Below are 55,475 nucleotides of genomic sequence, written 5' to 3'. Positions count from 1 at the left end.
GCCAAGCCGGCGGGCGCGTCCCACAACTGAGTCTTCTCGCGGGCGGCGGTGCGCCGTCCGCGTCCGGGGCTGTAGCTCAATTGGTAGAGCACCGCCTTTGCAAGGCGGGGGTCAGGGGTTCGATTCCCCTCAGCTCCACATCCCGACGAATCGGCCAGGTCTCCGGACCTGGCCTTCGTCGTCGTAAGACCCGGATGTCGAGAACCCGGAGCCGGCTCCGTCCCTGGGGTACGAGCGGCCGCCTGGGCCGCGGGAACACGGGAGGCAACCATGGCGATCCGGCGGATGGATCACACCGGCTTCGTGGTCGAGGATCTCGCGGCCGCTGTCGCGTTCTTCGTCGAACTCGGGATGGAGCTCGAAGGCGAGACGACCGTCGAGGGGGAGTGGGCCGATCAGCTGATCGGGCTCGACGGCGTCAAAGCGGACATCGCCTTCCTGCGGACGCCCGACGGCCACGGCCGGGTCGAGGTGTCGACCTTCCAGCATCCCGTCGCCACCGGTGCCGCGCCGTGGGCTCCCGTCAACACGCCGGGCATTCCGCGGCTCACCTTCGCCATCGATGACGTCGACGACGTCGTCGCGCGCCTGCGCGGGCACGGCGGTGAACTCGTCGGCGAAGTCGCGCGGTACCAGGACTATTGCCGCTACGCGTACGTCCGCGGTCCCGCGGGCGTCATCATCGGGCTCGTCGAAGAACTCAACTGAGGGGAACGCTGCCATGGCTGTCGCCGATGACCTCGACCGCGCCACCGACTCGGCGTGGGATTGGGTTGCCGAGCAAACCCGCACCTACCTCGCCTCCGGGGGAACCGAAGGGCACGAGTCGGACGGGGTCCGCACGCTGATCCTCGCCACCACCGGGCACCGGACCGGGGATCCGCGGCGCACCTGCCTGATCTACGGCACCTCCGGGAACGACTTCGTCGTCGTCGCCTCGAAGGGTGGAGCTGATGCGGATCCGGCGTGGTTCAAGAACCTCGAGGCGGACCCGAGCGTCGGGGTCCAGGCCGGCACCCGCCGGTTCACCGCCCGCGCGCGGGTCGCGTCCGCGGTCGAACGCGAGACGCTCTGGCCGATGATGGCCGAGATCTTCCCGCTGTACGACGAGTACGCGCAGAAGACCGAGCGGGTGATCCCGATCGTGCTGCTCACGCCGCAGGACTGACGTGACAGCGCCCGTGTCAGGGTGAGGTCAGGTCGGTGTCAGGCCGGCCGAACACAGTGCTCGCATGACAGAAATGGCGATCACGGCTTCCGGGCTTCGGAAGGCCTACCAGGACAAAGTCGTGCTCGACGGCATCGACTTGCAGGTCCCCGCGGGGACGATCTTCTCCCTCCTCGGCCCGAACGGCGCCGGGAAGACCACGATGGTCAACGTCCTGACCACGCTGCTCAAGGCCGACGGCGGCACGATCAGCGTCGCCGGCCACGACATCGCGGCCGAGACCAAGAAGGTCCGGTCCGCGATCGGGGTCACCGGTCAGTTCGCGGCCGTCGACGAGCTGCTCACCGGCGAAGAGAACCTCCAGCTGATGGTGGATCTGAGCGGGGTCAAGGACGGCAAGCGGGTGGTCGCCGGCCTGCTCGAACGCTTCGAACTCACGGAGTCGGCGCGCAAGCCGGCGTCGACCTACTCCGGGGGCATGCGCCGGAAGCTCGACCTGGCGATGACGCTCGTCGGCAACCCGCGGATCATCTTCCTCGACGAGCCGACGACGGGCCTGGACCCGCGCAGCCGCCGGACGATGTGGGCGATCATCCGGGACCTCGTCGCGGACGGCGTCACCATCTTCCTCACCACGCAGTACCTCGAGGAAGCCGACCAGCTCGCCGACCGGATCGCCGTGCTCGACCAGGGGCGGTTCGTCGCGGAGGGGACCGCCGACGAGCTCAAGCGCCGGCTGCCCGGCACCCACGTCCGGCTCCGCTTCGCCACCGTCGCCGAGCTGGACGCCGCCGCCCGTGTTCTCACCGACGCGACTCGCGACGACGAAGCGCTCGCGCTGCGCGTTCCCGGTGACGGCAGCTCGAAATCGCTGCGCACCCTGCTCGACCGGCTGGACGAATACGCGCTCACCGCCGAAGAGTTCTCCGTGCACACCCCCGATCTCGACGACGTCTTCCTCGCCCTCACCGGCCACGCCACGGAGGTTGTTTCCCGATGAGCACCCACGCCACGGTCATGCTTCGCCGCAATTTCAAGCACATCGCCCGGAATCCGACGTCGGTCTTCAACGCCGTCCTGATGCCGATCGTGATCATGCTGATGTTCGTCTACATGCTCGGGGACGCGTTCGACGTCGGCGTCGATTACGTCGACTACGCCACGCCGGGCCTGATGCTGCTGGCCATCTGCTACGGCCTCGGTGCCACGGCGACGTCGGTGAACTCCGACATGACGAAGGGAATCATCAACCGCTTCAAGGTCATGGACGTCTCGCGCGGCGCCGTGCTGACCGGGCACGTCGTCGCGAGCGTGCTCACCAACCTGATCGCCATCGCGGCCCTCGTCGGGGTGGCTTTCCTGCTCGGGTTCAGCCCTTCGGCGAGTTTCCTCGACTGGCTCGGCGTGGTCGGCATCATCGTACTGCTCGGATTCGCGGCGGGCTGGTTCACCGTCGCGCTGGGACTGGCCGCGAAAACGCCGGAAACGGCCGGGATGGCCGCCGTCCCGCTGGTGATGCTGCCGTTCTTCAGCAGCGCGATCGTGCCCGCCGACAAAATGGGGCCCGGCCTCCGGGAATTCGCCGAATACCAGCCGTTCACGCCGATCATCGAAACCGTGCGCGGACTGCTGACGGGGACCCCGTCCACCGGTTACGCCCTCGCCGCGATCGGCTGGTGCGTCGGGATCGCCGTGATCGGTTACGTCTGGGCGCGCGCGAAGTTCACGAAGCGAGCGTGACGCCGACCAGCTCGTCCCAGCTCGCCGCCTTCCCCTCCCGCGTCGCCTCGGTGAACCCCTCGTCACCGAGGCGACGCCGGGTTTCCGCTTCGATCCGGGCCACGTCCGGGTGGGACCGGTCCGGCAGCCCGCGCAGGGCCGCGCTCGCCGCGAGCAGGCGGGCGGCCTGCGCGGGCTCTTCGCTGCGCAGCGCGAGGTCCGCGACCCCGATGATGACCTGCGCGAGCGTGAGCGGGTGGCCTGTCTCGGACGCCGCTCGGAAGGCCGCGGTCCGGTGTTGGCGGGACTCGCCGACGTCCGAGGCCAGGTAACCGAGCAGGTCGCCGGTCACCGCGCGGACGTTCGGCAGCCCGGCGTGCTCGCCCAGCATCTTGGTCGCGACGTCGAGCTGGCGGCGGGCCTGCTCGACGTCACCGCGCCAGCGCGCGAGTTCCGCCTTCGACAGCGCCAGCTCGGCCAGCGCGTTCGGCCAGGCGACCCGTTCCGCGGCCCGCTGCGCTTCGGCCAGCGCGACCGCGCTCGCGTCTTCGTCACCGAGCAGCCAGTACAGCTGGGCCTGCCGCATCCGCATCCGCACGACGTCCTCGATGGCCCCGACCTCGGTGACCACCACGACCGCTTCTTCGTAGTACGCGCACGCGCCGGCGAATTCGCCGCGCACGGCGATGCGGTCGGCCAGCTCGGTCAGCGCGAACGACGTACCCCAGCGTTCCCCGATCGCGCGGAACTCGGCGAGCGCCGTCTCGAGGTCGGCGTCCGCTTCGCGATCGCCGTGGCCGAACTGGATCCGCATCTTGCCCAGTTGCAGCCGGGCCACCGCGCGGACCCACGGGTCCTCGTCGGCGAGCAGCGGTTCGAACGCGGTCAGCGCCGCGTCCGGCCCGTGCAGCAGGCGTTCCAGTGCGGGGGCGATCCGCAGCTCCACGTCGGCGTCCGGGGCCTGCAGGCTGATCTCGTAAGCCTTCCGGATCCAGTCCGCCGCCTGGGTTTCGTCGCTCTGCTGCCCGGACGTCACGAACTGGACGACGAACGAGTAGACGAGGCCGCGCAGGACGTCCGGCACTTCGCCGGGCACGGCCGTGGCCGCCAGGACCAGCTCGTTGCCCTCGGCCCGGTGCCCGCCGAGCCACCAGTACCAGGCGGCGCCGGCGGCCAGGCGCATCGCGGGTTCGGCTTCGGCCGCCGCGAGCGCGCCGCGCATCGCCGCCGAAATGTTCTCGTGCTCGGCTTCGAGCTTGGCCAGCCAGTCCAGCTGGTCGGCCTCGCGCAGGTGGGGTTTGGCGATTTCGGTGAGTTCGGTGAAGTACGCCAGGTGCGCGTGCCGCGCCGATTCCGTTTCGCCCGCCTCCGCGAGCCGCTGCTCGGCGTACTCCTTGATCGTGCCGAGCATCCGGTACCGCTGAGCACCGTCGCGTTCGCCGACCACCACCAGCGACTTCTCGGTCAGCGCGGTCAGCAGCTCGAGGACTTCCCACTCCTCGACGACGTCGCCGCCGCACACCCGCTCGGCCGCTTCCAGGCTCGCCCCGCCGGCGAACACCGACAGCCGGCGCAGCACGACGCGTTCGGCGTCGGACAGCAGTTCCCAGCTCCAGTCGATGACCGCGCGCAGCGTCCGGTGGCGGGGCAGCGCGGTGCGGCTGCCGCCGGTCAGCAGGCGGAAGCGGTCGTCGAGCCGGTGGGCGAGCTGGTCGAGCGACATCGTGCGCAGCCGCGCCGCCGCGAGTTCGATCGCCAGCGGCATCCCGTCCAACGCCCGGCACACGCGCGCCAACGTCGGCAGCGCGGTGTCGTCGGTCGCGAGCTCCTTGCGGACCGCGCCGGCCCGGTCCCGCAGCAGCCGGACGGCTGGGGCGGCCTCGATCTCGGCCGGGTCGGCGTCCGGCGAGGGCAGCGCCAGCGGCGCGAGCTGCCACAGCGCCTCGCCGGTGATGCCGAGCGGTTCGCGGCTCGTCGCGAGGATCCGCAGCCGGCGGCACTCCCCGAGGACCCGGTGGGCGAACGCCGCCGCAGATTCGATGACGTGCTCGCAGTTGTCCAGCACCAGCAGCATCGACCGCTCGCGGAGCGCGGCGATGACCCGGTCGGTCGGTTCCGCGTCCGGCGCCTCGCCGAGCAGTGCGTCCCGCAACTTCAGCGCGCCGAGCGTGGCCTGTGCGACGTCGCCGTCGGCGCCGATGGCCGCGAGCTCCACCACCCACGCGCCGTCGGGCAGGTCGCCGAGCAGCTGCCGCGCGGTTTCCGTGGCCAGCCGCGTCTTCCCCGAGCCGCCCGGCCCGATCACGGTGGTGAGCCGGTGCTCGGCGACGAGTTCGCTGACCGCGGTGACGTCGGCGTCCTTGCCGACGTAGCTGGTGAGCTCGGCTCGCAGGTTGGTCTTCCGGTCCGCCTCCGGCCGCGCCAGCTCGCCCCGCAGCAGCGCGACGTGCAGGGCCGAGAGTTCCGGCGAAGGGTCGACGCCCAGCGAGTCAGCGAGCGCGTCCTTCGTGCGCTGGTAAACGAGCAGCGCTTCGGTGTCGCGACCGCTCGCGACCAGAGCGCGCATCAACGCGGCCACGAGCCGTTCCCGCATCGGGTTCGCGGCGACCAGATCGGTCAGCTCGGCGACCACTTTGGTGCCGTTGCCGAGGTTGAGCTCCGCGTCGAAGTACTCCTCCATGGTGGTCAGCCGCAGGGCTTCGAGGCGCGTCACCGCCGCCTCGAGCGCCGCGCTTTCCGGCAGGTCGACGTCCTGCAGCGCCGGACCGCGCCACAGCTCCAGCGCTTCACGGAGCCGGCCCGGATCGCCGGTCAGGCGTTCGAACCGCACGGCGTCGACGTCGTCGGGCCCGAGCAGCAGCCGGTAGCCGGTCGGCTGCCCGTCGACGGACCCGTCCGGGAGCGCTTTCCGCAGCCGGGAAACCAGGCGTTGCAACGCGTTCGCGGCGTCGGCCGGCGGGTGCTCACCCCAGATCCAGTCGACCAGCGTCGCCTTCGGGACGACGTGTCCCGGGTCGAGCGCGAGGGCGGCCAGCAGGCCGCGCAACCGGGCGCCCGGCACGTCGGCCAGTGCGCCGTCGTCCGTCCGGACCTCGAATGGGCCCAGTATCCCGATCTGCACCAGGCCGATCTTGCCACGGGCGCCGGTGTCCGAGCGGTGTCAGGCCCGTGTCAGCCGGCCCGGCCATCGTGGCGGCAGCCACCACGAAAGGAAATCCGATGAGCGACGTCCTGCACGGTTTGCCCATGGCACGCGACGCCGGCCCGTTCGACCCGCCGAGCGAGATCAGCCGCCTGCGCGACACGCGCCCGGTCAGCCCGCTGATCGCCCCCGACGGGCACGAGTGCTGGCTCGTCACCGGCTACGAAGAAGCCCGGCAGATGATGGCCGACACCCGGTTCAGCTCCCGCCTCGACCTCGACGTCATCCACGTGCCGTACGAGACCGGCATGCCCGCCGCCACCGAGCCGTCGCCGCAGCTCCCCGGCATGTTCATCGCCATGGACCCGCCGGACCACGGCCGGCTGCGCCGCAAGCTCACCGGCGCCTTCACCGTCAAGCGGATGAAGACGCTGGAGGAGCACATCGTCGAGATCGTCGAGCGGCAGCTGGACCACCTGGCGGGGCTGACCCCGCCGATCGACCTGGTCAAGGAGTTCGCGCTCCCGGTGCCGTCGCTGGTGATCTGCGAACTGCTCGGCGTCCCCTACGCCGAGCGCGAGAGCTTCCAGGCGAACTCGGCGCAGTTCATGGTCCGCGACCAGCCGCTCGAGACGAAGATGGGCGCGTACGTCGCGCTGAACACGTACCTGACGGAACTCGTCACGAACAAGCGCGCCGAGCCCGGCGACGACATCCTGTCCGACCTGGCCCGCCACGAAGACCTGACGGTCGAGGAGCTCACCGGCGCCGCGTTCCTGCTGCTGCTCGCGGGGCACGAAACGACGGCGAACATGTTGTCGCTGGGCACTTTCGCGCTCCTGGAGCACCCGGAGCAGGCCGCCGAGCTGCGGGCGAACCCGGACCTGCTGCCGAGCGCCGTCGAGGAGCTCCTGCGCTACCTGTCCGTGGCCGACATCTTCTTCCGCTACGCCACCGAAGACCTGGAGCTGGGCGGCGAAACGATCCCCAAGGGCGCGACGGTCGTGGTCTCGCTGCTGGCCGCGAACCACGACCCCCGCCGCTTCGAAAACCCGGACACCCTCGACGTCCACCGCAACGCCCGCGGCCTCCTCTCCTTCGGCCACGGCGTCCACCAGTGCCTCGGACAGCAACTGGCCCGCATCGAGATGCGCGCCGGCTTCGAGGCCCTGCTGCGCCGATTTCCGACGCTGGAACTCGCCGTCCCCGCCGGGGAGGTGAAGCTGCGGACGGACATGAACATCTACGGCGTCCACGAACTTCCGGTGACCTGGTCGGCTACCGAAGGAAGCTGAGCACCGCGTCCCGGCCGGCGTGCCCGCGTTCGCGGTTCTGGATCGAGTGGGACTCGCCCGGCACGATCACCAGCTTGCCTTGCGGGGCCTGCGCCGCTTCCTCCTGCGCCCACTCCAACGGCGTCGACAGGTCGCGGTCGCCGTTGAGCAGCAGTACCGGGACGTTCGGCAGCCGGCCGGCCGGGTTCGAGGCGGGGCGCTCGGCCGGCCACGGGAGGCAGCTCTGGATGAAGCCCTGCTGCGTCGCGACTTCCGTGGTGTACGGCCAGGTCGCGCTCGGCGGCAGCGTCCGGGCGGCCAGTGACAGCAGCGGTTGGCGGAGCGCGACCGGCGTCGCCGCGGAGCCCCACGGGAAGCGTTGGTCCGCGCACAGCGTCGCCGCGTGCAGGCCGGAGCTGAACGCCGCCGGGTCGTCGCCGCCTGACTTGTAGGCCTCCAGCAAGGCGTCCAAGTGGGCCGGGTCGCCGGTGCGGGCCTCGTGGAGGGCGCCGATGAGGTCGCCCGCCTCCGCGTTGCGGTACGTCGGGTCGACGAACTCGTACGTGACGACCAGGTCGAAGATCCGCACCCCGTCGGCCGTGCCGCGGTGGCGGACCACCCACGCCAGGTCGTCGGCCGGGTCGTAGCCGCAGGCCGGGGCCACCGCGCACGCCGCGCGCAGCACGCGGGCCTCGGCCGTCAGCCCCGTCAGGTACAGCGACGCCGACGCCGTGGCGTGGTGCGGCAGCACCGAATCGAGGACGACCTTGCTGACGTTGCCCGGGTGCGCGAGCGCGTACCGCGCCGCCGTGAAGGAGCCGTACGAAACGCCGTCGACGACCATCTTCGGCACGTCCAGCGCGCGCCGCAGCTGGTCGAAGTCCGCCACGGTCTGGTCGGTCGAATACAGCGGTGCCGTGTCGCCGAGGATGCGCGCGCATTCGAGCACGGCTTCGCGCGACGGCGTCGCGATGTCCGAGCTGCCCATCTGCTCCTGCAGCCCGGGGCACTTCAGCGCACCCGACGGTCCGGTGCCGCGCTGGTCGAGCATGACGAACCGGTAGTCCTTCGCGACTTCCGGCAGGCGTTGCTCGGCGATCCGCGTGATCGTGCCGACGCCGCCCTGACCGGGGCCGCCGGTCAGGAACAGCAGCACGCCCTTGGGCGCGTCCACGTTGTCGGCGGTCGCCACGGCGAGGTCGAGCGTGCCGGGCTTGCGGCCGGTGTGGTCGAACGGCACGGTCAGCGTCGAGCAGGTGAAGCCCGGTTGGCCCGGGCACGGGTGCGGGTCCGTCAGCTTCGGTCGTCCCCCAGGACGCGCGTCGGCCGAGGCCACACCCCCGAGTGCGGCGGTCAGCGCCAGGACCAGCCCGGCGGTCAGGATCTTCGAGCGCATGGGTGCATCATGCGCACAGCCGCCCGCGTGCCGGATACCCCCGATCAGGGCTTGACGCAGGAAACCTTCGCCCGCACCGCACCCGACGGCGTGGCTTCGCCCGCGGTGTTCGGCGCGTTGTCGCGGCGGTTGACGTCGGAGTTCGTGACGCACAGGCGGCCGTCCGGCAGCAGCACCGGACTGGTCGGGAACTCCAGCGGCCCGCCATCGCGCAGCTTCGACGCCGGATCGGCGGGGTTGCGGAAGTACTCGCTCACGCGGCCGTCGCGCCGGGCCACGACGATCGCGTTGCGCTCGTTCACCGCCGTCCAGACGCCGCCGGCGCGGTCGAGGACGATCCCGTCGGCGCCTTCGAGGTACGGGTGCTGCACCTCGAGCTGGTCCAGGCACAGGGTGTTCGCGGGGAACGCGGCGTCGCACCCGGTGGCGGCGCGGGGATTGCCCGCGCGATCCATCGGCACCCGCCACAGCGCGCCCCGGGCGGTGTCGGCGATCAGCAGCGTGCCGTCCGCGGTGAACGCGAGGCCGTTCGCAACGATGTGCTGCGACCCCAACGTGTCCGCCGCCGTGCGGCCGTTCGGCTTGATGGTGACCGTGCCCGGCGGGAGGCCGCGCACGTCCCGGCCGACCCCGCCGGCGAGCACGTCGCTGACCATCGGCTGCACGCGGAACTGCTCGACCGCGACGCCGTTCGCACCGGCCCGCCAGACGCGCCCTTGCCCGGTGCCGCCGTCGGAGATCCACAGCGCGCCGTCGCGGTCGAACGCGAGGCCGTTCGCGCCCGGGACGCCGCTGGTGAACACCGTCGCGGCCGGCGGGTTCGCCGCGTCCGGCACGAACGAGACCACGGTGTCGGCGTTCGCCACGTACAGCCGGCCACGGCGGTCGAACGCCAGCCCGGCCGGGTTGCACGGCGCCGGGATCGTGCCGACGACCGCGGCCGGGCCGCCGGAAGCCGCGACGCGGTAGACGGGACAAGGATCCGCTCCGCGAGCCGGGGTGTAGAGGTTGCCGTGCCCGTCGGTGGTCAGGCCTTCGAGCCCGAGCGGGGACGCGAACACCGTCTCGAAGACGGCGGGGTGCCGCGGCGGGCCCGCTTCCCCGGCGGAAGCGCCGGACAGCAGGCCGGCGGACAACGCGGCGGTGGCGGCAAGGACGACGGTTCGGCGCATCTGGGCCTCCGTTTTGTCGGATTTCCTGCCTACGCCGCCGCGTCCGGCGCGTCAAGGCCAGAGGCGCTCGCGGACCCAGCCGCCGTCGGTCCTGCGGTAGCGCAGCCGGACGTGCCGTCGATCGTGGCTCGCCTGCCAGAACTCGACGACGTCCGGGTCCACGAAGTACCGCGTCCACGTTTCGGGTGCGGTGCCGGGGTTTTCCGCGACCCAGCGGTCCGCTTCCGCGGCCGCGTCGAGGAGGTCCGCCGGGTCGTGCAGCACCTGGGACTGGCGACCGATGAACGCTTCGACGCGGGAAGCGGGCGGCCGGGCGAGGAAGTCCTCGGCCGACACCTCGGGCGCGGCCGGGGAAACCGGTCCGCGCAGCCGGACCTGGCGGCCGCGGCCGGGCCAGAAGAACGTCAGCGCGGCCCGCGGGTCCTTGCTCAGTTGGCGGCCCTTCGGGCTTTCCGAGCTGGTCGCGACCGCCCAGCCGGCCGGCCCGACGTCCTTGAGGATCACGACGCGGGCGTCGGGCGCGCCATCGGCGTCCACTGTGGACAGCGTGACGGCGTGCGGCGCGAGCACGTGTTCACCGGCTTCGGTCAGCCACTCGAGGAACAGCGCCTGCGGGTCCGGCGGTGCCGTTTCCGGCGTGAACACGGGGAGTTCTTCTGGGAACGACGGCCAGCCGCGCACCTGCACCATGTCAGTAACCGTACGGCCCCTGCTGCGGGTGGTGCCCGGGCGGCGGGTAGGCGGGCGGCTGCGGACCGCCCGGGCCGACGACCGGCGGCGGCGGGACCTGCGGCATCGGCGGCTGCTGCTGCCAGCCCGGCGGCGGTTGCGGCGCGGGCGGCTGCTGTTGTTGTTGCTGCGCCTGCTGCCACTGCACCTGCTGGTAGACCTCGGCGGGCTGCGGGAAGCAGTACGTCAGCTTGGCGTTGACCGAGCCCTGCACCGCGGCGCCCCAGAGCTTCCCGCCGACGAACGCGAACATCTGCCCGGCCGAGAGGTCGACCGCGACCATCCGCGTCTCGCCGCCGAACTGGTTGCCCGACTTCGCCGACGCGGCCTGCGCGGCGTCCGGGTACACGCGCTGCCCGACGAGCCCGGCGATGACGACCGAACCGGCGGTCCAGCCCATCGTGCCGATCAGGTTCGCGCGGGCGTGCTGCGTGGCGCGGCCGGTGAAGTCGTACAGCGCGGCGGCGCTGACCTCGGGCACGGCGGCGGCGATGACGCAGTAGTTCATCGTCGAGAGCATCACCGACTCGGTGAACAGGCCGACGACGGCGGTCGCGGGCCCGATCGGCACGGAGTTCAGCCGGCCGCCCGAACGCTGGATGCGCTCGGCCACCGCGCCGAGGTACTGCTCGGGGGTGAGCACGCCGGGACCTCCCTGATCTGGACCGATCTCGCCGCCATCGTCTCACGGCGACTTCAGCCAGCGGTTTTCACACACGCCTCATGGTTGACTGTGCGCGCTATGCGACGACTCGTACTTCTCGCGCCCGCCGTGGTCCTGCTGGCCGGCTGCGGCCCCAGCATCGTGACCGGCACCGCGACCCCCAGTTCGCCGTCCGCGTCCACCGCCGCGGGGTCCGGCCTGCCGCCGGAGCCGCAGCCGGGCGCGACCGAGGACTGCCCGTACCTCGGCAGCGAATTCGTGGCCGACTCGAACGGCCAGCACGTCTCGAAGGTGCGCGTGTCCGCCGACCAGCCTCACCCGGCGTGCTTCTTCTATCGCCCGGACGGGAAGGTCCAGCTCACCGTCCGGGTGTACGTCGGGGACGCGAAGACGGCGACGGCGCTGGTCAACCAAGCGGCGCCGGTGGAATCGTCGAACCCGGCGAGCGACCCTTCCGGCTGGAAGGGCGGCTATTTGTCCACCGACGACGGCGCTGTCTACGCTGTCGCCAAGGGGTCGGCGGCGGTCATCGCGACCACGAACCAGAAGCAAAGCGTGAAGGCACGCACAGTGGTCAAGAAGGCTATCGCTGCCCTGAAGCTCTAGGTAGCGGGCTCCACACGGGTGAGTGATGTTGATCTTGTATTACCCTGTGCGTCACGCGCAGGCTTCGTGGACTCGCGCACCGCAGCCACCGGGGCATCCCCACCCCGGGGCGGGGCACCAACTCTGCAACGACAAAGGACAAGATTCGTGGCTGACACCCTCAAGGAAATCCTGCTCGACTCCAGCCGTCGCCCGGCGGTCGTGACCGACTTCGAGACCCTCGTCGACGCCGAGGTCTCGGACAAGGGCGGCGTTTCGGGTGCCGTTGTGAAGACCGGCTTCGCCGCGGTCAAGAAGATCAAGCCGGGCATCATCCCCTCGGCCGTCGACACCCTGCTGCCCGACTTCGTGGGCGCGCTCGAGCCGTTCTACGGCGACTACCGCGCCAAGGGCGGCAACGACTTCGGCGCCTACCTCGCCAGCCGCTCGGACGAGGCTTCCGACGCGCTGCTGAGCGTCACCGACTCGCGCGCGGAGAAGAGCAGCCGCGACAGCATCAAGAAGGTCTACGGCAAGCTGCGCCCGAACGGCAAGAAGAACGTCGAGGAGGCGCTGCCCCGCCTGGGCGCGCTGGTCGACAAGCACGCCGCCAACGCGTGAGCTAGCCCAGAGCACGACTGAAGAGGCCCCCGGTGCACCCCCGGGGGCCTCTTCGCGTCGTGTTCAGTTCTTCTTTTCGGCGGGCGCCGGTGAGGGCGCCTTGCCGTTCGCCTGCGGGGTCGGCTTCGCCGCTTCGGCGGGCTTCGGCGCGGGCGGGGTGGCCTTCGGCGGCGCGGGCGCGACCGGCGGCTCCTGCTTCGAACGGAGGGCGTAGGCGGCACCGGCGCCGACCACGACCAGGCCGAGCAGCCACGGCCACTTGCGACGGCTGCGGGTGCCCTTGGCGGCCGACTTGGCCTCCGTCAGTGCGGCGTAGAAGTCCTTCTTCGCTGCCTTGAAGTCCTTCTTGCCGCGGCGCTTCGAGTCGCCGGCCGCCTTCGCGGCCTTGATGGCGGCCTTCTTCGCCTTGCGACCCGGCTTGCGCAGCTCGGACAGGCGCGCGAGCGCCTCCTGGCGAGCGGCCTTCGAGCTCTTCTTGAGCTCCTTGCGGGTCAGTTCCGTCTTCTTCGCGAGCTTCTTCTGCGCGCGCCGCCCCTGCTTGACACCCTCGGTGACGAGTTTGTCGGCGGTCTCGACGGCCTGGGCTGTCGCCCGGGACATGGGCTTCACCTCATCATTCGTTTTGACACTGCTCTGTTACCCGTAACCTATCGTGCCCCTTTTCCGCGCCGCCCGCCGCAGATGGCACGATGAAGCTCGTGAAAGCTACGCTGCACACCAACCAGGGTGACATCCACCTGAACCTGCTCCCCGACCACGCGCCGAAGACGGTCGCGAACTTCGTCGGGCTCGCGGAAGGCACCAAGGAGTACACCCAGCCGAACGCGGCGGGCACGAACTCCGGGCCCTTCTACGACGGTTCGATCTTCCACCGGGTCATCGACGGCTTCATGCTGCAGGGCGGCGACCCGACCGGCACCGGCCGCGGCGGCCCCGGCTACAAGTTCGGCGACGAGTTCCACCCGGAGCTGCAGTTCAGCAAGCCGTACCTGCTGGCCATGGCGAACGCCGGGCCCGGCACCAACGGCTCGCAGTTCTTCATCACCGTGGCGCCGACCGCCCACCTGAACTTCCGCCACACGATCTTCGGCGAGGTGGCCGACCAGGAGTCGCGCAACGTCGTCGACGCGATCGCGCGCACCGCCACCGGTCCGGCGGACCGTCCGCTGACCGACGTCGTGATCGAAAAGGTCACCGTCGAGCACTGACGGCCCGTGCAGCGAGGTTTCGGTAGGTTGGTGCCATCGTGAACCAACCGCCGAACCCCGCCGCCGAACAAGCCGCGCTCCCCGGGTGCTGGTGGCACCCGAACCGCCCGACCGGACTGAGCTGTTCCCGGTGCGGGCGTCCGGCGTGCCCGGATTGCCTCCGCGAAGCCCCCGTCGGCTTCCAGTGCACCGACTGCGTGCACGCCGGGGGCCAGCAGCAGCGCCGCCAGCACCGCGACTACCAGGAAGCCGGCTTCGGCCAGCGGACGGTCTTCGGCGCGCGCCTCTCGCAGTCCGTGCTCGTCACCCAGGTCATCCTCGCGGTGAACGTCCTGGTCTTCCTCTTCACGGTCTTCCAGGCCCAGAGCCTCAACGACAACGACTTCTCGTCGCTGTTCCAGTACGGCAAGCTCTACGGTGACGCGACCCTCGGCCACGGCGAGTGGTGGCGGGTCTTCACCAGTGGTTTCCTCCACTACGGCCCGATCCACGTCGCGGTGAACATGTTCTCGCTGTGGATGATGGGCCGGTCGCTGGAGCAGGTCTGCGGCCGGGGCCGCTACCTGGCGCTCTACTTCATCGCCATGCTCGGCGCCTCCGCGGCCGTGCTGCTGTTCGACGACCCGCAGAAGTCGACCGCCGGCGCGTCCGGTGCGCTGTTCGGCCTGATGGGCGCCTACGCGGTGATCGTGCTCAAGCTCCGGCTGAACCCGACCGGGCTGATCATCACCCTCGCCCTGAACGCCTTCATCACCTTCGGCATCCCGGGCATCTCGATCTACGCGCACGTCGGCGGCCTGGTGACCGGGGCGCTGGTCACGGTCGCCCTGCTCTACGCGCCGGAGACGAACCAGGTGCGCTGGCAGGCGATCGGGCTGGGGATCATCGTGCTCGCCATCGTCGGGCTGCTGGCGTACCAGGGCAGCCAGTTCGGGCCCGAGACCTGCGGGTTCGTCCAGTACCGCGGGGTGCAGCTCTACAGCTGCGGTTAGCTGCGCGCGCGCAGCGTGCTGAGGACGTCCAGGACGTCCCGCGGGTCCTCGCCGAGGTCCAGCCACCCGAAGACGTACAACTGCTCGTCGTGCTCGACCTCGAGGGTGACGCCGTCGCGGCCCAGCCGGCGCGTGCTGCGCAGCCGGGTGCGGGTCTGCGCCCACGGCAGCCGGTGCGTGCCGTTCAGCGTGCGGGCCACCAGGCCTTCGGCGTCGGCGGCCAGCCGCGGCCGGACGAGCGTGGCGTGGGCGGCGAAGGCGCCGACGGCCGCCGCCGCCAGTGCGAACAGCACCAGCCCGCCGCGGTCGCCGACGAGAGCGTCGGTCACCACGCCGGCCAGCAGCAACGCCGTGACCGCCCAGGCCGATACCACAACGGCCTGGCGAGGCGCCCAAGAGGTGGGGTAGTTATCCACAGGGGTTATCCACACTGGGGATGAGTCACACCGGTGTAATTCGACGTCAAGCCGCCATTCGGCGTAATAATCAACGCCAGCGCATCGTCATCAGCAGACCCGCGATCATCAGCGCGAACCCGCCGGCGAAGTTCCAGTTGCCCAGATCGGCCATCCAGGAGATCTTGTCGCCGGCGATGTAGTTCACCAGCAGCCACACCAGGCCGACGAGCATCAGCCCGAACATGGGGATCTTCCAGGCCAGGCCGGTGGGGCCGGCCGCCCGCACCTTCACCGGCGTGCGCCGGTCGGCAGGCGGGGTGTAAGCGGTCTTCTTGCGGACCTTGGACTTGGGCATCGTGTGTTCCTCGCGGTGCTCTTCGGGCTCGTCTGGTGGCGATGTCCCGCTGAGGGTGCGCAACCAGCGCCACGTGCACACGTTAACGTAAACGACCGCAGGAAAGCAGCGGCCGGAGTGGTCGGATTTTCCCGCACCGTGACAAGGGCGTCACCCAGGGTTCGGCGCGGCTTGAGAGGAGCTTGCGTGGAGATGCGCGAAGGACCGGACGACGACCGGCGCAGACACCCCGGGCAGCGGCCGATGCCGCCGCGTCGCCCCGCCACACCCCCGCGCGGCCAAGTGCCGCCCCGGCCGCCGCAGCGCGGCCCCCAGGGCCAGCCGCCCCGGCGTTCGCCGGCCCCGGCGCCCCGCCGCTACGCGAGCCCGCCGCCGCCCGGCGCGAGCGAGGAGACCGTGGTGTTCGCCCCGGTCGGCAAGGGTGGCGCCGCGACCAAGGAGAAGCCCGCCCCGCCTCCGCTGGGCAAGGGCGGCGTCGCGATCCGGACCGCCGGCGAGGTCCTGATCACGCTGGGCCTGGTCGTGCTGCTGTTCATGGTCTACGAGCTCTACGTGACCGACCTGTTCTCGGCGGGCAAGCAGTCCGAGGCGAGCGACCAGCTCGACGGCGAGTGGGCGCACGACCGGACGCTGCACCCCGAGCTGATCGACGGCAAGGCGTTCGCCCGCATCCACATCCCGACGTTCGGCGTCGACTACAACTTCACCATCCAGGAAGGCACCGACGAGGCCGCGCTGGAAGTCGGCCCCGGCCACTACAAGGGCACGTCGCTGCCCGGCGAGCCCGGCAACTTCGCCGTGGCCGGCCACCGCGTCGGCAAGGGTGCCCCGTTCAACGACCTGGACAACCTCTCCTCTTGTGACCAGATCGTTATTGAGACCTCGACCGACTTCTACATCTACAAGGTGCTGCCCTACGACGACGAGGTCGAGAACTGGGCGGGCACGAAGGGCGCCGACCCGAAGTGCAAGGGCGTCTCGACGCTGCGCGACCCGAACGCCGAAGACGGCGGCGCGTACAGCGAGACGTTCGGCCGCAAGGTCGTCCTGCCCAGCCAGGGCACCGCGGTGAACCCGGTTCCGTACAAGGACGCGGAGACGCTCCCGAAGGCCCAGCAGGCGGCGCTGCTCACGCTCACGACCTGCCACCCGCAGTTCTCCGCCCGCGAGCGGCTCATCATCACCTCGGTGCTGACCCAGCAGGTGCCGAAGAACCAGGTCAAGGACTACGGCGACCTGCTTTCGAAGATCGGGGAGGCCTGATGTACGCCTGGCTCTGGGGAAAGTTCCCCGGTCCGTTCGCGGTGAAGCTGTCGATCGCCGTGGTCCTCGTGCTCGGCGTGGTCGCCCTGCTGATGTTCGTGGTGTTCCCGTGGCTGGAGCCGCGGCTGTGGTTCAACGAGGTCGCGGTCAACTGAAGACGCGGGGGAAGCACCGCCACGACCCGCCGCCGGAAGACCCGTGGAACGAGATCGGGCCCCGGCTGTGGCTGGGCGGACACGTCCGGACGGGCGCCGCGGGGGAGGAACCCGTCGTCGTCCGGCGGGAGTTCGAGCTCGTGCTGAGCCTGTACCAGCGGGAGGGCCACGGCCCGCCGCCCGACATCGAGCACCACGTCGCCGAGCTCCCGGACGGGCCGCTGACCGGGGCGCAGATCGCCGAGGTCGAGCGCTTCGCCGGGCTCGCGGCCGACGCGGTTCGCGCCGGCCGCCTGACGCTCGTGCGCTGCCACACCGGGCTCAACCGATCCGGCCTGGTCGGCGCGCAGGCGCTCGTCGAACTCGGGCTCGGCGTGCCGGCGGCCATCGAGCGGATCCGGCAGCGGCGCTCGCCGCGGGCGTTGCACAACCAGCTCTTCGTGCAGTACCTCGAGAGCGGGTTGCCGACCGCGCGGCTGCTCGCGGAGCTCGACTCTTGAGGTTCGGCGTCTTCCTGGTCAGCGGCCGCTTCCCCGGCCAGTCGGACGGCGACGTCCTGCGCCGGTCCGTCCGCGCGGCCGAGCTGGCCGAAGAGGCGGGCTTCGACGACGTCTGGTTCGCCGAGCACCACTTCCTGCCCTACGGCGTCTGCCCGTCGGCGATCACGCTGGCCGGCCACGTGCTCGGGCGGACGTCGCGGATCGGGGTCGGGACCGCGGTGAGCGTCCTGTCGACGACGCACCCGGTGGCGCTGGCCGAGCAGTGGGCGATGCTCGACGCCGTTTCCGGCGGACGGCTGCGGCTCGGCGTCGGGCGCGGTGGCCCCTGGCAGGACCTCGAGGTCTTCGGCACCGGGCTGGACCGCTACGAGACCGGCTTCGAGGAGACCCTCGACGTCTTCCTGCGGGCCACCACCGGCCGGGTGCACGCGGAAGGGCGGCACTTCGCCTTCCGGGAAGTGCCCGTCGTACCGAGCCCCGAACGGCGGGCGGACGTCGTCGTGGCCTGCGGCGGGCCGACGTCGGACGCCGTGCGCCAGGCGGCGGCCAGAAACCTGCCGCTGCTGCTCGGCCTGCACGCGGACGACGAGGAGAAAGCCAAAACCGTCGCGGCCTACGGGAAGCCCGCGGACCACGTCTCGACCGTGCTCTGCCAGGTGGGCGACGCCGACGTCGTCCGGGAGGCGCTGCCCGCGTGGCTGAAGGACGGGCTGGGTGCGCACGTCACGGTCGACGGGCGGCCGGGGCCGTCGCGGGATCCGGGGGAGTACACCGAACGGCTCTGCGCGATCCACCCCGTGGGGGACCCGGACCACTGCGTGCGGACCCTGGAAACGAGCCTCCGGCGCACCGGCGTCTCCCACGTGCTGATGCTCGTGGAAGCGTCGGGTACGCCGGAGGGCACGTACGCGAACATCGCGCGGATCGGCACCGAGGTGCTGCCCGCGCTGCGGGCTAGCAGTCCCGCAGTTCCGGGCTCTGGTTGAGCAGCTGGCCACGCGGCGAAACGAACGCGCGGTAGCGGTCGCCGTCCAGCTCGGAGTTCTTGAACACCGCGACGCGGTGGCAGTTCTGGAAGGCCAGCTTGACGCCGAAGTGGCGCTCGAGGCCGCCGCGGATCGCGTCCGAGGCCAGTGCCCGCAGCAGCTGACCGCGGGCGGCCTCGCTCGGTGGCGGCGTCTCGTTGTCGGCGAAACCGTCCGCCGCGCCCTCGGCGTCGGCGATGACGCCGGTGATGACCTCCCAGGCGTACGGCAGGGATTCCTTGACGCAGGTGACGAACTCGGCGTCGGTGACCTCCCCGCGCTCGGCCTTCTCCAGCAGCGCGGGTGACACGTCCAGGGACATCGAACCTCCAGTTTGAGCAGGGCCACCCTCTTGGCTACCGGCCGGGTGGCCCGGCCACAAGAGAAAACGATGATCATCACCAATATGGCGGAAGGTCCGGTCACTCCCAGCGAAAGAGCTTCGCCGCCAACGCCGTCCCGGCCACCGCGAAGGCGGCGAGCACGACCAGCTGCAGCGGCTGCACGCCGGTGCCGACCCAGGCGTCCTGCAGCGGCTGCGAACCCGGCGGCACGTAGTCGCCGATCCGGCGGACGACCTCCGGCAGCAGCGGCCGGGGCAGGTACACGCCGCCGAAGAACATGGTCGGCAGGAACGCGACCATCGCCACGCCGGTCGCGGCCTTCGACGTGCGGGCGACGGCGGCCGCGATCAGGCCCAGCGCGAACATCGAGACGACGCCGAGCAGCAGCGTCAGGACGAACGAGAGCGGGTGCTTCGGCAGCGGGACGTCGTAGACGGCGTTGCCCAGCCCCAGCACCAGCGCGATGCCCGCCAGCGCGACCACGACGTGGATGACCAGCTGCGCGCCCAGCAGGTTCGCCGGGTGCACCGGTGTCGTGGCCAGCCGGCGCAGCACGCCCTGCTCGCGGTAGGCGGCGACGGCGGCGGGGATCGACTGCAGCGCGAGCATCGCGAGGCTGACGACGATCAGCGACGGCACCCACGCGTCGATGAACCGGAACCCGCCGGTCTTGTCACTGGGCTCGGTCATACCGGGGATGGCGCCGATCGCGAGCAGCAGGACCGGCGGCAGCAGGACGCCGGCGACCGCCATGAAGGGCGCGCGGAGGAAGAGTTTCGTTTCGGTGGTGGTGATCTTGGCGAAGGTGTTCACTGTGCGCTCCCGGTCAGCGAGACGAACGCGTCGTCCAAAGTGGAGGCTCCGGCCGCGGCGCGGAGCTCGGTCGGGGTGCCGGTCGCGACCACGCGCCCGGCGTCGAAGATCGCGACGCGGTCGCAGAGCCGCTCGGCTTCGTCCATGAAGTGGGTGACGAGCAGGACCGTGACGCCGGTGGCGCGCACGCCTTCGACGAGCCGCCAGGTGTCGCGGCGGGCGTGCGGGTCGAGCCCGGTGGTCAGCTCGTCGAGGATCGCCAGCTCCGGCCGTCCGACGAGGGCCAGCGCGATGGACACGCGCTGCTTCTGGCCGCCGGAGAGCTTCCCGAACGCGCTGCGGGCGTGGTCGCGGAGGTCGAGCTGGTCGAGCAGGACGTCGATGTCCGCCGGGTCCGGGTAGAAGGAGGCGAACAATTCCAGCGCTTCGCGGACCCGCAGCTTCGCGGGCAGCTGGCTTTCCTGCAGCTGGACGCCGACGCGGCGGGTCAGCTCGGCCCGGTCGGCCGCCGGGTCGAGGCCGAGCACGGAGAGCGTGCCGCCGTCGGCCCGGCGCAGGCCCTGGAGGCATTCGACGGTGGTGGTCTTCCCGGCGCCGTTCGTGCCGAGGATGCCGAAGATTTCGCCGCGCTCGACGGTGAAGGAAACGCCGTCGACCGCGACCCGGGTGCCGTAGCGCTTGCGGAGATCGGTGACTTCGATGAGGGGCATGGCACAAAGCTACGAACCGGCCGACGCGTTCGGAATGACGCTGAATCCCCAGCTCAGGTAGCGTTTTGCTGAAGCGGGGGTGGGGCTGGGCCCACCCCTTCCGTGGGGCTTCGGGCAGTGCGCCCGCGCGGGTGGTTCGGCGAGGATCGCGGGGGAAGGAGGTGCCGGGATGACGTACTCGCGGGCTCTCGGCCGGGCGCTGGCCCTCGCCGCGCGGTCCCTGCTGAGCTGGTTCGACGTGCTGGTCGAGCTGATCACGTTCGCGCTGCTCTGCGCCGGGCTGGTGTTCTTCCTCGGTCCCGCGGTCGAATGGGCTCGCGGCCGCGCCACGACGGCCCGTGCGCTCGCCGGGCGCTGGTGCGGCGTCGAAGTCGAGGCGCCGTACCAGCCCGAGCCGCCGGAGCCGGTGCGCGAGCGCGACGGCTGGTACCGCGACGGCAACACGCTCTACAAGCGCGCGTTCTGGATCCGCTGGCAGCGGCGGCTCACCTGGGCGCTGGAGGACCCGGCGGCCGAGCGCGAGTTCGGGTGGCAGCTGGTGAACCCGCTCGTCACGCTGCTGCTGCCGGTCGCCGTGCTGGTCGGCGGGCCGTCGGTGCTGCGCGGCTACGGTCGCTGGACGCGCTGGTGGCTCGGGCCGCGGCCGGTGGTCGAACGCCGGGGGAACTGGCCGCAGCGGCACCTCGAGTCGCTGGGACACCAGATCGGCATCCTCGTGCTTTCCCTGGTGCAGTCCGCGTTCTCGGCGTGGCAGTTCGTCGTCATCGCCACCGCGCTGCCGGTGGCGGCCCCGGTCGTGGTGTGGAGCCGGGCCATCACCGACACGCTGCGCCGCGAAGCCGGGAACTGGACCGGCGTGCGGATCCCCCGCCCGTACCTGCCACCGCCCGGGCTGCCGGTGCCCCGTCCGGACGGGCTCTACCAGGTCGGCAAGCAGCTGTACGAGGAGCCGTACTGGCCGGTGCAGCACGCCCGCCGGCGATGGATCCTGCACGACCGGGCCACCTGGCGCGACCTCGCGGGCGGCAGTCTGATCCCGCTCGTTTCGCTGGCGCTGACCCTGCCGACGGTCGCGTTGCTCGGCTGGGGGCTGGTCGGCGTGGCGACGCTGTGGGGGTGGCGGCTGTTCACCGGCTCCCCGGTCCGCTGGCTCTTCCTGCCCGAGGTGTCGACGCACCTGGGCGCGCTCGCGCAGACCCCGCTGGCGCTGGCGATGATCGTCGCCGGCCTGGCCCCGACCACCTGGCTCGCCCGCCAGCAGGCCCGCTTCGTCAAGGTGTGGCTGGGGCCGACCGAGTCGTCCCGGCTCGCCCGGCGCATCGAACGGCTCAAGCAGACGCGCACCGACGTCACGGTCGCGCAGGCGGCGGAGCTGCGGCGCATCGAGCGCGACCTGCACGACGGCATCCAGTCCCGGCTGGTCGCGATGGGCATGAAGCTCGGCGCGGTCGAAGCGCTGGTGGACACCGACCCGGCCGCGGCGAAACGGCTCGCGGCCGAACTGCGCACGGCGTCGTCGGAGGCGCTCACCGAACTGCGGGTGCTGATCCGCGGCATCCACCCGCCGGTGCTGTCCGAGCGCGGGCTGCTCGACGCCGTGCGCGCGCTGGCGCTGGACAGCCCGCTCAAGGTGCAGGTCACCGGCTCGCTGCCGAGCCGGCTCGAGGAACCGGTGGAGGCCTGCGCGTACTTCACGGTGTCCGAGCTGCTCGGCAACGCGGCGAAGCACGGCGCGAAACGGGCGTCGATCGAGGTTTCCCACGACGAGGACCAGGTGACGCTGGTGGTCACGGACGAAGGCCCGGGCGGCGCGAACCCGGCGCTGGGTTCGGGACTCCGCGGAATCGAGCGCAGGCTCGGCGCCTTCGACGGTAGGTTGACGCTGACCAGCCCGATCGGCGGGCCGACCAGGGCGACCGTGGAGCTCCCGTGTCAGATCGACCCAGAACCGTCGTCGCCGAGGACCAGTACCTCCTCCGAGACGGTTTGACGCACCTGCTGGCGGCGCACGGTTTCGACGTCGTCGCAGCGGTGGGCAGCGGTCCCGAACTCGCCGACGCGTTGCGGGAACACCGGCCCGAGGTGTCCATTGTGGACGTCCGGATGCCGCCGACGAACACCGACGAGGGCCTGCAGGTCGCGCTGGCCGCCCGGCGCGAAGTTCCCGGGCTGCCGATCCTCGTGCTGTCCCAGCACGTCGAGCAGCTGTACGCGCGCGAGTTGCTCGCCGACGGCACGGGCGCGATCGGCTACCTGCTGAAGGACCGCGTGTTCAACGCCGACCAGTTCATCGACGCGGTCCGCCGGGTCGCCGCCGGCGGCACGGTGATGGACCCCGAGGTGATCGCGAAACTGGTGGCGGGCAACGCTTCCGACCCGCTGGCCGCGTTGACGGCCCGCGAGCGCGAGGTGCTCGGCCTGATGGCGGAAGGCTGTTCGAACGCCGCGATCGCGTCGAAGCTGCATTTCAGCGAAGGGGCGGTCGGCAAGCACACGGCGAACATCTTCGCGAAGCTCGGGATCTCGGCTTCGGACGACACGAACCGCCGCGTGCTGGCCGTTCTCGCTTACCTCGGCGCGGACGCCTAGCCGCGCGAAACCCGCGTCATCTCTTCGCGCTCGACCACCTTGATCCGCTCGCGGCCCGCCGCCGAACCGAGCGACTTCTCGTGCGCGTCCAGGCGGCCCCAGCCGTCCCACGTCGTGACGGGGATGCCGCGCGTGGTCAGGAAGTCCAGGATCGCGTCCGGCGACGAGTACTTCGGCTCGGTCAACGTGTCCGCGTCGGCCAGCAGGCTCGCGACGGTCTCCGCCGCGTCGCCCTTCGTGTGGCCGATCAGGCCGATCGGGCCGCGCTTGATCCAGCCCGTCACGTAGACGCCGGGGAGCTGGTTCTCGTCCAGGTCGAGCACCCGGCCCGCCTGGTTGGGGACGACGCCGGCCACGTGGTCGAACGGGACCTCCGGCAGGTGCGACGACAGGTAGCCGACCGCGCGGTAGACCGCCTGGACGTCCCAATCGTGGAACTCGCCCGTGCCGCGCACGTTCCCGTCGCCGGTCAGTTCGGTGCGTTCCGTGCGGAGCCCGGTGACGCGGCCGTCCGCGCCGGTGATCTCCGTCGGCGAGTGGAAGAAGTGCAGGTGAAGCCGCCGCGGCCGGGTGCCGGGCTCGCGGATCGCCCACTCCTGCAGCGTCTTCACGACCATGTCGATCTGCTTGGACGCCCGCAGCGCCGCGATGCTGCCTTCGTCGAACTCGATGTCCTCGGGGTAGACGATGACCTCGACGTTCGGCGAGTGGTCGAGCTCCCGCAGCTCCAGCGGCGTGAACTTCGCCTGCGCCGGCCCGCGGCGGCCGAAGACGTGCACGTCGGTCACCGGACTGGCCTTCAGGCCCTGGTAGACGTTCTCCGGGATGTCCGTGGTCAGCAGCTCGTCCGCCGTCTTCGCCAGGACGCGCGCGACGTCGAGAGCCACGTTGCCGACGCCGAGGACGGCGACCGAAGTGGCCTCGAGCGGCCAGGTCCGCGGCACGTCCGGGTGCCCGTCGTACCAGGAGACGAAGTCGGCGGCGCCGTAGCTGCCGTCGAGGTCGACGCCCGGGATGTCGAGCGCGCGGTCGGCGGCCGCGCCGGTGGAGAAGATCACCGCGTCGTAGAACTCGCGCAGCTCGTCGAGCTTGATGTCGGTGCCGTAGTCGACGTTGCCCAGCAGCCGGATGTTGGGCTTCGACAGCACCTTCTCCAGGGCCGTCACGATGCCCTTGATGCGCGGGTGGTCGGGCGCGACGCCGTAGCGGATCAACCCGAACGGCGCCGGCATGCGCTCGAACAGGTCGACCTGCACCTCGGCGTCAGACTTGTCGAGGATGTCGGCGGCGTAGATCCCGGCGGGACCGGCACCCACCACGGCTACGCGAAGAGATCGGCTCACACCCTCCACCGTAAGTTAGGGTCACCTAACTTAAAATGTGATTTGGCGTACGGTCCACCTGATGGGAGTGGCGGGCGAAGCTTGCCCGATCGGGTGTTGAGGTCATGATCGACTCTTGTTAGCTTCGAAACAGGGGAGGAGCGCCTCCTTTCGACGAGTCGAAAGTGGTGTGGTAATGCTTATTTTTCGACGTCTCATTCGTGTCTTCTTCGTTTTCGCCGTGGCCGCGGGAGTGGTGGGTCCTGGGGTCGCCGCCGCGGCCACGCAGACGACGCCGCACTGCGGGTCGAACATCGTTTGCTGGTACCGCGGCATCAACTTCACCCGCGGCGCCGACGCCTGGACGCCGATCGTGTCCGGCGATTGCCTCTCCTTCGCCGAGAAGGGCGCGGGAGTCGGCGAGTCCGCCGGGAATGGCAGCGATTACCCGGCCCGGTTCTGGTCGAACGGCAACTGCACCGGGATCAACAAGATCGTGAATCCGCAGACCGAAAACCCCAATCTCGGGTTTCAGGCGTTTTCGCTCGGCGGAATCTGACGCGTGGAGGGGTGTCCCGGGGAGCCGGTAAGCTCGGTGCCATGCGCGTCCTCGTCGTCGACAACTACGACAGCTTCGTCTACAACCTGGTCCAGTACCTGGCCCAGCTCGGTGCCGACTGCACGGTCTGGCGCAACGACGTCGTGGACCTCGACCGCGTGCCCGAATTCGACGCCGTGCTGGTCTCGCCCGGCCCCGGGACGCCCGAACGCGCTGGTCAGAGCATGGACGTCATCCGCAAGTGCGCTGAGACGAGTACGCCGATGCTCGGTGTCTGCCTCGGTCACCAGGCGCTCGGCGTCGTCTACGGCGCGACCGTCGACCGCGCGCCCGAGCTGCTGCACGGCAAGACGAGTCAGGTGCGTCACACCGGCGCCGGCATCCTCGAGGACCTGCCGGAGGAGTTCACGGCCACCCGGTACCACTCCTTGACCGTGCTGCCCGAGACCATCAACGAAGACGTCTTCGAGGTCACCGGGCGCACCGAGTCCGGCATCGTGATGGGCATGCGCCACCGCGAGCTGCCGCTGGAAGGCGTCCAGTTCCACCCGGAGTCCGTGCTCACCGAGGGTGGCCACCGGATGCTGGCGAACTGGCTGGCCGCCGCCGGTCACCCCGTCGACCCGGCCCGGGTGGACGAGCTCGAGCGCGCGACCAAGGCGCTCCAGAAGGCCGCCGTTGCGTGATCCGGCTCGCGGGGGTCGGCAAGCGGTACGGGCGTGGTGACTTCGTCCTCCGCGACGTCGAGCTGACCGTCCAGCCCGGGCACGTCCTCGGCGTCCTCGGCGGCAACGGCTCCGGCAAGTCGACGCTGCTGCGGATCATGGCCGGCGTCTCGCAGCCGACCACCGGCGTGGTGACCGGCACCCCGCGGATCGGCTACCTGCCGGACCGCTTCCCGGCCGGCCAGCGCATGGGCGCGCGGGCGTACCTGCGGCACATGGCGCGCATCCACGGGCTCACCGACCTCTCGATGATCGACCCGCTGCTGGACCGGCTGGCGCTCGTCGGCGGCCCGGCCGCGCCGCTGCGCACGCTGTCCAAGGGCAACGCGCAGAAGGTCGGGCTCGCCCAGGCCGTCATGGTGCGCCCCGACCTGCTGATCCTCGACGAGCCGTGGTCCGGGCTCGACGTCGGCACGCACGCGATCCTCGGCGAGCTCGTCGCCGAGACGCGGGCGCGCGGGGCGAGCGTCGTGTTCACCGACCACCGCCCGCAGGTCGTGCACGACCACGCCGACGTCGTGCACCTCATCGAAGACGGCAGGCTGACGGCGGAAAGCGCGGAGCCGACCACCCGGATCGTCCTGCGTGGCGGCGGCACCGGCTGGGACGGCGAGCCCGGCGTGCGGCACGCGGTCGTCGAAGGGGCCCAGGTGGTGCTCACGGTCGAGGTCGCCGCGGTGGACGCGGTGCTGCTGCGGGCGTTGAAGGACGGCTGGTCGGTGCGCGAGGTGGCGCCGTGCTCGCCGTGACCCGCTACTACTTCGTGCTGCTCGGCCATTCGCAGCGGTACCTGCCCGCGCTGCTGGCCTACCTCGCGCTGTGCGTGATCCTCTACTCCGACCCGAATTCGCCGCCGCTACCGCTGTTCGGCGTGAGCGCCGGCGGCCTGCTCGTCGTGTCGTGCTGGCTGACGATCGCCCTGCTCGACATCGAAGACCCGGTCCAGCGGCTGGTGACCCTCAGCCACGCGCGCCAGTGGCGGCGGCTGGTCACCGGCGCGATCCTCGCGGTGCTGGCCTGCTCGCTGGTCCTCACGGTGATCACCGAGGTGTGGTCGGCGCTCAAGTCGTCGAAGGTCCAGCCCTCGGCGCTGGGCATCGGGCTGCTGGCCCACTTCGCGTGCGCGCTGCTGGGCATCGCGATCGCCCTCCCGTGCTCGCGGCTGCTGGTGCACCGGATCGGCTGGACGGTGCTCGCCGCCGTCGTCACGCTCGTCGTCGTGCTGCTGGCGAAGATCCCGCTGGTCCACCCACTGCTGCACGCCCTGACCGACGAGGAACCGGTCGCCGGCCCGCTGGCGCTCGCGCTCGGGACGTCGGTGGTGCTGCTGGCGGTCAGCTACTTCGGTGTCTCGGCGCTGGTTCGCCGACGCTCTTGATTGCAACTTGCAGAATTCAATTTCCGAACCGGGCTTCCTGTCGGACCACGTCGCCGACTAAGGTTCGTGGCCTCTCCGATTCTGGGTGAAGGGAGAACGGGTGACGGCTGGGATCGTCGCGATCACCGTGCCAAACTCCGACGGCGAGCTTCCGGAGCTCGCCGCCTGGCTGCGCGGCGAAGACGAACTCCGCGGCCGCGTCCAGCTGTTCGACGCCGTCGTGGTCGGCGTGACGAGCAACTCCGCCGCCGTCTTCTGCAGCTCCCTCTTCGCGTGGCTGCGGCGCTGCCGCGAAGCCCGCGTCTCCCTGAAGGTCAAACGCTCGGGCGCGGCCGAGGAACTCGAACTCGACTGCGGCCCGGCGAGCGACGCCGAACAGGTGCTCGGCGCTGTCCGGGGATTCCTCGATAAAGGCTGAAGAACGAAAAAAGGCCCCGCACGGCGAACCGTGCGGGGCCTTTTTCGGCTTCGCTAACGAGTGCTCGTCGGCGGGGTGAACGTGAAGCTCGGAATCCCGTTGCCTTCCGACACGTTGACCGTGATGTTCGCGTCCTTGCTGATCTGCGTGCCCGGCTGCTGGCTCTGGCCGGTGATCGTGCCTTCCGGCGCGTTGCTGTTCCGGTCGGCCTTCTCGTTCAGCTTCCCGGTCCAGCCCATGCTCCGCAGCTTTTCCTCCGCCTGGTCGGTGGTCATCCCCACCAGCGTCGGCATCTGGATCTGGTCACTGTTCTCCGGACCGGTCGAGACGGTCAGCGTGATCGTCGAACCCACGGCCAGCGAACCGCCGTTCGGGTTCTGCGTGATGACGCTGTCCTTCGGCACCGAGTCCGAAGCCTGCTCGACCTTCTTGGTCTTGAAGCCCAGCGCGCGCAGCGAGGAGTCGGCCTGCGAGTACGGCTTGCCGGTGAAGTCCTGGACCGACTTGAGCTCCTTGGACTTCGCGACCGTGATCTGCACGCTGGTGCCCTCGTCGACCTCCGACGACGCCGGCGGCGTCTGGCTCTGCACCAGGCCGGCCTGGTTCGGGTCGTCGACCTCGACTTCCTGGACGTCCGTGTTCAGCGTCAGCTTCGCGTCGGTCAGCGCCTTCTCGGCCTGGTCGCGGGTCTTGCCCTTGAGCTCCGGCACGCTGGCCTTACCGGGCGCGACACCGACGTACAGCGTGATCTTCGTGGAGGTCGCGACCTGGACCCCGACCCCCGGGTCGATCTTGATGACGTTGTTGATGTCGTCCTGGGTGCAGGACGGGCTGCCGTCGGTCGGCTGCACGCCGCAGGTGATGTTCTTCGTGTCGAAGGTCTTGAAGCCCTTGCCCATCAGGGTTTCCTTGGCCTGCGGCACCCGCTGGTGCAGCACGTCCGGGATCGCCACCGTGGCGTTGTCGTTGCTCTTGAACGAGCCCGACAGCCACATGATGAGCAGCACCGCGCCGAGCACGAACAACGCGGCCAGCGCGGCGAGGATCGTCCGGCGGCGGCGCTTGGCCTTCGGGTCCTCGTCGTCCGGCTCGGTGTACTCCTCGTAGCGCTGCGGCTGCCGCCGGTCGGAGTTCATGACCTGCGTGCGCTCGTCCTCGGACATCACCATCGGCGCCGCCGGTCGCTGGCCAGAGAGCGTGCGCACCAGGTCCGACCGCATCTCCGCCGCCGACTGGTAGCGGTTCGCCGGGCCCTTGGCCAGTGCCTTCAGCACGACCGCGTCGAGCTCCGGCGCCACCGCCGGGTTCACCGACGACGGCGGGCTCGGGTCTTCACGGACGTGCTGGTACGCGACCGCGACCGGGGAGTCGCCGGTGAACGGCGGCTCCCCGGTGATGAGTTCGTAGAGCACGCAGCCGGCGGCGTAGACGTCGGACCGGGCGTCGACGGACTCGCCGCGCGCCTGCTCCGGCGACAGGTACTGCGCTGTGCCGATCACCGCGGCGGTCTGGGTCATGGCGGACTGGCCGTCGTGCATCGCGCGCGCGATGCCGAAGTCCATCACCTTGACCGCGCCGTTCTTCGTGATCATCACGTTGGCCGGCTTGACGTCGCGGTGCACGATGCCGTGGCGGTGGGAGAAGTCCAGCGCCGCGCAGACGTCGGCCATGACCTCCATGGCCCGCTTCTGCGACATCGGGCCTTCGGTCTTGACGATGTCGCGCAGCGTCCGGCCTTCGACGTACTCCATGACGATGTACGGCAGCGGCCCGAACTCGGCGTTGGCTTCGCCCGTGTCGTAGACCGCGACGATCGCCGGGTGGTTCAGCGCGGCGGCGTTCTGCGCTTCACGGCGGAAGCGCTCCAGGAACTGCGGGTCCCTGGCGAGATCGGCACGGAGGATCTTGATCGCGACTTCGCGGCCCAGGCGCACGTCGTGGCCGTGATGGACCTCGGACATGCCTCCGTAGCCGAGCGTTTCGCCCAGCTCGTACCGGTTGGAGAGCAGTCTGGGTGTGCTCATCTCTGGGTGCCGTTCCATTCCGTCCAAGGTGTGGTCATGATGCCTTGCTGGCCATCGTCGGTCGTGCCGGGAGACTCCGCCGGTAGGACACTCGTAGCGGGCGGCTCTTCCGCGGGCGGCTGTCTGCCCGGGACCACCTGGTTCGTCGTCGTCTGGCCGGTGTGCGGTGGCGAGCCGGAGCTGCCGATCATCTTCGCGATCAGCACGATTCCCGCCACCAGGACAACGAGCAGGATCGCCGCGAGGAGCGCCCACCAGCCCCACTGGGACTTCTTCTTCGCGACCGGCATCATGACCGGCCGCACCGCGGGGCGGGACGGCGGGCCGATGACGACCATGGGGTTCACCGCCGGTGACGGCGGGCCGACGGGCATGTGCTGCTGCTGCGGCGGGACCGGCTGGTGCGGAACCTGTTGCGGCGGCGGCTGTTGCTGCGGTTGCTGCCCGGTCGCGTAGGCGGCGTTGACCAGACCGGACGGCGTCGGCAGCGGTTGCCCGGCGCGGACCGCGGCGACGGCGGCCGCGAACTCGCCGCCGTTGTTGTAGCGCTGCCGCGGATCCTTGACGAGCGTCGCCTCGATCACCGCGCGCGCCGCGGGCGGCACGTCCGGTGGCAGCGGCGGCGCGATGTCGCGGATGTGCATCATCGCGACCGTGACGGCGTTCTCGGAGAGGAACGGCCGGTGCCCGGCAAGGCATTCGTACCCGCACACCGCGAGCGAGTAGACGTCGGACGCCGGCTCCGCCGGGTGCCCGAGCGCCTGCTCCGGCGCGATGTAGTGCGCGGTGCCCATGACCATGCCGGACCGGGTGACCGGGGCCGCGTCCGCGGCCTTCGCCACCCCGAAGTCGGTGATCTTCACCTGGCCGGCCGACGTCACCAGGATGTTGCCCGGCTTGACGTCCCGGTGGACCAGGCCCTGCTCGTGCGCGGCCTGCAACGCGTTGCCCGCCTGCTCGAGCATGTCGAGGGTGAACTCCGCCGACAGCCGCCCGTGCTTGGCCAGCAAGCCGGCCAGCGGGTCGCCGTCGACGAGTTCCATCACGAGGTACGCGATCGACAGGTCGCCGTCGAACACGGTCTCGCCGTAGTCGTGCACCGCGGCGATGCCGGGGTGGTTGAGCGACGCCGTCATCCGCGCTTCGGTCCGGAAGCGGTGGAGGAACTCGGCGTCACCGGAGAGCTCGGCCTTGAGGATCTTGACGGCCACGGTCCGGTCCAGCCGGGTGTCGCTGGCCTGCCAGACCTCGCCCATCCCGCCGACGGCGATCCGGCTCGTCAGCTTGTACCTCTCGGCCAGCAGCTGGCCCGAGGACAGCATCCGCTATCCACCCCCGAGCTTGGCGTTGATCGCGGCACGGCCGATTTCCGCCGCGACCGTACCGCCGGTGGCCGCGAGCCCGCGGTTGCCACCGTCTTCGACGATGACGGCGACCGCGATCTGCGGGTCGTTCGCCGGGGCGAAGGCGGTGTACCAGGCGTGCGGTGCGGTGTTCTTGGAGTCCGTGCCGTGCTCGGCGGTGCCGGTCTTCGACGCGATCTGGATGTCCGGGCGCTTGCCGCCGCCCTTGGTGAAGCCCTCGGAAGCGATCATCATGTCCTTGAGGATCGCGGCGTTCGACGACGAAAGTGCCGCCGTGCCGGTGAGCTCGGTGGGGCTGTAGTCCTCGATGGTCGAGAGGTCCGGGGCCAGCACCGACTGCACCAGCTGCGGCTTCATCGCCATCCCGCCGTTGGCCACGGTGGCCGCGAGCAGGCAGTCCTGCAGGGGCGTCAGCCGGACGTCGCGCTGGCCGATGCCGCTCTGGTAGAGCGCGCCCTGCGAGTCGAGCGGGCCGACGGTCGACGGCGCGACCTTCATCGGCACGGTCAGGTCGGTCTGCCCGATGCCGAAGTTCGCCGCCGTCTTCTTCATCTTGTCCGCGCCGAGCGCGCCCGCGAACTGCGCGAACGGCACGTTGCAGGAGTGCGCGAGCGCGTCCTTGAACGTGGTGCCGGGGCACGCGCCGCCGGCGTAGTTCTCCAGCGTGATGCTGGTGCCCGGGAGCTTCGTGTTCGGCGCCGGGTCGATCGGGGTGTCCGGGCCCTTGCCGTCTTCGAGCACGGCCGCCGCGGTGACGAGCTTCATCGTCGAGCCCGGCGGGTAGGTCTCCGAGATCGCCCGGTTCAGCATGGGCTTCTTCGGGTCCTTGTTGTTCGCGTTCCAGGCGTCGGTCTGCGCCTTCGACGTGTGCGAAGCCAGCTGGTTCGGGTCGTACGACGGCGTCGAGACCATCGCCAGGATCCGGCCGGTCTTGGGCTCCAGCGCGACGACGGCGCCGGTGTAGCCCTTCTGCGTCATCAGGTCGTACGCGGCCTTCTGCACGGCCGGGTCGATGGTCAGCCGGACGTTGCCGCCGCTGGGGTCCCGGCCGGTGACCATGTCCGAGAGCCGCCGCACGAACAGCCGCGGGTCGGAGCCGTTGAGGACGTCGTCCTCGGAGCGCTCGAGCCCGCCGGCGCCGTAGTTGATCGAGTAGTAGCCGGTGACCGGCGCGTACATCGGGCCGTCGGCGTAGGTCCGGATGTACTTGTACTTGTCGTTGGACGGGTCGACGCTGGCCAGCACCTCGCCGTTGGCCTGCGACACGATCTTGCCGCGCTGGCGGGCGAACTCGTCGTAGAGCACGCGGGCGTTGCGCGAGTCGGTGCGGTAGTCGTCGGCCTTCACCACCTGGATGTAGGTGGCGTTGGCCAGCAGCAGGACGACCATCACGAGCATCGCCATGCCGACCTTGCGGAGCGGGGTGTTCATGCCTGCGCGCCCCCGTCCGCCGGCGGGCGCTGCACGAGCACGGTGTGCGCTTCCGCGATCGGCGCCTGCGGCTGCTGCTGCGGCTTCGGGCGCGCGGCCGGCTTGCGGGCGGCGTCGGAGATCCGGAGCAGCAGCGCGACCAGGATGTAGTTCGCGAGCAGCGACGAGCCGCCCTTGGACAGGAACGGCGCGGTGATACCGGTCTCCGGGATGAGTTTCGTGACCCCGCCGACGACGACGAAGATCTGCATGACCATGGTGAACGCGAGCCCGCCGCCGAGCAGCTTGCCGAACGTGTCGCGCACCGCGAGCGCGCTGCGCATGCCGCGCATCGCGACCAGCAAGTACAGCATCAGGACGGCGGCCAGGCCGATGAAGCCGAGCTCCTCGCCGATCGCCGCGGTGATGAAGTCGGTGGCCGCTTCGGGCACCATGTCCGGCCGTCCGGCGCCGAGGCCGGTGCCGCCGACGCCGCCGGTGCCGAGCCCGAACAGGCCTTGGGCGAGCTGGTAACCGCCGCCCGCCTGGTCGTAGGTGGCCAGCGGGTCGAGCCAGTTCGCCACGCGCTGCTGGACGTGCGTGAAGAGGTTGTAGGCGATGATGCAGCCGACGGCGAAGAAGCTGAGCCCGAGGACGACCCAGATGACCCGCTCGGTCGCGACGTAGAGCATCACCAGGATGACGCTGAAGAACAGCAGCGACGTGCCGAGGTCCTTCTCGAACACCAGGATGCCGATGCAGACGAACGCGGCGATGAGGATCGGGCCGAGGTCGCGGGCGCGCGGCAGCTCGACGCCGACGAGCTTCTTGCCCGCCACCATGAACAGGTCCCGCTTCGACACCAGGAACGACGCGAAGAAGATCATCAGCAGGATCTTCGCGAACTCGCCCGGCTGGATCGAGAAGAACGGCAGCTTCAGCCACACCTTGGCGCCGTTGACCTCGGACAGGCTCGACGGCAGCAGCGCGGGCAACGCCAGCGCGACGATCCCGACCAGGCCCGCGGTGTAGCCGTAGCGGGTCAGCGTGCGGTGGTCGTTGACCACGATCAGCACGACGACGAAGAACACCAGCGAGATCACCGTGAACAGCACCTGCGCGGTGACGGCCGGCGTGTAGTCCTTGCCGTTCTGCACGGCCCGCTCGGCCAGCGCCAGGTCGATCCGGTGGATCATCACCAGCCCGATGCCGTTCAGCAGCGCGACGCAGGGGAGCAGCACCGGGTCCGCGTACGGCGCCCACTTGCGGACGGCGAGGTGGGCGGCGGTCAGCACGCCGAGGTAAGCCAGCCCGAGCCAGAGGATCGACGCCGTGAGTTCCTGCTCCTGGTTCGCTTCCACCAGCACCAGTGCGATCGTGACGATGACCGCGGCGAACCCCAGCAGCACGAGCTCGGTGTTGCGGCGGGTCGGGACCTCGCGCGGCGGGTTCGTCTGGAACTGCGCGGCGAGCGGTTCGGCGGAACGCGCGACGGGCTGGCCCATCAGTTACCGCCTCCCGTCGTCGGTGCCGTCGAACTCGGCGTCGAGCAGTCCCTCCCCGCTGGCTGGTTCGCCGACGATGGAGCCGTGGAACCGGCCGGGACCGACGGGGTGGTCGTCGGTGTGACCGGGTTGGTCGGCGTCGACGGGGTCTGACCGCCCGTCGGCGCGCAGTTGTTCAGGCGCTTGTGCAACTGCAGGAAGTCGTCGATGTACTTCCGGGCGTCGTCGAGGCTGTCCTTCTTGACGCCGTTCTGCACGGCGAGCCGCGCGTCCTCCTGGAGCTGGTTGACGCGCAGCTTGTCCGTGCACACCTGGTTGGGCGGGCAGGAGCCCTGCTCGTAGGTGTGCAGGTCGATCCCGAGGATGCTGCCGGGGACGCCGCGGTAGATGACGACTTCCTCGTCCGCACCTTCGCCGACATAGTACTGACTCAGCACGAAGTACCGGGTGGCGATGGCGGCCGCGGCGAGCACGACGAGGACGACCAGCGCCCCGGCCAGCCAGCGGAACCGCTTCCGGCGCTTGGCTTTCGGGTCTTCGCTCGGCTGCGGCAGTTCCGGGCGCTGCTGCGGTGGCGGCTGGGTCAGCGCCCTGGCCCGCGCCGCGGGCGAGTCGCCCTGGTGCAGCTCGTCGCTGCCGTCCCCGGCGGCGCCGCCCACGATGGGCGCGTCCTCGCCGAAGTCGACGTCGACCACGTCGGCGATGATCACGGTGACGTTGTCGGTACCGCCGCCCTTGAGCGCCAGCTCGATCATCCGGTCCGCGCACTGCTGCGGGTCCGGGATCTGCACGGCCTCGGTCAGCGTCTCGTCGCTGACCATGCCGGACAGGCCGTCCGAGCAGATCAGGTACCGGTCGCCGGCGCGGGCCTCGCGCACGGTCAGGCTCGGCTCGACCTCGTGCCCGGTGAGCGCCTTGAGCAGCAGCGACCGCTGCGGGTGCACCGCCGCCTCTTCCGGCGTGATGCGGCCCTGTTCGAGGAGTTCGTTGACGAAGCTGTCGTCGCGCGTGATCTGCGCGAACTGACCGCTCCGGAGCAGGTAGGCCCGCGAGTCGCCGACGTGCACCAGCCCCAGCCGGGTGCCCGCGAACAGCACCGCGGTGAGCGTGGTGCCCATGCCGTCGAGATCGGGGTCCTGCGAGACGAGTTCGGCGATGGCGGCGTTGCCGTTGGCCACCGCTTCCCGCAGTTGGGCGAGCAGGTCGTCGCGGGGTTCGTCGTCGTCGAGCGGCGCGAGCGAGGCGATGACGACCTTGCTGGCCACCTCACCCGCCGCGTGGCCACCCATACCGTCGGCGAGCGCGAGCAGGCGAGGGCCGGCGTACACGGAGTCCTGGTTGCTCGAACGCACCAGGCCCCGGTCGCTGCGGGCTGCGTAGCGGAGGACGAGAGTCATGGGCGAAGCTCGATCACCGTCTTGCCGATCCGGATGGGGACTCCGAGCGGGACCCGGAGGGGTGCAGTGACCTTAGCCCGGTCGAGATACGTCCCGTTCGTCGAGCCCAGATCTTCCACGTACCAGTCCTCACCGCGCTGGGCGATCCGGGCGTGCCGGGTCGACGCGTAGTCGTCGTCGAGCACCAGCGTGGAGTCGTCGGCACGGCCGATCAGGATCGGCCGCCCGTCCAGCGCGATGCGCGTCCCCGCCAGTGCGCCGTGGGTGACCAGCAGCTGCTGCGGGGACTTGCTGTTGCGCGGCTTCTTCTCTTTCTTGCGCCCGAAGGTCGGCACCTGGACGCGCATGCCCGACGCCGCGTAGAGGTCCGAGCGGACGACTCTGAGCGCGGCGAACACGAAGAGCCAGAGCAGCACGAGGAAGCCCACCCTGGTGAGTTGTACGACCAGCTCTGGCACTTGGTGTGTCCGCTCCCGACTCGTCCGTGCAGCCGCGACGCGGGTACGCCGCGGTCCCCCCGCACGTCAATTCTGCGGGAACAGTATTCCGTGCCCCGAGTCAGCCCTGTGTACGGAACACGAGGGACGAATGCCCCACCCGGATGACGTCGCCATCCGCGAGCTGCCAGGTCTGCACCGGCGTCCCGTTCACGGTCGTGCCGTTGGTCGAACCGATGTCGGCGAGCGTCGCGCTCTGACCGTCCCAGGTGATCTCCAGGTGCCGGCGGGAGACACCGGTGTCCGGGAGGCGGAAGTCCGCGTCCTGGCCGCGGCCCACGACGTTCCCGCCCTGCTTCAGCGAGTACGTGCGGTTCGAGCCGTCGTCCAGCTGCAGGCTCGCCGCGAGCTGACGCCCCGCGGCGGGCGGGGCGTAGCCGCCCTGCTGCTGCGCGTACGGGTCGCCGGCCGGCTGGCCGTACGCCTGCTGCTGGCCGTACTGGTCGTAGCCCGCCTGCTGCTGGCCGCCGTACTGGTCGTACCCGGCCTGCTGCTGACCGCCGTACTGGTCGTAGCCGCCTTGCTGGTAGCCGCCCTGGTCGTAGCCGCCGCCCTGCTGGGGCTGGGCGTAGCCACCCTGGTCGTAGCCACCCTGCTGGTAGCCGCCCTGGTCGTAGCCGCCGCCCTGCTGGGGCTGGGCGTAGCCACCCTGGTCGTAACCGCCCTGCTGGTAGCCGCCCTGGTCGTAGCCGCCGCCCTGCTGGGGTTGCTGGTAACCACCCTGGTCGTAACCACCCTGCTGCTGGCCGTAACCCTGGTCGTACCCGGGCTGCTGGCCACCCTGCTGTCCGTAGCCGTACTGGCCCTGCTGGCCGTACGGGTCACCCTGGTCGTATTGGCCGTAGCCGGGGGGCTGGCTCATTGCTGGGTCTCCTGCGTTGCTGGGTCGTGCCGACCGCGGTGAACCGGCGCCTGAGGGGCGGGCGTCGGGATCGACGGACGAACGGGTCTTGAACTGTCCAGTATGCAGCGCCTCGTTGCGCTCGAGTGATACGACGACGTCACCATAGGTGTCCAGGCCCTCGGCGGCGAGGTGTTCCGCCACCGCCTTGGCCAGCACCTGGGTGACCCGCTGCTCGTCACCGGCCATGCGCTCGTGGTCAGCCGTCCCCAAGGACACGATGTAGTGATTCGGGGCGAGCTGCCGACCGCCTGCCAGCTCACGAACGTTCTCCTCACTCTCCCGCTCCAGGGCGATCGCCACTTCCTGCGTGACGACGTTGCCACCGAACATGCGCGCGAAAGTGTTCCCCACCAGGTTCTCGAGTCGCCTGTCGAATCTCTCGGCGCGGCCCACCGGGGAAAACCTCCTCACGCTTGTGCTTCCGCATCGATCCTATCCGGGTGAGCGAGCCTCTACACGGCCCCCGGTGAAACCTGTTCAAACGACCTGCTAGTCTTCTCCTCGCTGTCACAGAGAAGCACTCGGGCGAGTGGCGGAATGGCAGACGCGCACGGTTCAGGTCCGTGTGTCCGAAAGGACGTGAGGGTTCAACTCCCTCCTCGCCCACGCTGTTAAAGGGGCCGGTCGCTAGCGCGACCGGCCCCTTTCCCGTTGGCCCTGTCTCTCCCGGGGGGCCGAGCCCCCCGGACCCCCCACGGTGCGGTGCGTCGCCTTTCGGGGTGGCCGGTGGGGAATGTCACGGGGTGCTCGGGTGTTCGCCCTTGGCGAAGTTACGCCGTGTGGGTGGTGATCCAGTCCGCCAGGACGTCGGCTCGGCTTGTTGTTTCGATGCCTGCGTGGGGGCAGCCCGGGCCCGTCGCCTCCAGTGAGACCAGGCGGCCGTCCGTGAAGTACGGGGCTCCCGAGTCGTACGTGCACGCGCTCGTTGTGATCTCCGGGGCCGCGCCGCGGACGCCCAGGGTCGTCGGGTCGACCTTCGCCACCGCGACCGTGCCCTGCTGCAGGCGCTGGGCCGGGGCCGGGTTGGTGGCCGTCAGGCTGCCCCAGCCGGCCAGGGTGAGCTGCTGGCCGATCTTCGGGGCCGTGCGGCTCACCGTCAGCGGGGTCACCGTCGTCACCGGGGTGTCCAGGCGGATCAGCGCGACGTCGTTCTCCTTCGCCTGGAGGACCTCGGTCGCCTTGCGGGCCACGCCCGATTCGGTCGTTTCGTCGACCAGGCCCAGCGTCACCGTCGTCGGGTACGGGACCTTGCCCGAGACGCGGTCGCGGTGGGCGTCGTGGAAGCAGTGGCCGGTCGTCAGCACCCAGCCGGGCGCGATCAGGGCGCCCGTGCAGTAGCTGGCGTACGTGGAGCCGTCGGGGCGCGGGATCTTCGTCATCGAGAGCTTCGCGACGAACCCGAACTGCCCCGGTGGGACGTCGGAGCCGTGGGCGACGGCCCAGGCCGTCGGCGCGGTGGTGATGGTCAGCAGAGCGGCGGCGAGCAGGGCGCGCAGGCGCATTCTTCCCCTTCGTCGAGCGGGTGGTCGACGTTCGAGGTTATTGCCGCCGCCGCGTGCGGGGTATTCCCTGGCCGGGCGTCACCCGGGGGTGACGCCCGGCGGGAAGCGACTAGTTCACGCCGACCAGGTCGACGACGAAGATCAGGGTCTCGCCGGGCTTGATCACGCCGCCCGCGCCGCGGTCGCCGTAGGCCAGGTGCGGCGGGATGACGAGCTTGCGGCGCCCGCCGATCTTCATGCCCGCGACGCCCTGGTCCCAGCCCGAGATGACCTGGCCGGCGCCGAGGCCGAAGCGCAGCGGCTCGCCGCGGTCCCACGAAGCGTCGAACTGCTCGCCCGACGAGTGCGAAACGCCGACGTAGTGCACGGTGACGGTCTTGCCCGCCGTGGCTTCAGCGCCGTCACCGACCGTGATGTCGGTGATCTCGAGGTCGGCCGGGGCAGGTCCGTCCGGGCGGTCGATTTGGGGCTTTTCCGTGGTCATGGGCCTCACCGTACCGACGCGTGAGGGGCTGCGCCGAACGGCCTACGCCCAAGGAGGGAAAAACGCGAAAACTCTTCACACTTGTCCTACTGCTCGGTAGCGTGCGCTTCGTCACTCTTCCGAGCCGAGGGAGCCCGGTATGCGACGAGGCATCCGCGCATTGACCTTCACGGCACTGGGGGCCCTCGTGGCCGGGCTCACCCAAGTCGCCGTCACCGCGCCCGCCGCGCAGGCGGCGTCGCCCGACGACTACTGCGGCGGGCAGTGCAGCGACATCCTGCCGCCCGGCGAGAACGGCAACGCCACGCTCGCGGACATCCTGGCGCACAAGGTGTTCGGCACCCGCCCGGCGCACGCCTCCGACCAGCTCGGGAAGTACTCGTCGCTGGCGAACGGGTACAAGACGCTGACCACGAGCGCGATCAACCAGTACTTCAACGACTCGTCGTTCGGCGTCGCGGCCGACCAGGTCGCGAGCACGACCAAGCCGCGCTCGGACGTGACGATCGTGCGGGACAAGGCCCTCGGCGTCCCGCACATCACCGGCACCACCCGCGCCGGCACCGAGTTCGGCGCCGGGTACGCCGCCGCGCAGGACCGGCTGTGGCTGATGGACGTCCTGCGCCACGCCGCGCGCGGGCAGGTCACCCCGTTCGCCGGCGGCGCGGCGGCCAACCGCGAGCTGGAGCAGCAGTTCTTCTCGAACGCGCCCTACACCGAAGCCGAACTGCAGCAGCAGATCGACCGCGTCGCGAGCAACGGCCCGCGGGGTGCGCAGGGACTCGCCGACGCGCAGGCGTACGTCGACGGCATCAACAAGTACATCAGCGACTCCTACAACGGCCGCTACTTCCCGGGCGAGTACGTGCTGACCGGGCACGTCGACTCGATCACCAACGCCGGGTCGATCGACCCGTTCAAGCTGACCGACCTGGTCGCGCTCGCCTCGCTGGTCGGCGCCGAGTTCGGCGCGGGCGGCGGCGGCGAGGTGCAGAACGCCATCGCGAAGCTCGCGATGCAGGAGAAGTACGGCGTCGTGCAGGGCGAGAAGGTGTGGCAGAGCCTGCGCTCGGAGGACGACCCCGAAGCCGTCAAGACGCTGCACGACGGCCAGACCTTCCCGTACGGCAAGACGCCGGCCAACGCGGTCGGCCAGGCCCTGCCGGACAAGGGTTCGGTGACCGGGCAGCAGCTGGTGTTCGACAAGACCGGCTCGGCTTCGGCCGCCACCCCGTCCACTGTGGACGTCGCCGCGCCCGCCGAGCAGGAGCCCGCCCGCGGCATGTTCGAGAACGGCGTGCTGCCGGGCAACATGCTGAGCGAGAAGCACGGCATGTCCAACGCGCTGCTCGTCTCCGGCGCGAAGACCGCCAGCGGCCACCCGGTCGCCGTCTTCGGCCCGCAGACCGGCTACTTCGCCCCGCAGCTGCTGCTGTTGCAGGAACTGCAGGGCCCGGGCATCAGCTCGCGCGGCGCGGCCTTCGCCGGCCTGAGCATGTACACGTTGCTGGGTCGCGGCCAGGACTACTCGTGGAGCGCGACGACGTCGGCGCAGGACATCATCGACACCTACGCGCTGCAGCTGTGCGACCCGAGCGGCAAGGCGCCGACGAAGGACTCGAACTACTACACCTGGCAAGGCCAGTGCATCGCGATGGACACCGTCGAGGTGAAGAACGCCTGGAAGCCGACCGTGGCCGACGGCACCGCGGCGGGTTCGTACACCCTGCGCAGCTACCGGACGAAGTACGGGCCGGTGCAGAGCCGGGCGACCGTCGGCGGCAAGCCGGTGGCGTACGCGGCGCTGCGCTCGTCCTACTTCCACGAGGTCGACTCGCTGATCGGCTTCCAGGAGCTGAACGACCCGGGCTTCGTCAAGTCCGCGGCGGACTTCCAGAAGGCCGCGGCCGACATCAACTACACGTTCAACTGGTTCTACGCCGACTCGAAGGACATCGCGTACTTCAACTCCGGCAGCAACCCGTCCCGGCAGTCCAATGTGGACCCGAACATGCCGGTCTGGGGCGACCAGGGCCACGACTGGAACGGCTGGAACCCGGCCGGCAACGTCGCGACTTACACGCCGGCGTCGCAGCACCCGCAGTCGGTCAACCAGGACTACTACGTCAGCTGGAACAACGCGCAGGCCAACGGCTACGCGGCCGCGGGCGCGGACAAGTCCGCCGTGCACCGCGTCGACCTGCTCGACTCGCGCGTGAAGAAGCTGATCTCCAGCGGCACCAAGGTCACCCGGGTCAACCTGACCCAGGCGATGGAGGAGGCCGCGCTGTCGGACCTGCGCGCCGAACGCGTGCTGCCGCTGCTGTTGCAGGTGCTCGACAAGACGCCGACCACCGGCGCGGCCGCGGACGCCGAGGCGAAGCTCAAGACGTGGCTCTCCCACGGGCAGCTGCGCACGGAGACCTCGGCCGGCAGCAAGGCGTACGCGGACGCCGACGCGATCCGCATCTTCGACGCCTGGTGGCCGCTGCTCGTCCAGGCCGAGTTCAAGCCGGGCATGGGCGACGACGCCTACAACGCGATGACCGGCGTGCTGGGCATCAACGAAAGCCCGTCCGGCTTCCAGAACGGCAACGGCCAGCACACCGGGCAGCCCCACAAGGGTTCGTCGTTCCAGTTCGGCTGGTGGGGTTACGTCAGCAAGGACATCCGGCAGGTGCTCGGCCAGCCGGTGGCCGGCCCGCTCGGCCAGACGTTCTGCGGTGGCGGCAACGTCACGACGTGCCGCCAGGCGCTCGTCGACTCGCTGACCACGGCCGCCGGCCAGGCCGCGAACACCGTCTACCCCGGTGACGCGTCCTGCTCGGCCGGTGACCAGTGGTGTGCCGACACGATCGTCCACAACCCGCTCGGCGGCATCACGCAGGACAAGATCAGCTGGCAGAACCGGCCGACGTTCCAGCAGGTCGTCGAGTACACCGCGCACCGCGGCGACAACATCGCCAACCTCGCGCCGGGGAAGACGGTCAGCGCCACGAGCGCCGAGACCGGCTTCTACAACTCCCCGGCGTCGAACGCGATCGACGGGAACACCTCGACCCGCTGGGCCAGCGACTGGAGCGACGACCAGGCGATCACCGTCGACCTCGGTTCGGTGCAGCAGGTCTCGCGGGTGGCGTTGAGCTGGGAAGCCGCCTACGGGAAGAGCTACCGGATCCAGCTCTCGCCCGACGCGGTGAACTGGACGGACGCGGCCTCGGTCACCGACGGCGACGGCGGGCAGGACAACGTCTCGTTCGCCCCGACGTCGGCGCGGTTCGTGAAGCTGCTGGGCGTCCAGCGCGGCACCAAGTACGGCTATTCGCTGTACGAGTTCGAGGTGTACGCGCACTGAGACCAGGCCGGGCCGTTCGCGGACGCGCGGGCGGCCCGGCCTCCCCACCGCGGGTTACCGTGCTCGCATGGACGACTGGACGCCCCGCACCAAGGCCATCGCCGCCGGCCGCCCGCACGGCCCCGGCGAACCGCTCAACACCCCGCTCGTCGCCACCAGCACGTACCAGGCCGGTGGCGACTTCGCGTACGCGCGCGGGGACGGCACGCCGACGTGGCTGGCGCTCGAAGAAGCCGTCGGCGCGCTGGAAGGCGGGTACGCGACGGCGTTCGCCTCCGGGGTCGCCACCCTCTCCGCCGTGCTGGACCTGCTCCCGGTCGGGTCGCGGGTCGTCGTGCCGACGTTCAGCTACGCCGTGACGCGCGGGGTGCTGGCCCACGCGCAGAAGCTCGGCAAGCTCGCCGTCACCGAGCTCGAGCCGACCGACACCGAGGCCTGGGTGGCCGAGGCCGCGACCGCCGACCTGGTCTGGCTCGAGTCGCCGACCAACCCGACCCTCGACGTGATGGCCATCGAGACCATCGCCGCCGCCGCGCGCGGGCGGGTCGTCGTGGACAACACCTTCGCGACGCCGTTGCAGCAGCGGCCCCTGGAGCTGGGTGCGGACGTCGTCGTGCACAGCGCGACCAAGCTCATCGGCGGGCACAGCGACCTGCTGCTCGGCATCACCGTCGCCAAGGATCCCGAGGTGGCGGCCGAGCTGAAGGGCGCACGGACCCGGGTCGGGTCGACGCCGGGTGCCCTCGAAGCCTGGCTCGCCCTGCGCGGGCTGCGGACCATGCCGGTCCGGCTGGCGGAGCAGTCCCGCACCGCCGCGCTGCTCGCCGAGCGCCTGGCCGGGCACCCCGCGGTCCGGCGGGTGCGCTACCCGGGCTTCGGGATGATGGTCTCGTTCGACCTGGCCGACGCCGAGACGGCCGACCGGTTCTGCGCCGCCGTCCGGCTGATCCGGTCGGCGACCAGCCTCGGCGGCGTGGAAAGCCTGGTCGAGCGGCGGGCGTGGCTCGCGGGCGAGGAGCGCGTGCCGTCCGGGCTGATCCGGTTCAGCGTCGGTTTGGAGGATCCCGAGGACCTTTGGGCGGACCTGCGCTTCGCCCTCCCGGAGTAACGCGGACGGGTGAATCGTCGATAGTCGCGGCATCGCAGGTCCTCGCCGTAGGGAGTCCGAACGTGGGTAGAACGCTGAGCCGGGTCGCGGGCATCGTCTCCGCGGGCGCGCTGATCACCGCCGCCACCGCACCGGCCGCACTGGCCCAGACGGACACCACGACGCCGGAGACGACCACGACGACGTCCGAGGCGACGACCACGACGGCGCCGAGCACGACCGAGACGACCACCACGACCACGGCCCCGTCGACGTCGGAGACCACGTCGACCACCACGACGCCATCGGTGACCGGCCCGGTGAAGACCGACGCCCCCGGCACGACCACCACGACGGCGACGAGCGAGCCGCCGAAGGACGACGACTACCAGGACAACGTCGGGCACGGGTTCGTCGGCCTCGGCGGCGAGGGCGTCCTGGTCATCGCCTGCGCGGCGGGACGGCCGGGCGCGGTCGCGACCCAGTACCTGAGCGTCACCGGCGGCCCGGACCAGGACGAGGCCGACGGCCGCTACTGGAACTACTCCGTGCGCGTGGTCGACGCCCCGGCCGGCACCACGACCGCGAAGTTCAGCTGGACCTGCGACGGCGTCGAGGGCAACGGCCTGGTCGAGTTCGAGCAGGAAGAACCGCCGGTCACGAGCACCAGCGCTGCCCCCTCGAGCACCGCGCCGGTCACGACGGCGACCTCCTCGGCCACGCCGACGTCGGCCGCGCCGGGCAACAGCGCCCCGAAGGCCCAGGTCAAGGTCGCGCCCAAGGGCGGGGTCGAGACGGGCTTCGGCGGCACGGCCTGGTGAGCGTCCGGCGGGCGGGTGCCGCACTCGCCCTCGTGCTGGCGCTCGCCGCCTGCAGTGCTCCGGAGCAGCCGAAAGCCGCCGCCCCGGTGCCCCCTTCGGCGCCGGTGACCGTGCCGTTCAAGGGACTCCGGCCGACGTCGGTGAAGATCCCCAAGATCGGTGCGGAGTCCAGCCTGCTCGCGGTGGCGGTCAAGCCCGACGGCTCGATCTCCGTCCCGTCGGTGCACACGCCGATGCAGGCGGCCTGGTACAAGCTTTCGCCCGTGCCCGGCGACGTCGGCCCGGCGATCGTGCTCGGGCACGTCGACGGCGACAAGAAGCCCGGCATCTTCTACAAGCTCAAAGACCTCACGCCCGGCGACGAAGTGGACGTCGACCGCAGCGACGGCAAGAAGCTGAAGTTCGTCGTCGACCGCGTCACGCAGGTGCCGAAGGAGACGTTCCCGCGCGAAGCCGTCTACGGCAACAGCGACAAACCCGAGTTGCGGCTGATCACCTGCGGTGGCGCGTTCGACCACGCCGAGCACTCCTACAAGGACAACATCGTCGTCTACGCGAAGTTAGCCGACGCCTGAGCCGGGGTACGGGTATTCGGGTTTCAGCTTCGTGTCCGGGCACACCCAGCGGCGCATGCCGGCGTCGCAGACCGCGTAACCCCAGTTGATCAGCTGGTCCTGCGTCTTCTCCGACGTCCTCGTGAGCCGCGTCTTCGTCACGGCCAGCGCCCGGGTCTGCGCCACCGGTGCCGGCAGCGCGTCCGGCAGGTCGAAGTGCGAGATGTCGCTGTAGGTCGCCCAGTACGTGCCGGCGAACCGCTTGTCCTGGTAGGACTTCAGCAGCGAGCCGGTGCGCAGTTCGCGGACCTGGTTGTCCATCACCGTCAGCACGCGGAACATCTGCAGGGGCCAGGTGCGGTTCGGCTTCTCCTCGTGCTTCATCTTCTTGCCGGCGTCGCTGACCAGCACGGTCGCCCGCTGGTTCTCGATCGGGTCCAGGCCGAGGTTGTCGTACACGCCCGCGTCGCTGAGCACGATCTTGCGGTCCGGCCGGTGCGGATCCGGGATCACGACGGGCGAAAGCAGCGGCGGGAAAGCCGAGGACGCGGCGACCGCGGTCGCGAGCGGGATCTGCCCGTGCGGGCCGGTTTGGCGGAAGAACCACCACAGCGAGCCGTCCTGCAGGCTGGTCGCGGTGAACACGAAGTTCGGCCCGGCCGGGTCGAGGTCCGCGAGGCAGCAGTCGCCGAAGAGGTGCTTCGCGTAGCGGCGCGCGAGTTCTTCGCCCGCACTGCGCCACGGCATGAAGAGCGCTTTCAGCGTCACCGGGACGTCGAGGTTCGTCCGGGCCAGTTTCCGCAGCGGCTGCACGACTTCCTTGCCGAAGTTCTCCGCGACGCCGTCTTCGCCGAAGTACAGCTTGTGCCACGCGTGCGCGAGCACCCCAGCCGCGATCGAGCCGCCGGAAACGCTGGAGACCGTGGTCAGCTTCGGCAGCCAGCCGAGTTCGTTGAGCCGCCAGAGCGCCCCGGCGTGGAAGAGCATCGCCCGGTAGCCACCCCCGGAGAGCGCGAGCCCGACACCGTCCCGTTTCGCCGCGTCCACCCGGCCGAGTCTAGGGCCGCAGCAACGGCGCGAGCAGCGGGCGTTGCGGTGCGGGGACGTATTCGGCGTAGTTGTCGTACAACGCCTGTTTCGCCAGGTGCGCCGCGCCGGCGCCGTCGGCGGCCCGGATCGCGTCGAGCACCTCGGCGTGGTGCGCGAGCCAGGTGCGCATCAGCGACGTCCGGTTGCTGGCGTGTTCGAGCTTGTCCTCGATCAGTTCCAGCACGACCCCGCGCACGACTTCTTCGCTGATGACCAACAGGGGGTTGCGCGAGATCCGCGCGATGACTTCGTGGAAGGCGACGTCCGCGCGGCTGAACTCCGCGTACCCGCGGGAAACGCCTTCGCGCATGGACTCCAGCGCCGTGTCGAGGCCGGCCAGGTCGTCGTCCGTGCGCAGCTCCGCCGCGAGCAGGTGGGCCGAGCCGTCGAGGATCATCCGGAACTGCAGGAGTTCGGCGAGTCCGACGTGGTCCGCCCGCGCGAGCCGGTGCATCGAGCGGTGCAACGCGACGGGGGAGGCGGCCAGCACCTCGGGTCCGCGCGGGTCACCGGGCCGCGAGCGGATCATCTCCGCGGCCTGCAGCACGCGCAGGGCTTCCCGGATCGTCGAGCGGCCGACGCCGAACTGCGTCATCAGCTCGCGTTCGCTCGGCAGCCGTTCGCCCGGCTTGAGCTCGCCGCTGATCACGGCCTGCTCGATCTGCTCGACGACCCGCTCGTACGCGCGGACCGGAGCCACCGGTTCGAACCGCATCCCTTGACCTCGTCGTCCCCGTGGTGTCAGGCTACTGGTCAGACCAGTGTACTGACCTGGAGGCCGAGTGAAAGCCCGACTTCACGTGCTGGCAGCGGCGCTGCTGCTCGTGGCGTCCGGCTGCTCGGCCGGCTCGTCCGCCAGCGTTTCCGCAGGTCCGGACACGCTTTCCGTCGGCTTCACGGCGGAGCCGGCGAACTTCGACTTCACGCGCACGGACGGCGCCGCGATCCCGCAGGCACTGCTCTACAACGTCTACGAAGGCCTGGTGAAGCTCGACTCGCAGGGTCGCGTGGTGCCGCTGCTCGCGAAGTCGTGGACGATCAGCCCGGACCGCAAGACCTACGACTTCCAGCTGCAGCCGGGCGTCAAGTTCAGCAACGGCGCGCCGTTCACCGCCGAGGACGTCAAGTTCTCGCTGCTGCGCGTGAAGACCGACTGGACGATCTCGATCAAGTCCACGATGGACGTCGTCGACCACGTCGACGTCGTGGCGCCGGACCACGCGCGGGTCGTGCTCTCGAAGCCGTCCAACGGCTGGTTGTTCAGCCTCACCAGCCGGCTCGGCGCGATGTTCAGCCCGAGCGGCGTCGCGGACCTGGCGACCAAGCCGGTCGGCACCGGGCCGTACGTCGTGGCGGCGCGCAAGCGCGGCGACTCCGTGGTGCTGAAGGGGAATCCCGCGTACTGGGGCCGGAAACCGGCGTACTCGACCGTGGTCCTCAAGTACATCAAGGACCCGACCGCGCTGAACAACGCGTTGTCCAGCAACGGCATCGACGTCATCTCGGCGATCACCGCGCCCGATTCGATCCCGCAGTTCCAGGCCGACGACCGGTTCCAGGTCGTCCAGGGCACCACGAACTCCGAGGTCACGCTGGCGATGAACAACGCGCGGGCGCCGCTGAACGACGTCCGCGTGCGGCAGGCGCTGACGTACGCGATCGACCGGAAGGCGTTGCTCGACACGGCGTGGGCCGGACGCGGCACGCTGATCGGCAGCATGGTCCCGCCGACCGATCCCTGGTACGAAGACCTTGCGAACGTCCACCCGTTCGATCCCGGGCGGGCCAAGGCGATGCTGACCGAAGCCGGCGCGACGAACCTGAACCTGCGCCTGCGGATCCCGAACCTGCCGTACGCGGTCTCGGCCGCGCAGGTCGTCCAGTCGCAGCTCGCCGACGTCGGGGTGCGGACCACGATCGAGCCGCTCGACTTCCCCGCGGTGTGGCTGAAGCAGGTCTTCACCGACCACGACTACGACCTGTCGATCATCCAGCACGTCGAAGCCCGCGACATCACGACGTTCGGGAAGCCGAAGTACTACTGGGGCTACGACAGCAAGCGCGTCCAGCAGCTGCTCGCCGACGCCGACAGCGGGACGCCGGAGCAGCAGGTCGCGGACATGAAGCAGGTGGCGAGGCAGCTGAACACCGACGCCGCCGCCGACTGGTTGTTCCTGTTCCCCAACGTGATCGTCGCGAAGGCCAAGGTCGGCGGGTTCGTCCGGAACCAGGTCAGCGAGTCGTTCGACCTCACCGGGCTGGCGCCGCGATGACCGCCAAGGTGCTGCGCCGGGTGGCGATCTTCGTGGTCAGCGTGCTGGTCGCGTCGATCGTGGTGTTCCTGTTCATGGCCGTGCTGCCGGGCGATCCGGCGCAGGTCGCGCTCGGCGTCAACGCGACACCGGAGCTGCTCGCCAAGACCCGCGCGGAGTTCGGCATCGACCGGCCGCTGGTGACGCAGTACTTCGACTGGATCGGCGGCGTGCTGCACGGCGACTTCGGGCGCTCGTACGTCACGCGCGACTCGATCGGCCCGCAGCTGCTCGACCGCCTCGGCGTGACGTTGTGGCTGGTCGGCGCGGGGATGCTGGTGGCGCTGGTGATCGCGGTCCCCGCCGGTACGTTCGCCGCGGTGAAGCACCGGAAGGCGTCGGGCGCCGGCGTTTCGGGGCTGTCGCAGATCGGCGTCGCGATCCCCGCGTTCCTGGCCGGGATCATCCTCGTGCAGATCTTCGCCGTGCAGCTGCGCTGGCTGCCGTCCGGCGGGTGGACGCCGCCGGATCAGAACGCGGGCGAGTTCGTCCGCGGCCTCGTGCTTCCCGCGTTGTCGCTGGGCTTGGTGCAAGGAGCGGTGCTCACGCGCTATGTCCGCTCGGCCGTGCTGGACACGCTCGGCCAGGACTACCTGCGCACCGCGCGGTCCAAGGGCCTGCGGCCGGGACAGGCCTTGGTGCGCCACGGCTTGCGCAACGCGTCCGTGCCGGTGGTCACCGTGCTCGGCCTGCAACTCGCGACGCTGCTGATCGGCGCGGTCGTCGTCGAGCGCGTGTTCGTGCTGCCGGGGCTCGGGTCGATGCTGCTGGACGCCGTCGCCGCCCGCGACCTGCTGACCGTGCAGGGGATCGTGCTGGTGCTGGTGGCCGGCGTGCTGCTGGTCAACTTCGTCGTGGACGTCCTCTACACCGTGCTCGATCCGCGATTGCGGGGTTCGTGATGCGCACTCTCGTGCTGGGCGGGGTCCTCGTCGGCCTGGTCGTGCTGGCCGCGCTGCTGTCGTTCGTGTGGACGCCGTTCGACCCGGTGAAGGTCGACGCGGCGAACCGGCTGCTCGACGCGAGCGCGGCCCACTGGTTCGGCACCGACAAGTTCGGCCGGGACCTGCTGAGCCAGATCATGGTCGGCGCGCGGACCACGTTGTACGTCGGAGTCGTCGCCGTCGGCATCGCCGCGGTGATCGGCACGCCGCTGGGCATCCTCGCCGGGATGTCCCCGCGGTGGCTCGGCGAGTTCGTCATGCGGGTCAACGACCTCGTGCTCGCGTTCCCCGCGCTGCTGCTGGCCATCATGTTCGGCGCGGTGTTCGGGGCGGACACGCTGACCGCGATGGTCGCGATCGGCATCGCCACGATCCCGTCGTTCGCGCGGATCGCGCGGTCCGGGACGCTGCAGGTGATGAGCACCGAGTTCGTGCTCGCCGCGCGGGCGGGCGGCCGGTCGCGGCCGAACATCGCCGTGCGGCACGTGCTGCCGAACATCTCCAGCCTGCTGATCGTCCAGGCTTCGGTGTCGTTCGCGATCGCGGTGCTCGCCGAAGCGGCGTTGTCGTTCCTCGGCTTCGGCACGCGGCCGCCGACGCCGTCGTGGGGCCGGATGCTGCAGGAGTCCCAGGAACTGCTGACCGTGCACCCGCGGCTGGCGCTGGTGCCGGGCATCGCGATCGCCGTGGCCGTGCTCGGCTTCAACCTCCTCGGCGACGGCCTGCGCGACCGCCTGGACCCCCGATTGGCGGCCCGCGTATGACGCTCTCGGTACGCGGTCTCGGCGTCTCGTCCCTGGTCCGCGACGTCTCCTTCGAGATCGGCGCGGGCGAGCGCGTCGGGCTGATCGGCGAGTCCGGCTCCGGGAAGTCGTTGACGGCGTTGTCGATCATGGGCCTGCTGCCCGAGGAGCTGCCGGCGTCCGGTTCCGTCGCCCTGAACGGCCGTGAGCTGCTCGGGATGTCCGAAAAGGACCTGTCCCGGCTGCGCGGCGACGAGCTGGCGATGGTGTTCCAGGAGCCGATGACGGCGCTGAACCCGGCCATGCGCGTCGGCCGCCAGGTCACCGAGCCCGGCCGGATCCACGGCCGCCGCCACCGCGCCGAAGACCTGCTCGCCGCGGTGGGCCTGGCGGGCACCGCGCGGGCGTACCCGCACCAGCTTTCCGGCGGGCAGCGGCAGCGGGTCGTGCTGGCGATGGCGCTGGCCAACGAGCCGTCGCTGCTGATCTGCGACGAGCCGACGACCGCCCTCGACGTCACCGTCCAGGCCCAGATCCTCGCCCTCATCAAGACCGCACTTTCACGTGAAAGTGCGCTCCTCTTCATCAGCCACGACCTCGCGGTGGTGGCGTCGGTGTGCGAGCGCGTGCTCGTGATGCTCGACGGCGAGATCGTCGAAGCCGGTTCGACGCGCGAAGTCCTGACCGCGCCGAAGCACGAGTACACGCGCAAGCTCCTGGCCGCTTCGGACCTGGAGGCCAGCCGATGAGCATCGTCGAAGTCCGCGACCTCGAACGCCGCTACGCCCGCCGGGACGTCCACGCGCTGCGCGGCGTCAGCTTCGACGTCGAAGCCGGCCAGCGGTTCGGCATCGTCGGCGAATCCGGCTCCGGCAAGTCGACGCTGGTCCGGCTGCTGGCCGCGCTCGACAAGCCGACCGCGGGCACGGTGTCGTTCCAAGGCCGCCGGATCGACAACCTCCCGGAACGCCGGCTCGGGTTCCTGCGGTCGGAACTGCAGATCGTCTTCCAGGACCCGATGGGTTCGCTCGACCCCCGCATGCGCGTGCGCGACATCATTTCCGAACCATTGGGCCGCCGCGAGCCCGACCGCGTCGCCGAGCTGCTCGCCGCCGTCGGCCTGCCCGTCGACGCCGCCCAGCGCTACCCGCACCAGTTCTCCGGCGGTCAGCGGCAGCGCATCTCGATCGCCCGCGCGCTGGCGCCCAACCCCAGCGTCCTGATCGCCGACGAGCCGGTCAGCGCGCTCGACGTCTCCGTGCGCGGCCAGATCCTCGACCTGCTCGCGTCGCTGGTGGAGCAGTTCGCGCTGACGCTGATCTTCGTGTCGCACGACCTCGGCGTGGTCCGGCACGTCTGCGACCGCGTCGCCGTGATGCGCCGCGGCGAGATCGTCGAACTCGGTGACGTGGCGCAGGTTTACGACGCGCCGCAGCACGAGTACACGCGGGAGTTGCTGGCCGCCGCGCCGAACCTGCGCGCGGAACTGGCCCGGCTGAGCGGAGGTGAAGATGGCTGAGCACCCGGACGGCCTGCCGGTCGGCGCGGGCTGGGTGTCCACTGTGGACGTCGAAGAAATCGTTTTCCCCTACGACGGGAGCGTCATCGGCACCGCGCCGGTCGGCACGCCCGCCCTGGCGACCCGGGCCGTGGACGAAGCTGTCGCCGTGGCCCGCGAAGTGGCTTCGCTGCCCTCGCGAGTTCGCCGGTCGCTGCTCAACGACGTCGCCGGGCTGCTGCGGGAGCGACGCGAAGAGTTCGAGAACCTGCTCGTGCTGGAGACCGGCAAGCCGCTGGTCGACTGCCGCGTCGAGGTCGCGCGCACGATCGTCACCTGGGAAGCCGCGGCCGAAGAGGTGTCGCGGCTGCACGGCGAGACCGTGCCGCTGGACCTCCTGCCGTCCGGCGACGGCCTGGTCGGGTTCTGGAAACGCAAGCCCATCGGCGTGGTCGTCGGCATCGCGGGCTTCAACTACCCGCTGCTGCTGGCGTCGCACAAGATCGCGCCCGCGATCGCCGCGGGCTGCCCGGTGATCGTCAAGCCCGCGCCCCAGACGCCGCTGGCCACGCTGTGGCTGGTGCACCTCGTGCGGTCGGTCGCGCCGCTTCCCGCCATGGTCCAGTTGGTCACCGGCGACGCGTCGGTGGGTGCCGCGCTGACGACCGACCGCCGGATCGGCGCGGTCTCGTTCACCGGCTCGGCCGCGGTCGGGCACCGCATCGCGCGTGACGCCGCCCCGACGAAGACGTTGCTGGAGCTCGGCTCGAACGCGGCGCTGGTCGTCGCGGACGATGCCGACCTCGACGCCGCCGTGGACGCCGTGCTGCGCGGGGGTTTCTACGCGTCGGGCCAGGCGTGCATCTCGGTGCAGCGGGTCTTGGTCGTCGAGCCGGTCGCTTCGGAGTTCACCGAACGGTTGCTGGCCCGGCTCGACGAGGTCGTCGTCGGCGATCCTCGCGACGAGAAGACGCGGGTGTCGGCGCTGATCGATCCCGCGTCGACCGACCGCGTCGCCGCGTGGATCGAGCGGTCCGGTGCCCGCCAGGTCGGCGGCGGTGTCGACGGCACGGTGCTGCGGCCGGCCGTCCTGCTCGACGTGCCCGACGGCGTCGAGGCCTGGAACGAGGAGATCTTCGGCCCGGTCGTCTGCGTGCGCACGGTGTCCGATGTGGACGAAGCCTTCGCCGCGGTGAACGCGTCCCGCTACGGCCTGCACGCCAGCGTCTACAGCAGGTCCCTGAACACCGCGTTCCGCGCGCTGGACGAGCTGGAGGTCGGCGGGGTCGTCGTCAACGAGGTGCCCGGCTTCCGCTCGGACACCATGCCCTACGGCGGGGTGAAGGACTCCGGGATCGGCCGCGAAGGGCCGCGGTTCGCCGTCGAAGAGCTGACCGTGACCAGGATGGCGGTGCTGCGCCCGTGAACTACTCGACGTTGTTCCGCCTGGACGGCCGCCGGGCGATCGTGCTCGGGGCCGGCGGCATCGGCCGTGAGGCCGCGCGGGCCCTGGCCGCCCACGGTGCGGACGTGGTCTGCGCGGACCGCGACCTCGAAGCCGCGCGTGAGGCCGGCGTCGGCGAGGCGTACGAGCTGGACCTGCTCGCGCCCGGCGCCGTCGACAAAGCCGCGAGCGACCTCGGCCCGCCCGACGTCGTCGTGCTGACCGCCGCGACGAACGTCCGCAAACGCTTGCTGGACTACACGCGGGAGGAGTTCGACCGCGTCATCGCGCTGAACCTCGGCGTGGCGTTCGAGGTCGTGCGCGTGTTCGGCGCCGACATGGTCGCGCGCGGGCGGGGGAGCATCATCGGCTTCTCGTCGATCCGCGGCACGACCGTCGAGCCCGGCCAAGGTCCGTACGCGGCCACGAAAGCGGGTCTCGTCCAGCTGTTCCGGACGGCGGCGGCGGAGTTCGGCCCGGCCGGCGTGCGGGTCAACGCGATCGCGCCCGGCGTCGTCGAAACACCGCTGACCGCGCAGATCAAGGCGAATCCCGAGTGGTACGACGCGTACGCGGCGAAGGGCGCGTTGGGGCGCTGGGCGCGTCCGGACGAGCTCGCCGGCGCGGTCGTGTACCTCGCCTCGGACGCTTCGTCGTTCGTCACCGGCTCCGTGCTCGCGGTGGACGGCGGCTGGACCGCCGTCGACGGCCGCTTCGAACCGCCTGCCTCGTAAGGAGCGCGCATGACCGAGTTGCCCGACCTGACCGCCGTCGAACTCGTCGCGCACTACCGCGCGAAGACGCTCTCGCCGGTCGAGGTGACCGAAGCGGTGTTGAGCCGCATCGAGGCGCGCGAGCCGGAGCTGCACGCGTTGTACGCGTACGACCCTTCCGGCGCGCTCGACGACGCGAAGGCGTCCGAAGCCCGCTGGGCGGCCGACGAACCGCTGGGTCCGATCGACGGCGTCCCGCTGACGCTCAAGGAGAACATCGCGACCCGCGGCACCCCGGTCCCGCTGGGCACGGCGGCGACCGCGCTGACTCCGGCCGTCGAGGACGCCCCGGCGGCGGCGCGGATCCGCGAGTCCGGCGGCGTCCTGCTGGCCAAGACGACCATGCCGGACTACGGGATGCTGACGTCCGGGCTCTCGAGCTTCCACGAGACGGCCCGGAACCCGTGGCTGACGTCGGCGTCGCCGGGCGGCTCGAGCGCCGGAGCCGGCGCGGCGGCCGCGGCGGGCTACGGCCCCCTGCACGTCGGCACCGACATCGGCGGCTCGATCCGGCTGCCCGCGGGCTGGTGCGGACTGGCCGGCCTGAAGCCGAGCTTCGGCCGCGTCCCGGTCGCCCCGCCGTTCCTAGGCCGGGTGGCGGGCCCGATGACGCGGACAGTCGCGGACACGGCGTTGCTGATGAGCGTCCTGTCGGCGCCCGACGAGCGCGACCACCTGAGCCTGCCGCCGTCGGACCTGGACTGGTCGCTCGGCCTCTCGCTGGCCGGCCTGCGCATCGGCTTGCACCTCGATCCCGGCGTCGGTCTCCCGGTCGACCCGGCGACGCTCGACGCCGTCACCGCGGCGGCCCGCGCCTTCGAGGCCGCGGGCGCGGTGGTCGAGCCGGTCGGCCCCTTCCTGACCCGCGAAATGCTCGACGGCCTCGACGTCTTCTGGCGCACCCGCGCCTGGGCCGACATGCAGGCGCTCCCGGAGGAGCGACGCGCCAAGGTCCTCCCGTACATCGCGGACTGGGCCGCCGGCGGCGCGGAGTTGTCCGGCGTCGACGTCTACCGCGGTTTCGCTCGGATCGACGAGATCAGCGTCGCCACCCTGCGCGCGACCTCGGCGTTCGACTTCGTGCTGTCCCCGGCCTGCCCGGTCGCGGCCCCGCCGGCGGAGTGGGCGTCCCCGACGAACGACCCGGCCCGCCCGTTCGAGCACATCGCGTTCACCGTCCCGTACAACATGTCCGGCCAGCCGGCGGTTTCGGTCAACTGCGGCTACACCGGCGACGGCCGCCCGATCGGCCTCCAGATCGCGGGCCGCCGCTTCGACGACGCCGGCGTCCTGCGCGCCGCCGCGGCGTACGAAGGCCTTCGCGAGCCGCAGCGCCCCTGGCCGATCGGGTAGGGAAGAAATCCCGGCCCGGCGGCGAAGTGGGGGTGAAGCTGCCGCCGACGGGAAGGATCCGCATGAGAGAGGCAGCCCCGGTGACCGGCGTCGACCGGTTCACCGAGGTGCACGACCGCCACTTCGCGGCGATCCACCGGTACGTCGCGGGCCGCCTCGGCGCCCAGGCGGCCGAGGACGTCGCCGCGGAGACGTTCCTCGTCGCCTACGACCGCCGCGAGAAGTTCGACCCCACCCGCGGCGACGTCGGAGCGTGGCTGTTCGGCATCGCGACGAACCTCGTTTCGCGCCACCGCCGCAAGGAAGCCCGGCACTACCGCGCCCTCGCCCGGATCGAGGTGCCCCGGCCGGTCGAGGGCCACGAAAACCGCGTCGTCATGAGCGGGCAGCTGGCGAAAGCGTTGTCCCGGTTGTCCTCGGGCGAGCGTGACGTCCTGCTCCTCGTGGCACTGGCCGACCTCGGCTACGCGGAAGTGGCCCAGGCACTCGGCATCTCCCCGGGCACGGTCGGCTCCCGGCTGACGCGTGCCCGCAAGAAACTCGCCCCTGTTCTCGCCACGGAGGCCACCGATGGATGACCTGGAGACCCTGCGCACCGCACTGCTTCCGGAAGAACCCGCTCAGGACGTCGTCGACCGCAGCCGCCACCGGCTGCGCAACCACATGCTCGCCGGCGGCCGTCGGCGGCGCGTCCGCCCGCTCGCGATCGGCACCGGACTCGTCGCCGCGGCGGCCGCCGTCGCGGTGGTCGTGGCGACCCTGCCCGCGACCACTCCCGCACCGCCGCCCCGAGCCGTCGCCCCGGTCAGCGCCGGCCAGGCGATCCTGCTGGCGGCCGCCGAACGCGCCCAGGCGGGCGGCGGCACGTACTGGCACGTGACGACGAAGGTGGGCAAGGACGTCTGGGAGTACTGGACCAAGGCCGACGGGCACGAGTGGTACCGCGGCGCGAAGACCCACGGCAAGGCCGTCCTCCAGCCGCAGGTCCGGCCGTTCCGCATGTTCGGGTCCGAGCTGACGCTCAGCGAAATCCAGGCCTTGCCCACCGAACCGGCGACCCTGCGGTCCTGGCTCACGGACGCGCTCGCCCGGAGCGGGGAGTCCCCCGGCGGCCACCGGGAACTGGCCGTGCTCCAAGCCCTGATCTCGCTGGTCACGGTCGTGCCGGCGCCCCCGGCGGTCCGGGCGGCG

The 55,475-nt window shown here is 70.8% G+C and carries 58 protein-coding genes and 2 tRNA genes (2 of these 60 running past the window's edge); 37 read left to right on the top strand and 23 right to left on the bottom strand.

The window, feature by feature from the left end:
- The 6 genes from SD460_RS06000 to SD460_RS05975 all read left to right on the top strand — a co-directional run.
- Positions 1–30, top strand: partial view of a DLW-39 family protein gene (locus tag SD460_RS06000; RefSeq protein ID WP_086679331.1) — the 3' end only. The gene continues 138 nt to the left of window position 1, outside the view; 30 of the gene's 168 nt are visible here — the last part of the coding sequence; its start codon lies off the left edge, out of view; its stop codon occupies positions 28–30.
- A gap of 35 nt (positions 31–65) precedes the next feature.
- Positions 66–138, top strand: a tRNA-Ala gene (locus SD460_RS05995).
- 132 nt (positions 139–270) lie between these two features.
- Complete coding sequence (locus tag SD460_RS05990; RefSeq protein WP_290054603.1) at positions 271–708, top strand: VOC family protein; 438 nt, start codon at positions 271–273, stop codon at positions 706–708.
- Between the two features lie 13 nt (positions 709–721).
- On the top strand, positions 722–1,168 hold the full coding sequence (locus SD460_RS05985) for a nitroreductase family deazaflavin-dependent oxidoreductase (protein ID WP_318305975.1): 447 nt from the start codon (positions 722–724) through the stop codon (positions 1,166–1,168).
- Between the two features lie 64 nt (positions 1,169–1,232).
- Positions 1,233–2,168, top strand: coding sequence for an ATP-binding cassette domain-containing protein (locus SD460_RS05980; protein WP_290054600.1), 936 nt, complete (start codon positions 1,233–1,235; stop codon positions 2,166–2,168).
- Complete coding sequence (locus SD460_RS05975) at positions 2,165–2,908, top strand: ABC transporter permease (RefSeq protein ID WP_290054598.1); 744 nt, start codon at positions 2,165–2,167, stop codon at positions 2,906–2,908. Before SD460_RS05980 ends, SD460_RS05975 begins: the two co-directional genes overlap by 4 nt.
- Here the strand turns inward: SD460_RS05975 and SD460_RS05970 are convergent.
- A complete protein-coding gene (locus SD460_RS05970; protein WP_290054596.1) occupies positions 2,892–6,008 on the bottom strand; it encodes an AfsR/SARP family transcriptional regulator in 3,117 nt (1,038 codons plus the stop codon). The two genes, SD460_RS05975 and SD460_RS05970, sit on opposite strands and share 17 nt — an antisense overlap.
- A gap of 98 nt (positions 6,009–6,106) precedes the next feature.
- Between SD460_RS05970 and SD460_RS05965 the strand changes: the two genes are divergently transcribed.
- A complete protein-coding gene (locus tag SD460_RS05965) occupies positions 6,107–7,324 on the top strand; it encodes a cytochrome P450 (protein ID WP_290054595.1) in 1,218 nt (405 codons plus the stop codon).
- Here SD460_RS05965 and SD460_RS05960 read toward each other — a convergent pair.
- Genes SD460_RS05960 through SD460_RS05945 form a run of 4 tightly spaced genes read right to left on the bottom strand, consistent with a single transcriptional unit; the run spans position 7,308 to position 11,243 of the window.
- On the bottom strand, positions 7,308–8,699 hold the full coding sequence (locus SD460_RS05960; protein WP_290054593.1) for an alpha/beta fold hydrolase: 1,392 nt from the start codon (positions 8,697–8,699) through the stop codon (positions 7,308–7,310). The genes SD460_RS05965 and SD460_RS05960 overlap by 17 nt on opposite strands.
- Positions 8,700–8,743: 44 nt before the next feature.
- A complete protein-coding gene (locus SD460_RS05955) occupies positions 8,744–9,871 on the bottom strand; it encodes an SMP-30/gluconolactonase/LRE family protein (RefSeq protein WP_290054591.1) in 1,128 nt (375 codons plus the stop codon).
- A gap of 51 nt (positions 9,872–9,922) precedes the next feature.
- Positions 9,923–10,561 carry a pyridoxine/pyridoxamine 5'-phosphate oxidase gene (locus tag SD460_RS05950; protein WP_290054590.1) on the bottom strand — a complete coding sequence of 213 codons (639 nt, stop codon included), beginning with the start codon at positions 10,559–10,561 and terminating at the stop codon, positions 9,923–9,925.
- A gap of 1 nt (position 10,562) precedes the next feature.
- A complete protein-coding gene (locus SD460_RS05945; RefSeq protein ID WP_290054588.1) occupies positions 10,563–11,243 on the bottom strand; it encodes a hypothetical protein in 681 nt (226 codons plus the stop codon).
- 99 nt (positions 11,244–11,342) lie between these two features.
- Between SD460_RS05945 and SD460_RS05940 the strand changes: the two genes are divergently transcribed.
- Together SD460_RS05940 and SD460_RS05935 are read left to right on the top strand one after the other, a co-directional pair.
- Complete coding sequence (locus SD460_RS05940; RefSeq protein WP_290054586.1) at positions 11,343–11,870, top strand: DUF2020 domain-containing protein; 528 nt, start codon at positions 11,343–11,345, stop codon at positions 11,868–11,870.
- A 147-nt stretch (positions 11,871–12,017) separates the two neighbouring features.
- The gene (locus tag SD460_RS05935) at positions 12,018–12,470 is read left to right on the top strand and encodes a DUF6918 family protein (protein ID WP_290054584.1); all 453 of its coding nucleotides are present in this window, start codon (positions 12,018–12,020) and stop codon (positions 12,468–12,470) included.
- A gap of 63 nt (positions 12,471–12,533) precedes the next feature.
- On the opposite strand, the gene SD460_RS05930 is transcribed toward SD460_RS05935, so the two are convergent.
- Positions 12,534–13,070 (bottom strand): hypothetical protein, encoded by a 537-nt coding sequence (locus SD460_RS05930; RefSeq protein ID WP_290054582.1) that lies wholly within the window; start codon positions 13,068–13,070, stop codon positions 12,534–12,536.
- A gap of 89 nt (positions 13,071–13,159) precedes the next feature.
- On the opposite strand from SD460_RS05930, the gene SD460_RS05925 reads away from it, so the two are divergent.
- Both SD460_RS05925 and SD460_RS05920 read left to right on the top strand, forming a co-directional pair.
- Positions 13,160–13,678: a peptidylprolyl isomerase gene (locus tag SD460_RS05925; protein ID WP_290054580.1), complete on the top strand. Its 519-nt coding sequence runs from the start codon at positions 13,160–13,162 to the stop codon at positions 13,676–13,678.
- A gap of 38 nt (positions 13,679–13,716) precedes the next feature.
- Positions 13,717–14,670, top strand: a complete 954-nt coding sequence (locus tag SD460_RS05920) for a rhomboid family intramembrane serine protease (protein ID WP_290054578.1) — start codon at positions 13,717–13,719, stop codon at positions 14,668–14,670.
- Here the strand turns inward: SD460_RS05920 and SD460_RS05915 are convergent.
- Together SD460_RS05915 and crgA are read right to left on the bottom strand one after the other, a co-directional pair.
- Complete coding sequence (locus SD460_RS05915) at positions 14,667–15,044, bottom strand: PH domain-containing protein (RefSeq protein ID WP_318305974.1); 378 nt, start codon at positions 15,042–15,044, stop codon at positions 14,667–14,669. The genes SD460_RS05920 and SD460_RS05915 overlap by 4 nt on opposite strands.
- Before the next feature lie 112 nt (positions 15,045–15,156).
- On the bottom strand, positions 15,157–15,423 hold the full coding sequence (crgA, locus tag SD460_RS05910) for a cell division protein CrgA (RefSeq protein ID WP_033261030.1): 267 nt from the start codon (positions 15,421–15,423) through the stop codon (positions 15,157–15,159).
- 192 nt (positions 15,424–15,615) lie between these two features.
- Here crgA and SD460_RS05905 point away from each other — a divergent pair, with 192 nt between their 5' ends.
- Genes SD460_RS05905 through SD460_RS05890 form a run of 4 tightly spaced genes read left to right on the top strand, consistent with a single transcriptional unit; the run spans position 15,616 to position 18,327 of the window.
- Positions 15,616–16,686 (top strand): class E sortase, encoded by a 1,071-nt coding sequence (locus SD460_RS05905; RefSeq protein ID WP_318306545.1) that lies wholly within the window; start codon positions 15,616–15,618, stop codon positions 16,684–16,686.
- Positions 16,686–16,841, top strand: a complete 156-nt coding sequence (locus tag SD460_RS05900; protein WP_290052087.1) for a hypothetical protein — start codon at positions 16,686–16,688, stop codon at positions 16,839–16,841. Before SD460_RS05905 ends, SD460_RS05900 begins: the two co-directional genes overlap by 1 nt.
- Positions 16,814–17,341, top strand: a complete 528-nt coding sequence (locus SD460_RS05895; protein ID WP_290052085.1) for a protein-tyrosine phosphatase family protein — start codon at positions 16,814–16,816, stop codon at positions 17,339–17,341. Before SD460_RS05900 ends, SD460_RS05895 begins: the two co-directional genes overlap by 28 nt.
- On the top strand, positions 17,338–18,327 hold the full coding sequence (locus SD460_RS05890) for an LLM class flavin-dependent oxidoreductase (protein ID WP_290052084.1): 990 nt from the start codon (positions 17,338–17,340) through the stop codon (positions 18,325–18,327). Before SD460_RS05895 ends, SD460_RS05890 begins: the two co-directional genes overlap by 4 nt.
- On the opposite strand, the gene SD460_RS05885 is transcribed toward SD460_RS05890, so the two are convergent.
- The 3 genes from SD460_RS05885 to SD460_RS05875 all read right to left on the bottom strand — a co-directional run bounded on the left by SD460_RS05885 (position 18,296) and on the right by SD460_RS05875 (position 20,233).
- Entirely contained in the window at positions 18,296–18,688 is a 393-nt protein-coding gene (locus tag SD460_RS05885) for an SCO5389 family protein (RefSeq protein WP_257922765.1), read from the bottom strand. The genes SD460_RS05890 and SD460_RS05885 overlap by 32 nt on opposite strands.
- Before the next feature lie 100 nt (positions 18,689–18,788).
- Positions 18,789–19,523, bottom strand: coding sequence for an ABC transporter permease (locus SD460_RS05880; RefSeq protein ID WP_290052079.1), 735 nt, complete (start codon positions 19,521–19,523; stop codon positions 18,789–18,791).
- Positions 19,520–20,233 carry an ABC transporter ATP-binding protein gene (locus tag SD460_RS05875; protein WP_290052078.1) on the bottom strand — a complete coding sequence of 238 codons (714 nt, stop codon included), beginning with the start codon at positions 20,231–20,233 and terminating at the stop codon, positions 19,520–19,522. Before SD460_RS05875 ends, SD460_RS05880 begins: the two co-directional genes overlap by 4 nt.
- Before the next feature lie 169 nt (positions 20,234–20,402).
- On the opposite strand from SD460_RS05875, the gene SD460_RS05870 reads away from it, so the two are divergent.
- Both SD460_RS05870 and SD460_RS05865 read left to right on the top strand, forming a co-directional pair.
- On the top strand, positions 20,403–22,223 hold the full coding sequence (locus SD460_RS05870; protein WP_290052076.1) for a sensor histidine kinase: 1,821 nt from the start codon (positions 20,403–20,405) through the stop codon (positions 22,221–22,223).
- Entirely contained in the window at positions 22,163–22,822 is a 660-nt protein-coding gene (locus SD460_RS05865; protein ID WP_290052073.1) for a response regulator, read from the top strand. The genes SD460_RS05870 and SD460_RS05865 overlap by 61 nt, the downstream gene beginning before the upstream one ends.
- Here the strand turns inward: SD460_RS05865 and SD460_RS05860 are convergent.
- The gene (locus SD460_RS05860; protein ID WP_290052090.1) at positions 22,819–24,138 is read right to left on the bottom strand and encodes an FAD-dependent oxidoreductase; all 1,320 of its coding nucleotides are present in this window, start codon (positions 24,136–24,138) and stop codon (positions 22,819–22,821) included. The two genes, SD460_RS05865 and SD460_RS05860, sit on opposite strands and share 4 nt — an antisense overlap.
- 202 nt (positions 24,139–24,340) lie before the next feature.
- Here SD460_RS05860 and SD460_RS05855 point away from each other — a divergent pair, with 202 nt between their 5' ends.
- From SD460_RS05855 to SD460_RS05835, 5 genes are all read left to right on the top strand, one after another.
- Complete coding sequence (locus SD460_RS05855; RefSeq protein ID WP_290052071.1) at positions 24,341–24,703, top strand: hypothetical protein; 363 nt, start codon at positions 24,341–24,343, stop codon at positions 24,701–24,703.
- 41 nt (positions 24,704–24,744) lie between these two features.
- Positions 24,745–25,389 (top strand): aminodeoxychorismate/anthranilate synthase component II, encoded by a 645-nt coding sequence (locus SD460_RS05850; RefSeq protein WP_290052069.1) that lies wholly within the window; start codon positions 24,745–24,747, stop codon positions 25,387–25,389.
- On the top strand, positions 25,386–26,177 hold the full coding sequence (locus SD460_RS05845) for an ABC transporter ATP-binding protein (RefSeq protein ID WP_290052066.1): 792 nt from the start codon (positions 25,386–25,388) through the stop codon (positions 26,175–26,177). The genes SD460_RS05850 and SD460_RS05845 overlap by 4 nt, the downstream gene beginning before the upstream one ends.
- Complete coding sequence (locus SD460_RS05840) at positions 26,165–26,806, top strand: hypothetical protein (protein ID WP_290052065.1); 642 nt, start codon at positions 26,165–26,167, stop codon at positions 26,804–26,806. The genes SD460_RS05845 and SD460_RS05840 overlap by 13 nt, the downstream gene beginning before the upstream one ends.
- Positions 26,807–26,906: 100 nt before the next feature.
- A complete protein-coding gene (locus SD460_RS05835; protein ID WP_290052064.1) occupies positions 26,907–27,224 on the top strand; it encodes an effector-associated constant component EACC1 in 318 nt (105 codons plus the stop codon).
- 53 nt (positions 27,225–27,277) lie between these two features.
- On the opposite strand, the gene pknB is transcribed toward SD460_RS05835, so the two are convergent.
- The 7 genes from pknB to SD460_RS05800 all read right to left on the bottom strand — a co-directional run bounded on the left by pknB (position 27,278) and on the right by SD460_RS05800 (position 36,718).
- The gene (pknB, locus tag SD460_RS05830; protein ID WP_290052061.1) at positions 27,278–29,248 is read right to left on the bottom strand and encodes a Stk1 family PASTA domain-containing Ser/Thr kinase; all 1,971 of its coding nucleotides are present in this window, start codon (positions 29,246–29,248) and stop codon (positions 27,278–27,280) included.
- Positions 29,245–30,570, bottom strand: a complete 1,326-nt coding sequence (locus tag SD460_RS05825; RefSeq protein WP_290052060.1) for a serine/threonine-protein kinase — start codon at positions 30,568–30,570, stop codon at positions 29,245–29,247. Before SD460_RS05825 ends, pknB begins: the two co-directional genes overlap by 4 nt.
- A 3-nt stretch (positions 30,571–30,573) precedes the next feature.
- Positions 30,574–32,043 (bottom strand): peptidoglycan D,D-transpeptidase FtsI family protein, encoded by a 1,470-nt coding sequence (locus SD460_RS05820; RefSeq protein ID WP_290052059.1) that lies wholly within the window; start codon positions 32,041–32,043, stop codon positions 30,574–30,576.
- Entirely contained in the window at positions 32,040–33,527 is a 1,488-nt protein-coding gene (locus SD460_RS05815; RefSeq protein WP_290052058.1) for an FtsW/RodA/SpoVE family cell cycle protein, read from the bottom strand. Before SD460_RS05815 ends, SD460_RS05820 begins: the two co-directional genes overlap by 4 nt.
- Complete coding sequence (locus SD460_RS05810; RefSeq protein ID WP_290052056.1) at positions 33,527–34,924, bottom strand: PP2C family protein-serine/threonine phosphatase; 1,398 nt, start codon at positions 34,922–34,924, stop codon at positions 33,527–33,529. The genes SD460_RS05815 and SD460_RS05810 overlap by 1 nt, the downstream gene beginning before the upstream one ends.
- Entirely contained in the window at positions 34,921–35,382 is a 462-nt protein-coding gene (locus tag SD460_RS05805; RefSeq protein WP_003079002.1) for an FHA domain-containing protein FhaB/FipA, read from the bottom strand. Before SD460_RS05805 ends, SD460_RS05810 begins: the two co-directional genes overlap by 4 nt.
- Positions 35,383–35,482: 100 nt before the next feature.
- A complete protein-coding gene (locus SD460_RS05800) occupies positions 35,483–36,718 on the bottom strand; it encodes an FHA domain-containing protein (RefSeq protein ID WP_290052049.1) in 1,236 nt (411 codons plus the stop codon).
- Positions 36,719–36,848: 130 nt separating this feature from the next.
- Here SD460_RS05800 and SD460_RS05795 point away from each other — a divergent pair.
- Positions 36,849–36,931 (top strand) — tRNA-Leu (locus tag SD460_RS05795).
- A gap of 164 nt (positions 36,932–37,095) precedes the next feature.
- Here the strand turns inward: SD460_RS05795 and SD460_RS05790 are convergent.
- Both SD460_RS05790 and SD460_RS05785 read right to left on the bottom strand, forming a co-directional pair.
- Positions 37,096–37,827: a trypsin-like serine protease gene (locus SD460_RS05790; RefSeq protein ID WP_290063255.1), complete on the bottom strand. Its 732-nt coding sequence runs from the start codon at positions 37,825–37,827 to the stop codon at positions 37,096–37,098.
- Between the two features lie 109 nt (positions 37,828–37,936).
- Entirely contained in the window at positions 37,937–38,311 is a 375-nt protein-coding gene (locus SD460_RS05785; protein ID WP_290060048.1) for an FKBP-type peptidyl-prolyl cis-trans isomerase, read from the bottom strand.
- A 139-nt stretch (positions 38,312–38,450) separates the two neighbouring features.
- On the opposite strand from SD460_RS05785, the gene SD460_RS05780 reads away from it, so the two are divergent.
- The 4 genes from SD460_RS05780 (at position 38,451) to SD460_RS05765 (ending at position 44,149) form a co-directional block, all read left to right on the top strand.
- Positions 38,451–41,666: a penicillin acylase family protein gene (locus SD460_RS05780; RefSeq protein ID WP_318305973.1), complete on the top strand. Its 3,216-nt coding sequence runs from the start codon at positions 38,451–38,453 to the stop codon at positions 41,664–41,666.
- 67 nt (positions 41,667–41,733) lie between these two features.
- Entirely contained in the window at positions 41,734–42,774 is a 1,041-nt protein-coding gene (locus SD460_RS05775) for a trans-sulfuration enzyme family protein (protein WP_290060046.1), read from the top strand.
- A 62-nt stretch (positions 42,775–42,836) separates the two neighbouring features.
- Positions 42,837–43,574, top strand: a complete 738-nt coding sequence (locus SD460_RS05770; protein ID WP_290060045.1) for a hypothetical protein — start codon at positions 42,837–42,839, stop codon at positions 43,572–43,574.
- Positions 43,571–44,149, top strand: a complete 579-nt coding sequence (locus SD460_RS05765) for a class F sortase (RefSeq protein WP_290060044.1) — start codon at positions 43,571–43,573, stop codon at positions 44,147–44,149. The genes SD460_RS05770 and SD460_RS05765 overlap by 4 nt, the downstream gene beginning before the upstream one ends.
- Here SD460_RS05765 and SD460_RS05760 read toward each other — a convergent pair.
- Both SD460_RS05760 and SD460_RS05755 read right to left on the bottom strand, forming a co-directional pair.
- Entirely contained in the window at positions 44,135–45,175 is a 1,041-nt protein-coding gene (locus SD460_RS05760; RefSeq protein ID WP_290060043.1) for a patatin-like phospholipase family protein, read from the bottom strand. The genes SD460_RS05765 and SD460_RS05760 overlap by 15 nt on opposite strands.
- Positions 45,176–45,185: 10 nt before the next feature.
- On the bottom strand, positions 45,186–45,932 hold the full coding sequence (locus tag SD460_RS05755; RefSeq protein ID WP_290060042.1) for a FadR/GntR family transcriptional regulator: 747 nt from the start codon (positions 45,930–45,932) through the stop codon (positions 45,186–45,188).
- Between the two features lie 67 nt (positions 45,933–45,999).
- Between SD460_RS05755 and SD460_RS05750 the strand changes: the two genes are divergently transcribed.
- The 10 genes from SD460_RS05750 to SD460_RS05705 all read left to right on the top strand — a co-directional run.
- Positions 46,000–47,490, top strand: coding sequence for an ABC transporter substrate-binding protein (locus SD460_RS05750; protein ID WP_290060041.1), 1,491 nt, complete (start codon positions 46,000–46,002; stop codon positions 47,488–47,490).
- Positions 47,487–48,431, top strand: a complete 945-nt coding sequence (locus tag SD460_RS05745) for an ABC transporter permease (protein ID WP_290060040.1) — start codon at positions 47,487–47,489, stop codon at positions 48,429–48,431. Before SD460_RS05750 ends, SD460_RS05745 begins: the two co-directional genes overlap by 4 nt.
- Positions 48,431–49,237 carry an ABC transporter permease gene (locus SD460_RS05740; RefSeq protein ID WP_290060039.1) on the top strand — a complete coding sequence of 269 codons (807 nt, stop codon included), beginning with the start codon at positions 48,431–48,433 and terminating at the stop codon, positions 49,235–49,237. The genes SD460_RS05745 and SD460_RS05740 overlap by 1 nt, the downstream gene beginning before the upstream one ends.
- A complete protein-coding gene (locus SD460_RS05735; RefSeq protein WP_290060037.1) occupies positions 49,234–49,965 on the top strand; it encodes an ABC transporter ATP-binding protein in 732 nt (243 codons plus the stop codon). Before SD460_RS05740 ends, SD460_RS05735 begins: the two co-directional genes overlap by 4 nt.
- Entirely contained in the window at positions 49,962–50,735 is a 774-nt protein-coding gene (locus tag SD460_RS05730) for an ABC transporter ATP-binding protein (protein WP_290060035.1), read from the top strand. Before SD460_RS05735 ends, SD460_RS05730 begins: the two co-directional genes overlap by 4 nt.
- Positions 50,728–52,140 carry an aldehyde dehydrogenase family protein gene (locus SD460_RS05725; protein ID WP_290060033.1) on the top strand — a complete coding sequence of 471 codons (1,413 nt, stop codon included), beginning with the start codon at positions 50,728–50,730 and terminating at the stop codon, positions 52,138–52,140. Before SD460_RS05730 ends, SD460_RS05725 begins: the two co-directional genes overlap by 8 nt.
- A complete protein-coding gene (locus SD460_RS05720; protein WP_290060031.1) occupies positions 52,137–52,892 on the top strand; it encodes an SDR family NAD(P)-dependent oxidoreductase in 756 nt (251 codons plus the stop codon). Before SD460_RS05725 ends, SD460_RS05720 begins: the two co-directional genes overlap by 4 nt.
- A 9-nt stretch (positions 52,893–52,901) precedes the next feature.
- Positions 52,902–54,284, top strand: coding sequence for an amidase (locus SD460_RS05715; protein ID WP_290060030.1), 1,383 nt, complete (start codon positions 52,902–52,904; stop codon positions 54,282–54,284).
- Positions 54,285–54,346: 62 nt separating this feature from the next.
- The gene (locus SD460_RS05710) at positions 54,347–54,862 is read left to right on the top strand and encodes an RNA polymerase sigma factor (RefSeq protein ID WP_290060029.1); all 516 of its coding nucleotides are present in this window, start codon (positions 54,347–54,349) and stop codon (positions 54,860–54,862) included.
- Positions 54,855–55,475, top strand: the 5' portion of a protein-coding gene (locus tag SD460_RS05705; RefSeq protein WP_318305972.1) for a hypothetical protein. The gene runs 216 nt beyond the window's last position; 621 of the gene's 837 nt are visible here — the first part of the coding sequence; the start codon lies at positions 54,855–54,857; its stop codon lies beyond the right edge, outside the window. Before SD460_RS05710 ends, SD460_RS05705 begins: the two co-directional genes overlap by 8 nt.

Source organism: Amycolatopsis solani (genome assembly GCF_033441515.1).
GTDB classification, from domain to species: Bacteria; Actinomycetota; Actinomycetes; order Mycobacteriales; family Pseudonocardiaceae; genus Amycolatopsis; species Amycolatopsis solani.
Note: the sequence above shows the minus strand (reverse complement) of the source record. Positions and strands in the feature narration are given on the sequence as shown.

Excerpts from the sequence above, each read along its gene's own strand:
- SD460_RS05990 (WP_290054603.1), top strand. The coding sequence starts at position 271 with ATGGCGATCCGGCGGATGGATCACACCGGCTTCGTGGTCGAGGATCTC.
- SD460_RS05985 (WP_318305975.1), top strand. The coding sequence starts at position 722 with ATGGCTGTCGCCGATGACCTCGACCGCGCCACCGACTCGGCGTGGGAT.
- SD460_RS05980 (WP_290054600.1), top strand. The coding sequence starts at position 1,233 with ATGACAGAAATGGCGATCACGGCTTCCGGGCTTCGGAAGGCCTACCAG.
- SD460_RS05975 (WP_290054598.1), top strand. The coding sequence starts at position 2,165 with ATGAGCACCCACGCCACGGTCATGCTTCGCCGCAATTTCAAGCACATC.
- SD460_RS05965 (WP_290054595.1), top strand. The coding sequence starts at position 6,107 with ATGAGCGACGTCCTGCACGGTTTGCCCATGGCACGCGACGCCGGCCCG.
- SD460_RS05960 (WP_290054593.1), bottom strand. The coding sequence starts at position 8,699 with ATGCGCTCGAAGATCCTGACCGCCGGGCTGGTCCTGGCGCTGACCGCC.
- SD460_RS05955 (WP_290054591.1), bottom strand. The coding sequence starts at position 9,871 with ATGCGCCGAACCGTCGTCCTTGCCGCCACCGCCGCGTTGTCCGCCGGC.
- SD460_RS05950 (WP_290054590.1), bottom strand. The coding sequence starts at position 10,561 with ATGGTGCAGGTGCGCGGCTGGCCGTCGTTCCCAGAAGAACTCCCCGTG.
- SD460_RS05940 (WP_290054586.1), top strand. The coding sequence starts at position 11,343 with ATGCGACGACTCGTACTTCTCGCGCCCGCCGTGGTCCTGCTGGCCGGC.
- SD460_RS05930 (WP_290054582.1), bottom strand. The coding sequence starts at position 13,070 with ATGTCCCGGGCGACAGCCCAGGCCGTCGAGACCGCCGACAAACTCGTC.
- SD460_RS05925 (WP_290054580.1), top strand. The coding sequence starts at position 13,160 with ATGAAGCTCGTGAAAGCTACGCTGCACACCAACCAGGGTGACATCCAC.
- crgA (WP_033261030.1), bottom strand. The coding sequence starts at position 15,423 with ATGCCCAAGTCCAAGGTCCGCAAGAAGACCGCTTACACCCCGCCTGCC.
- SD460_RS05905 (WP_318306545.1), top strand. The coding sequence starts at position 15,616 with ATGCGCGAAGGACCGGACGACGACCGGCGCAGACACCCCGGGCAGCGG.
- SD460_RS05900 (WP_290052087.1), top strand. The coding sequence starts at position 16,686 with ATGTACGCCTGGCTCTGGGGAAAGTTCCCCGGTCCGTTCGCGGTGAAG.
- SD460_RS05885 (WP_257922765.1), bottom strand. The coding sequence starts at position 18,688 with ATGTCCCTGGACGTGTCACCCGCGCTGCTGGAGAAGGCCGAGCGCGGG.
- SD460_RS05875 (WP_290052078.1), bottom strand. The coding sequence starts at position 20,233 with ATGCCCCTCATCGAAGTCACCGATCTCCGCAAGCGCTACGGCACCCGG.
- SD460_RS05870 (WP_290052076.1), top strand. The coding sequence starts at position 20,403 with ATGACGTACTCGCGGGCTCTCGGCCGGGCGCTGGCCCTCGCCGCGCGG.
- SD460_RS05855 (WP_290052071.1), top strand. The coding sequence starts at position 24,341 with ATGCTTATTTTTCGACGTCTCATTCGTGTCTTCTTCGTTTTCGCCGTG.
- SD460_RS05850 (WP_290052069.1), top strand. The coding sequence starts at position 24,745 with ATGCGCGTCCTCGTCGTCGACAACTACGACAGCTTCGTCTACAACCTG.
- pknB (WP_290052061.1), bottom strand. The coding sequence starts at position 29,248 with ATGAGCACACCCAGACTGCTCTCCAACCGGTACGAGCTGGGCGAAACG.
- SD460_RS05825 (WP_290052060.1), bottom strand. The coding sequence starts at position 30,570 with ATGCTGTCCTCGGGCCAGCTGCTGGCCGAGAGGTACAAGCTGACGAGC.
- SD460_RS05820 (WP_290052059.1), bottom strand. The coding sequence starts at position 32,043 with ATGAACACCCCGCTCCGCAAGGTCGGCATGGCGATGCTCGTGATGGTC.
- SD460_RS05815 (WP_290052058.1), bottom strand. The coding sequence starts at position 33,527 with ATGGGCCAGCCCGTCGCGCGTTCCGCCGAACCGCTCGCCGCGCAGTTC.
- SD460_RS05810 (WP_290052056.1), bottom strand. The coding sequence starts at position 34,924 with ATGACTCTCGTCCTCCGCTACGCAGCCCGCAGCGACCGGGGCCTGGTG.
- SD460_RS05790 (WP_290063255.1), bottom strand. The coding sequence starts at position 37,827 with ATGCGCCTGCGCGCCCTGCTCGCCGCCGCTCTGCTGACCATCACCACC.
- SD460_RS05785 (WP_290060048.1), bottom strand. The coding sequence starts at position 38,311 with ATGACCACGGAAAAGCCCCAAATCGACCGCCCGGACGGACCTGCCCCG.
- SD460_RS05780 (WP_318305973.1), top strand. The coding sequence starts at position 38,451 with ATGCGACGAGGCATCCGCGCATTGACCTTCACGGCACTGGGGGCCCTC.
- SD460_RS05775 (WP_290060046.1), top strand. The coding sequence starts at position 41,734 with ATGGACGACTGGACGCCCCGCACCAAGGCCATCGCCGCCGGCCGCCCG.
- SD460_RS05755 (WP_290060042.1), bottom strand. The coding sequence starts at position 45,932 with ATGCGGTTCGAACCGGTGGCTCCGGTCCGCGCGTACGAGCGGGTCGTC.
- SD460_RS05745 (WP_290060040.1), top strand. The coding sequence starts at position 47,487 with ATGACCGCCAAGGTGCTGCGCCGGGTGGCGATCTTCGTGGTCAGCGTG.
- SD460_RS05740 (WP_290060039.1), top strand. The coding sequence starts at position 48,431 with ATGCGCACTCTCGTGCTGGGCGGGGTCCTCGTCGGCCTGGTCGTGCTG.
- SD460_RS05735 (WP_290060037.1), top strand. The coding sequence starts at position 49,234 with ATGACGCTCTCGGTACGCGGTCTCGGCGTCTCGTCCCTGGTCCGCGAC.
- SD460_RS05730 (WP_290060035.1), top strand. The coding sequence starts at position 49,962 with ATGAGCATCGTCGAAGTCCGCGACCTCGAACGCCGCTACGCCCGCCGG.
- SD460_RS05725 (WP_290060033.1), top strand. The coding sequence starts at position 50,728 with ATGGCTGAGCACCCGGACGGCCTGCCGGTCGGCGCGGGCTGGGTGTCC.
- SD460_RS05715 (WP_290060030.1), top strand. The coding sequence starts at position 52,902 with ATGACCGAGTTGCCCGACCTGACCGCCGTCGAACTCGTCGCGCACTAC.
- SD460_RS05710 (WP_290060029.1), top strand. The coding sequence starts at position 54,347 with ATGAGAGAGGCAGCCCCGGTGACCGGCGTCGACCGGTTCACCGAGGTG.